Genomic DNA, 55,570 nt, shown 5'->3' with positions numbered 1-55,570 from the left:
CCGCCATGCCGGCGCGGCCGGCGGCCCCGCCCGCCCACTCGCCCGCGATGCCGGCTGCAAAGGGCCTCGACCCGCAGGCGAGCATGAGCGCCGTGCTGGAGGACCGCTTCGGCGCCAGGCTGGAGCAGGCTCCGCCCACCGCGCCGGCGGCGCTCGACCTGCCGCTCGAACCCGGCTCCGGGCGTCCGCGCGCGGATGCAGCCACAGCCACGGCCGGCCAGGATGCGCAATCGGTCCGCCAGAACCTGATCGCCGCCGCGCGCCGCTCGGCCAAGGCGGCGACGGAAGCGGCCGCGGCTGCGCCCGCAGCCCCGACTGAGACGACGAAGGGCGGCGCCTCCGGCGGCCGCCTCAAGGAGATCATGGAGAAGCGGCGCCGGCCGATCCTGCTCGGCCTGGCCGCGATCGTGCTCGCCATGGGCACGGCCCATGTCGTCACCGGCGCGCTGCAAGGCGACAAGGCGAAGCCTGCCAATGGCGAGGCGGTCCAAAGCCCCATCGCGTCCTCTGCCCCAACCCAAGCTGCCCCGGCCCAATCCGCTCCTGCCCAAGCCGCTCCGGACGCCCCCGTTCCGGGGAGCCCGGCCAAGCCGGCGAAGGAGCAGAGCTCGATGCTGTCCCCGGCGGAGACCGGGCCTGCCTCCGTGCTCGCCCCCCCCGCCGTCGCGGCCGAGGCCAAGCCCGACATCACCACGGGCTCGACCGGTACGACGCCCGCGACAATCGCCGCGCTGCCGCCCGTCTCGGCGCCGGAGCCGATCCAGAGCGTCACCGGGCTCGGCGACCTGCCGAACACGATCGGCACCGCCGGCCTGCGCAAGGCGGCGCTCGCCGGCGACGCGCGCGCCGTCTACGAGCTCGCGACCAAGGCCGCCGACGGCTCCAGCGCCACGCGCGACCCGAAGCTGGCGCTGCGCCTGTTCGAGCGCGCCGCGGTGGCCGGCCTGACGCCGGCGCAGTTCCGCCTCGCCAACATGTTCGAGAAGGGCATCGGCACGACGCGCGATCTCGCGCTCGCCCGGGTCTGGTACGGACGTGCGGCCGAGCGCGGCAACGCCAAGGCGATGCACAACCTCGCGGTGCTCTACGCCGAGGGCGTCAACGGCAAGCCGGACTATGCGATGGCGACCGAATGGTTCCGCCGCGCCGCCGAGCTCGGCGTGCGCGACAGCCAGTACAACCTCGCGATCCTGCTCGGGCGCGGGCTTGGCGCCCCGGCCGACCTCGGCCAATCCTATCTCTGGTTCGCGGTCTCCGCCGCCCAGGGCGACGAGGATGCCGGCCGCAAGCGCGACGAAGTCGCGGGCCGGCTCGGCGCTGCCGAGCTTGCCGTCGTCAAGGCCGCGGCCGATGCCTGGAAGGCCAAGCCGCTCGACCCCGCCGCCAACGAGGTCGCCGCGCCCGCCAAGGGCTGGGACGATTCGCCGACCGCAGCCCTGAAGAAGCCGGCAAAGCCCGCGCGCAGCTGACGACGGGCGGCCGGATTTTCCGGCCTCCCCGTCATGGTTTCGACGCGTTGCGGCGGCATCAGGGGAGATGGCTTCCGCAGCCATGCCGGCAGCAATCCGTTTTTTCCCCGCGATAGGATTTGCCTAACCGGATCAGTGCATTCTGGCTGAGCCAGCGCCGGGTATCCGAAACCGCGCCGGCGCATGAGGGCGAAGTGCAGATTTATCTTCCGATCGCGGAATTGCCGATCAGCATCCTGATGGTGCTCGGCCTGAGCGGAGCGGTCGGCTTCATTTCCGGTCTCTTCGGCGTCGGCGGCGGCTTCCTGCTGACGCCGCTGCTGATCTTCCTCGACATCCCTCCGGCCGTCGCCGTCGCCACCGTGGCGGCGCAGGTCGCCGGCTCGTCGATGACGGGCGTGCTGACCTATTGGCGCCGCCGCGCGCTCGACTTCAAGCTCGGCAGCGTGCTGGTCAGCGGCGGCATCATTGGCACCATCCTCGGCGTGCTGTTCTTCAACTCGATGCGCCGCCTCGGCCAGCTCGAACTGGTGATCACGCTGTCCTACGTGACGCTGTTCACCTTCATCGGCGGGCTGATGCTCTACGACGCGCTGCGCGCCGCGCTCAGGGTGCGGGCCGGCAAGCCGGTGCGCCGCCGCCGCCGGGCCGGTACCCACCCATGGTGGATGGGTCTGCCGCTGCGGGTGCGCTTCTACCATTCGCAGCTTTATGCCAGCGTGATCCCGATCGCGATCCTGGCCGTGGTGATCGGCTTCATCGGCGCGGTGCTCGGCGTCGGCGGCGGCTTCATCCTGGTGCCGGCGCTGATCTACTTCTTCCGGATCCCGCCCGCCGTCGTGGTCGGCACCTCGCTGTTCCAGATCCTGGTGACGATGACGGGCGCGACGCTGCTGCATGCGGTGACGAACCAGTCGGTCGACATGATCCTCGCGGTGCTGCTGCTGTTGGGCGGCGTCATCGGGGCGCAGTTCGGCGGCCGCGCGGCGCGCAACCTGAACGTCGATTCCTTCCGGCTGCTGCTGGCGCTGCTCATCCTCTCGGTCGGCCTGCGCTTCGCCATCGAGCTCCTGATCCCGCCGAGCGAGCCGTTCTCGGTCGTGCTGCCGGAGAGCGCGCGATGAAGTGGGCACTAGCAAGCTTCGTCATCGGATTGGGCGCGCTGGGTCTTCCGGGCGCGGCGCGGGCCGAGTCCCTGATCGCCTCGGTGTCGAGCCACCAGATCCAGATCTCGTCGAACTATACCGGCGATCAGGTCACGGTCTTCGGGCTGATCGAACGCGATGGCAAGACGACCGGGCGCGGCGACCCCTATGACCTCGTGGTGACGGTGCGCGGGCCGCAGCGCATGCTGCTGGTGCGCCAGAAGGAGCGGCTCGGGCCGATCTGGATCAACCGCACGCAGCGGCGCTTCCCCGACAGCTCGGTCTTCCTGACGGTGGCGAGCAACCGGCCGCTGCGCGAGATCATCAGTCCCGACAGCGCGCGCCGCGACCGCATCGGGCTGATGAACGCGCAGCGCGTCTCGGACGTCATGCCCGAGTCTTATCCAGACATGGACCGCTTCCGCGAGGCGATGGTCCGGCTGCTCGACGACAAGGGCCTCTATTCCGAGGAGGAGCGTGGCGTCACCTTCCTCTCGCCGACATTGTTCAGCGCGCCGATCAACGTGCCGGCCACGGCGCCGACCGGACCCTACGAGGTCGAGGTCTTGCTCTATGCCGGCGGAGTCCAGCTCGCGCGGCAGACCACGAATTTCGAGGTGATCAAGACCGGGATCGAGCAGGGGCTGGCCAGCGGCGCGCATGACCGGCCATTGCTCTACGGGCTCGCCACCGCGACGCTGGCGCTGCTGTTCGGCTGGATGGCGAGCGTGGTGTTCCGGCGCGACTAGAGCCGGGTGACTTCAGATGGGATCGCAAAGCGATCCCATCTGAAGTCTAAATCCGTCTCTCATCTAGAGAATTGGAGCATGATGTCGTCCGAAAGCCGGTTCCCGCTCTTCGCTAACGCGGACCTTCGGTTCGGCATCATGCTCAGAGGCTGTCAGCCGATCAGAAGGTCATAGGCGAGGAAGGGCGCGAGGAAGCCCGCTTCGATCGTCGTCAAATCCTCGGCGAGCTCGACCAGCCCGTCCGTGCGCGTCAGCGAGGTCATGACGCCCGCACCGTCCTGCGGATGCTTGCTCGCGACGAAGACGCCGTCGCCGCCCGGCGTCAGCGAGACGCGGACATATTCGCGACGGCCCTCTTTCTTGCGATAGGGGAAGGCGAGCCTGACCGGCAGCGGCACCGGCGGCTTGTACTCCGTGCCGGACAGCCGCGCGATCACGGCGCGCACCAAGAAGGCGAAGGTGACGAAGACCGCGACCGGATTGCCCGGCAGCCCGATGAAGGGCACGCCCGCGATCACGCCCATCGCGACCGGCCGGCCGGGCTTGATGCCGATGCGCCAGAAGACCAGCGAGCCGGCGCGCTCGACCGCGGCCTTGACGTGGTCCTCCTCGCCGGTCGAGACGCCGCCCGAGGTCAGGACGAGGTCGCAGCTCCTGGCGGCCTCCGCGAGCCTTGCCGCGAGGCTCTCCGGCTCGTCGCGCAGGATGCCGAGATCGACCACCTCGGCGCCGGCCCGCTGGACCATGGCGCGCAAGGCGGCGCGATTGGCGTCGTAGATTCCGGCCGGCGGCAGGGGCTGGCCCGGCTCGGCCAACTCGTCGCCGGTCGAGAAGATCGCAACGCGCGGCCGGCGGTGGACCAGGACGGAGGTTCGGCCGAGCCCGGCGAGCAGCGCCAGGTCCTGCGGACGCAGGCGCCGTCCGGGAGCGAAGGCCATGTCGCCGCGCGCGATGTCCTCCCCGGCGGGGCGGGCATTGGCGCCGCGCCTCAGGCCGGCAGGCAGGCGGACGAAGCCATCCTCGGCAACGACATCTTCCTGCATGAAGACGGTGTCGGCGCCGTCCGGCATCGGCGCGCCGGTGAAGACCCTGACCGCGACGCCCTCAGTCGCCACCCCAGCGGCATCCGAACCCGCAGCGATGCGGCCGGCAAGCCTGAGCCGGCTTTCGCCCGCGGCTGCAAGATCGGCGAAGCGAACCGCGTAGCCGTCGACGGCCGAATTGGCGAAGGGCGGCAGGTCGAGCCCGGCGATGACCTGCTCCGCCAGAACGCGGCCATCGGCCTCGGCGAGTGCGACGGTCTCGCTCTCCGCGACAGGCCGGACCCGCTCGCCGACGAGCGCATTCGCCTGCTCGATGTTCATGAGCGGGCCGCCGAAGGCGAAGGAATCGTCGCTGAGCTGCGCCATGATCGCCTCAAGCCTGCCGTTGCGGGCGCGCCAGGACGGTCGCGAGCGGCTCCGCCCCGGCGAGCACAATCTCTGCGATCGCGGCGATATCGTCGAGTGGAACGAACGGCCTGCCGGCCTCGGGGAAAGCGACATCACTCGCGATCGCGACGATGCTCGGATCGTCCGGGTGCAGCGGCGGCTTGCCGTTGGCGGCGCGGTGGATTTCGATCTTGGCGTGCGGCTCGCGCTTAAAGCCCTCGACGAGGACGAGGTCGACCGGCGAGAGCCGTCGCAGGAGGTCCGTCAGTGAGGCCTCGGGCTCGCCGCGCAGCTCGTGCATCAGGGCCCAGCGCCGCTCGGAGGAGATCAGCACCTCGCGGGCGCCGGCCATGCGATGTTCGTAGGAATCCTTGCCGGGCGTGTCGAGGTCGAAAGCGTGGTGGGCGTGCTTCAGCGTCGAGACCGAGACGCCGCGCCGGTTGAGCTCCGGGATCAGCCGCGTCAGCAGCGTGGTCTTGCCAGCGCCGCTCCATCCCGCAAGGCCGATCACGCGCATTGAAATCGCATTCCCCAAAACAAAACCGAGCGAGATGCCCCGCCGGCTGTCATCCTGCACAACCGCGCGCCGGGTCAAGCTGGCGGATTATGCCCGGTGCGGCGAAACAGATTTTCCGTATGGCCGGATTTGGTGCCGGATGCCGCGTTCACGAGGCGCGAACCCTTCTCCCCTCGGGGGAGAAGGTGGCTCGGCGAAGCCGAGACGGATGAGGGAAGTGTCATGAGCTTCGCGCCTCAACCGCCCACCCCGTCGTTCCTGCCCTCATCCGTCTGCTCCGCAGACACCTTCTCCCCCGAGGGGAGAAGGATTCGCTCGCCCTGTTGCCCCTGCGCAAAAAGCCATCATATGAAGCGCAGCACTCGCGACAGGCGCCGTTCATGACCTCGATTCCGCTCAATCTGCGCGGCCTGAAATGCCCCCTCCCCGCGTTGCGCGTGCGCAAGGCGCTGAGGGGCGCGCAGGCCGGGGCGCTGTTCGTGGTCGAGTGCACCGACCCGATGGCGGCGATCGACATCCCGAACCTGACACGCGAGACCGGCGACGCCATCGAGCACAGCAGCAGCGAGGGCGAGTTGCTGGTCTTCCATATTCGCAAGGCGGCCTGAGGGCCGCGACTGGAGCATCCCGCCGTGGCCGTGACCCAAGCCGACATCCTGCGCGCGCTCGAACTGGTGAAGCTGCCGGCTAGCGGGCAATCGCTCTCGGCCTCGGGCCGCGTCGCCAATGTCCTGATCGACGGCGGCAAGGTGATCTTCGCCATCGGCATCGACCCGACCGAGGCCAACGCGATGGAGCCGGTGCGCAAGGCGGCGGAGAGCGCGGTCGGCGGCCTTCCCGGCGTGACGCAGGTTCTGGTCGGCCTCACCGCCGACAAGGCGCCGTCGCGGGGCGCGCCCTCCCCGGCCGCGCAGGCGCGCCAGCAGGCCCATGCCGGCCATTCGCACGGCCCCGGCGGCGCTCCGCCGAAGCCGGCCGGCATTCCCGGCGTGAAGCAGATCATCGCGGTGGCCAGCGGCAAGGGCGGCGTCGGCAAGTCGACCACCACGGCCAATCTCGCCGTGGCGCTGGCGACGCTTGGCCTCAAGGTCGGCGTGCTCGATGCCGATATCTACGGCCCGTCGGTGCCAAAAATCTTCGGCATCACCGGCAAGCCGAAGCTGATCCAGGGCCGCACGCTGGCGCCGATGGAGGCCTATGGCCTCAAGATCATGTCGATCGGCTTCCTGATCGACGAGGAGACTCCGATGATCTGGCGCGGGCCGATGGTGATCTCCGCCATCACCCAGATGCTGCGCGAGGTTGCCTGGGGCGAACTCGACGTGCTCGTCGTCGACATGCCGCCCGGCACCGGCGACGCCCAGCTCACCATGGCGCAGCAGACGCCGCTCGCCGGCGCCGTCATCGTCTCGACGCCGCAGGACCTGGCGCTGCTCGATGCGCGGCGCGGCGTCGCCATGTTCAAGAAGGTCGAGGTTCCCATCCTCGGCATCGTCGAGAACATGAGCTATTTCATCTGCCCGGAATGCGGCCACCGCTCCGACATCTTCGCCCATGGCGGCGCCAGGCACGAGGCCGACAGGCTCGGCGTGCCTTTCCTCGGCGAGGTGCCGCTGGCGATGCCGATCCGCGAGACCTCGGATAGCGGCAGGCCGATCGTGGCGAGCGACCCCGAGAGCAGCCACGCCAAGGCCTATCTGATGATCGCGCGGCAGGTGCAGGCAAGCCTGAGCGGCAGCAAGCTCCGCGCCGCGCCGCGCATCGTCATCGAATGAAGTTCTCTCCGTAAACACGCCGTCATCCCGGACGGAGCGCAGCGGAGCTCCGGGATCCATCGTAGGGCTGCGGAGCTTTACGATGGATCCCGGAGCTGCGCCGCAAACGCGGCTTGTCCGGGATGACGGCGCATTTCCGTGCGACCCTGGTCCCGATCAATCGGCGCGGGTGATCAGGATCTCGACGCGCCGGTTCTTGGCGCGGCCTTCGGCCGTCGCATTGTCGCCGATCGGCTCGTTCGAGCCACGGCCCTCGGTGGTGACGCGGCTGCCATCGGTCATGGCGCCCTGCAGCAGGCCGGCGACGGCTTTGGCGCGGGCGACCGAGAGCGCGTCATTGTCCTTGAAGGCGCCGCCGCCGGCCAGCGCCTGATTGTCGGTATGGCCGACGATGCGGACCGGCCCCTTTTCCTTCTCGACGATCTCGGCGATGCGCCGGCCGACCGGGACGAAGCCCGAGAGGACATTGGCCTGGCCGGAATCGAAGGTGATGAGGTTGCCGACGCGAATGGCGATCCAGCCGCCGAACGGATCGACCGTGATGCTGCCGGCGGAGATCTCGGGCGCGAGCGCCGACCTGATTCGCTCGAGCTGGCCGATCTTCGGCGGCGGGGCCGGTGTCTCGATGCGCACGGCCGGCGCCGGCAAGGGCTTTGGCGGCGCCTCGAACAGCGAGAAGATCCAGGGCAGCAGGAAGGCGAGCGCGACCAGCCCGGCGACCAGTACCGCGCTGTAGAGCACGATCTGCAGGACCTTCGATCTGACCTGGGTATCGTCGAACATCCCGCCCCGCTTCCCTACCGACAGCTCGTCCTACTCACCGGCGCTTAGACGACAACCGAATGACAGAGAGGTGCGCGCCTTCCCTTCTCCTCCTGCGGGAGAAGGGAAGGCGCGAAGCGCTGACGGATGAGGGGTCGCGCAACGATAACAATGTCAGCGGATGGCAGACTCAGTCATCGGAGAGGACAGCGCGACCCCTCATCCGCCCCTGCGGGGCACCTTCTCCCGCAGGGGGAGAAGGAAAGAGCGCGCTCCGATGGGCCAGCCTCACTTCCCGCCACTTGCTTATGTTCACTTTATGTTCTAACTCTGCCATCGTAGCCGGAGACTTGTGCCATGACCGTCCAGACAGCGCGCCATCTCGGCATCGCGATCGAGCGGCCGATCGAGGAGGTCTATGGCTTCCTGGCCGAGCCGCGCAATTTCCCGAAATGGGCTGAAGGCCTCGGCCACAGCTTCAAGCATGTCGAGGGCATGACCTGGCTGGCGGAGACGCCGATGGGGCCGATGCGCATCCTGTTCAGCGAGCCCAACCCCTATGGCGTGCTCGACCATGCCGTCATCCCCGAAACGGGGGCGGCGATGCACAACCCGATGCGCGCCGTCGCCAATGGCAGCGGCAGCGAGGTGGTGTTCACGCTCTACAAGCGGCCGGAGATGAGCGATGACGCGTTCGCCGGCGATGCCGACTGGGTGATGAGCGACCTCAGGCGGCTCAAGGCCCTGCTGGAGGGCTGAGACGCCGGCCCCAGGAGCGGATTCAATCCCGCAGAAGACCGTGGAGCCGTTCGGCCTCGGCGAGGTCGTCAGGCCGATTGGCGTTGAAGAAGGGATCGACCGGCTCTATCGGCCACTCGACCTCGGCCGCGCCGTGGCGGGCGGTCCAGCGGTCGATCTTGCGCTCGCCTTCGACAGTCAATGCGAGGCGCAGGTCCTCTCGCAGCGCGACCGGCCAGAGGCCAATGACCGGATGCGTCCAGCCGCCCGAGGCGGCGCAGGCGAGCGGCACGCCAGCGGCCTGCCGCGCCCCATGCAGCCGCGCGACGAGATCGCGCGGGATGAAGGGCGTGTCGGCGGCGATGCTGGCCATCCAGGCGAGATCGGAGCGGTTCGCCGCCAGCCAGTCGAGCCCCGCCAGGATGCCGGCAAGCGGCCCGGCGAAATCCGGCACGCTATCGGCGACCACAGGCAGGCCGTATTCGGCGAAGCGGGCGGGATCGCCATTGGCGTTGAGCAGGAGCCCGTGGCATTGCGGCCGAAGCCGCTCGACGACATGGGCAAGGATGCTGCGCCCGGCGATGAGCCGCAACGGCTTGTCGCCACCGCCCATCCGCCGCGCGAGGCCGCCGGCAAGGAGCAGGCCGAGGGTGGGCGGGGTCATGCCGGGGGCGATCAGGCCGCGACGCCAAGCCGAGCCGCGGCCCAGCCCTCGATGGCCGCCTCGTCCGGCGACAGGAGCACCCAATCGTCGCCCGCGAACTCGCGCCAGGCCGGGACGAAGTCCTCGCGCACGGCCGTCAGCACCGGCAGGCCGGCCATAGCGGCGGCGGCGATCTCCTGGCGCAGGCCCTGCCCGAGCATTTCCTGGCGGCCGAACTTGTTGACGATGACGAGGTCGAGCTCTCCCGCCAGGGCTTCCGCAATCGCGCCGCCCGCCGCAGCCAGACCGCTGGCATCGAGCCGGCAACCTTCCGAACTGGCACCGCGATCCTCGCTGATCGGGAAATGGCGGCCGCTGGCGAGCTCCTCCAGCGACATCGAGAGGCAGCCCTCGCCGCAATCCTCGCTGTTGCGCTGGATCACGCCGGCGAGCCGCAGGCCGCGCCGCTTCATGGCGCTGGCCAGCCCAGCCATGAAATCATCGATCGGAAAGCCGGATGGATAGACGATGGCTGCAAGCATCGCCATTCCTCCCACGAAAGCGCAGTTTCGGCCAGCGCGCTTTCGTGACGCACGCAGTTTTGATCGCAGGCTGCCGGACGAGTTGCCGGCATAGTGTTGCGCCGCACCTACAGTCCGGACGGCCCGCGCAAGCTATTGTGATCCGGGGCTGATCTCCGGCGTGTCGACCGGCGGCGGCCCGTGCCCGGTTGCCATTGATGATCCGCCGTAACGTCAACGCCCCGCTCGACCCCGCCACGGACGCAGCTTTGCTGCTGCGCCGCATCGGCTTCGCCACGCTCACGCTGGCGCTGCCGATGGCCTCGCTCGTGTCGCGCCGCGCCGCGGTGGTGCTGACGCCGATCGGCGTCGCGTTGCTGGTGATCTCCTCGCTGATCGAGGAGCGCAGCTGGTTCAGCCAGAAGCTGAAGGAATCCCTGCTGACCCGGCCGGGCATGATCCTGCTCGGCGTCGTCGCCTGGTCGGCGCTGTCGCTGACCTGGAGCCCCGACGCTTCGGCCGCAGCTGAGAAGGCCGGCAACCTGATGCTGGCGATCGCGCTCGGCTTCTGCGGCGCCGCCGCGCTGCCCGACCGGATGCGCGCCTCGAACCTCAACCTGATCGCGATCGGCACCGCGCTTGCCGGCCTCTTCGCGCTGGTGCTGTTCATGACGGGCTGGCTGCGCGAGAGCGATGCGGCTGTTGCGACCGGCAGCGTGGAGCGCGGCGTCAGCGTCGTGCTGATCACCTCATGGCCGGCGCTGGCCTGGCTGGTCTCGCGCAACCGCGGCCTGAGCGCGCTGGCGCTGGCGCTGGTGGTCGGTCTGCTCGCGCTCACCCGCTTCGAGACCGGCGAGGCGGTCGCAATGATCTGCGGCGCGGTCGCCTTCGGAGCGGTCTACGCCAATCGCGACGCCGCGGCGCCGGTCATCGCCGCGATCGTGGCCGGGCTCATGCTGTTCGCGCCGCTCCTGCCCTTCCTGCTGCTGCCGCTGGTCTCGATGCTGCCGAGCGACACCAGCGCCCTGCATCAGGCGCTGGGGATCTGGGCCGACCTCGTCGGCACCGAGCCGATCCGCTTCATCACCGGCCATGGCCTCGACACCGTGCTGAGCAGCCGGCTGAACGGCCTGCTGCCGCAGGCGACCCCGACGACCCTGCTGTTCGAAGCGTGGTACGAGCTCGGCATCGTCGGCGCGGCCGCCGCCTCGATCTGCCTCTACTTTGCGATCAAGGCGACGGTCTACATGCCCGGCGCGCTCGCGGCCGGCGTCGCAGCGGCCTATACGACCGGCTTCGCGCTGACCGCGCTCGGCTTCGCGACCTTGCAGCCCTGGTGGCTGATGACGCTGGTCGCAGTGGCGATGCTGTTCACCGCCGTCGCGCGCGGCCAGCACAAGACCGACCGGCCGCTGGCGCCGCTCTCGCCGAAATCGGCCACGACGCCGAGCCATACCCGGCCCAAGGCCGGCGGGCCGACGCCCGCCGGGAAGTAAGCGTCAGGCTGCGGCGCGGCCGACGTTCACCGCGTGGCAGGCGACGCCGTCGATCACCGGCGGGTTCTCGATGCGGCAGCGGTCGAAGACCAGCGGGCAGCGCGGGTGGAAGGTGCAGCCCGAAGGCGGGCTGATCGGGTTCGGAATCTCGCCCTTCACGCCCTCGCGCGCCTTGCCGACCATGGCGAGGTCGGGCACCGCATCGAGCAGCATCCTGGTGTAGGGGTGGCGCGGCGCCGAGAAGAGCTGCTTGCCCTCGGAGACCTCGACGAGGCGGCCGAGATACATCACGCCGATGCGCGTCGCCATGTGCCGGACGACGGCGAGATTGTGCGAGATGAACAGGTAGGTCAGCCCGAATTTCTGCTGCAGGTCGCGCATCAGGTTGAGAATCTGGGCCTGGACGGAGACGTCGAGCGCCGAGGTCGGCTCGTCGCAGACGATGAACTCGGCATTCGACGCAAGTGCGCGGGCGATCGCGATGCGCTGGCGCTGGCCGCCCGAGAACTCGTGCGGGAACTTCTTGCTGTCATCGGGATGCAGGCCGACGAGCGTCAGCAGCTCGCCGACGCGGCCGGTGATATCGGCCTCGCCCTGGACGATGTCGAAAGCGCGGATCGGCTCGGCGATGATGCGCCCGACGCGCCAGCGCGGGTTGAGGCTGGCATAGGGGTCCTGGAAGATCATCTGGATGCGCCGGCGCAGGCGCTGGCGCTCCTGGTGGACGTTGGCGTCGTTCATCGAGATGCCGGCGATCGAAACCGTGCCGCCCGAGGGCGGCAGCAGGCCAACGACCATGCGCGCCACGGTCGACTTGCCAGAGCCGGATTCGCCGACGAGCGCGAAGGTCTCGCCCTTGCGGATGTCGAAGGAGACGCCGTCGACCGCCTTGAGATATTGCCGCGGCGCGCTTTCGAGCACGCGGTTGAGCCAGGGCTTGGAAACGTCGAAGACGCGCTTCAGGTCGCGGACCTGGACGAATGGGGGCTCGATCACGCCGCGATCTCCGCGTTGGTCGGTAAGGCTTGGGGCTGGTCGTAGAGATGGCAGGCGACCTTGCGGTCGCCGACCTGGATCAGTTCGGGGCGCTCGACATGGCAGCGCGCGAAGACCTTCTCGCAGCGCGGATTGAAGGCGCAGCCCTTGGGAATGCTGGAGAGGCGCGGCATCGAGCCGGGAATCTGCACGAGACGGTCGATATCGCCTTCCAGCGAGGGGATCGCGCCCATCAGGCCCTTGGCATAGGGGTGAAGCGGCTCCTTGACCACCTCGCGCACCGGACCGATCTCCGCGATGCGGCCGGCATACATCACCGCGACGCGGTCGGCCGTCTCGGCGATCACGCCCATGTCGTGGGTGACGAGCATGACCGAGGTGCCGCGCTCCGAGCAGAGCCGCTTGATCAGCGCGATGATCTGCGCCTGCACGGAGACGTCGAGGGCGGTGGTCGGCTCGTCGGCGATGATGAATTCCGGCTCGGCGCAGAGCGCGAGCGCGATGACGACGCGCTGGCGCATGCCGCCGGAGAACTCGTGCGGATAGCCGTCGATGCGCCGCTCCGGGGCGGGAATGCCGACCTCGTCGAGCAGCGCGATGGCGCGCTTGCGGGCATCGGCCGCATTCAGGTCGGTATGGGTCTGGATCGTCTCGATCAGCTGCTCGCCAACGCGGTAGAGCGGGTTCAGGCTGGTCAGAGGGTCCTGGAAGATCATGCCGATGCGCTTGCCGCGGACCTTGCGCATCTGCTCGGGCGGCAGGTTGTCGACGCGCTCGCCGGAGAGCACGACCTCGCCGCCGGCGATGCGGCCGGGTGGATCGATCAGGCCGATGATGGCCGAACCGGTGACCGACTTGCCGGCGCCGGATTCGCCGACCACGCCGAGCACCTCGCCGCGGGCAATGTCGAAGGAGATCTTGTCGAGCGCGCGCAAGGTGCCGCGCCGCGTCACGAATTCGACCGTCAGGTCGCGGACGGAAAGAACGGGGACGGTCATCTTGTCTCCATGGACGCGGAACTTTGGGACGCGGAACAGTGCAAAATCACGTAACTCACCTCAGCTTCGGATTGAGCGCGTCGCGCAGCCAATCGCCGAACAGGTTGATCGAGAGGGCAAGCAGGATCAGGACCAAGCTCGGGAAGAGCAGGATCCACCATTCGCCCGAGAACAGGTATTGCTGGCCGAAGCGGATCAGCGTGCCCAGCGACGGCTGGGTCGGCGGCATGCCGACGCCGAGGAAGGAGAGCGTCGCCTCCTCGATCACGGCGAGCGCCAGGTTGATCGTGGCGATGACCAGCACGGGGCCGGCGACGTTGGGCAGGACGTGCTTGAGCATGACCGGCCAGGCCTTGAGCCCGATCAGCCGGGCGGCGTCGACATAGACCTTGTTCTTCTCGATGAGCGTCGAGCCGCGCACGGTGCGGGCATATTGCGCCCAGTTCGACAGGCCGATGGCGATGACGAGCACGAGCAGGGTCATCCGCTCCTGCAGGGCCGGCGGGATCAGCCCGCGCGCCACGCCGAAGACCAGCAGCGCCACCAGGATCGCCGGGAAGGAGAGCTGGACGTCGGCGACGCGCATGATCAGCGCCTCGGTGCGGCCGCCGACATAGCCGGCAACGAGGCCAAGGCCGACGCCGAGCACGAGCGAGAACAGCACCGAGGCCGCGCCGACGATCAGCGAGACGCGCGAGCCGTACAGGATGGCCGAGAAGATGTCGCGGCCCTGCGCGTCCGAGCCGAGCCAGAAGACCTTGCCGGTGATCTCGTTGGGCTCCATCGGCTTGGAGAAGCCGTCGGAGAGATCGAGCGAGGCGGGATCGAACGGATCGTAGGGCGCGATCAGCGGGGCGGCGACGGCGGCCAGCACGAGCAGCAGCGCCATCACGGTCGCGACGACGGTGACCGGCGAGGAGCGGAAGGAATAGGCGAGGTCGGAATCCCAGAGCTGCGCGAGGCGGCCGGGTTTTCGCGGGGCGTTGAGCGGTTCGCTGGTCATCGCCGCCTCACTTCGCCATGGCCTGGACCCGCAGGCGCGGATCGAGTGCGACATAGACGAGATCGACGATCAGCGAGGTCAGCACGAAGACGAAGGCGACGAAGAGCAGATAGGCCGACATCACCGGCACGTCGACGAACTGCACCGCGTTGACGAAGAGCGCGCCCAGGCCCGGCCATTGGAACACCGTCTCGGTGACGATGGCGAAGGCGATGACGCCGCCGAGCTGGAGGCCGGCAATGGTGATGACCGGGATCATGGTGTTGCGCAGCGCGTGGCGGAACTCGATCCGGCGCTCGGGGATGCCGCGGGCGCGGGCGAAGCGGATGAAATCGGCCCGCATCACCTCGAGCATCTCGGAGCGGACGAGGCGCATGATCAAGGTGAGCTGGAGGAAGCCGAGCGTCAGCACCGGCATGACCAGCGACTTCAACCCGCTCACGGTGAAGAGCCCAGTCGACCACCAGCCGATATGGGTGACGTCGCCGCGCCCGAACGAGGGCAGCCAGCGCAGCTCGACGGCGAAGATGTAGATCAGCCCGATGCCGATCAGGAAGGTCGGCAGGCTGACGCCGATCAGCGAGAGCGACATGACGAGGTTGGCGATCCAGCCGTCGCGCCGGATCGCGGCGTAGACGCCAAGCGCGATGCCCACGACGAAGGCGAAGATGGCCGAGAGCAGCGCGAGCTCGACCGTCGCCGGCAGGCGCTCCATGATCAGCGCGGAGACCTTGCGGCCCTGGCGGTAGGAGATGCCGAAATCGCCGGTCGCGGCATCGGCGACGAAGCGGGCGAATTGCAGCGGCACCGGGTCGTTGAGGCCGAGGCGCTGCGTCAGCTCGGCGCGATCCTGCAAGGTCGCCTCCTGGCCGAGCATGTTGACGACCGGATCGCCGACGAACCGGAACATCGAGAAGGCGATGAAGGCGACGGCGAGCATCACCACCAGCCCCTGCATCAATGAGCGCAGGATATAGGCGAGCATCGCTTGTCCTTGCCCCTTTCAAACGCACCGGGCCGCGCCGGAGACGCGGCCCGATCGAACTCCGCGACGGGCTACGAGCCCTTGAACGACACCATCTTCAGCTTCGGGTTGTTCGCCACGTCGACGGGAATATCGAGCGTGGAGTTCATGCCGTAGCTGAGCGACTGGTGGTGGATCGGCAGGTAGATCGTCTCGTCCTTCAGCTTGGTCCACAGGCTGGCGATGGTCGCATTGCGCTTGGTCAGGTCGACCTCGCGCGAGAGCGACTGGATCATGCCGTCGACGTCCTTGTCGGAGTAGCCGGTGGCGTTCCAGCTGCCCTGCGAGCCGGTCCGCGTGTGGTACATGTAGGAGAAGATGTAGTCGCTGTCGTAGGTCGGCACACCCCAGCCGACGAGGTAGAACTCGGTCTCGGCCGGGTTCTTCTGGATCAGGTTGAAGTGGATCGACTTCGACTGCGAGACTAGGTTCACCTTGACGCCGATCTGGCCGAACATGCCGACCGCGGCCTGGCAGATGCCCTCGTCATTGACGTAGCGGTCGTTCGAGCAGTGCAGCGTGGTCGAGAAGCCGTTCGGATAGCCGGCCTCCGCGAGCAGCGACTTCGCCTTGGCGACGTCGGTCGCGGGCGCGGCGTCGAGCTCCTTGGTCCAGCCGTTGACGAAGGGCGGCATGATGATGCCGGTCGGCACCGATTCACCGCGCATGACGACGCGCTGGATGGCCGGGCGGTTGATCGCCATGTTCAGCGCCTGGCGGACCCGCTTGTCGGCGAAGGGGTTCTTGCCCTGGACGTCGTCGCCCTTGAGGTCGGCGGAGGCGACGTCCATGCCGAAGAAGATGGTGCGGTTCTCGGGGCCGGAGGTGACGCGCACCTTGGGCTGGTTCTTCAGCCGGGCGATGTCCTGCACCGGCACGTCCTGGACGAAGTCGACCTCACCGGAGAGCAGAGCCGCGATGCGGGTCGCGTCCTGCTTGATCGGCACGAGCGTGAGCTCGGTGATCTCGAGCGGCACCTTGGCCTTGTTCCAGTAGGCGTCGTTGCGCTTCATCACCGTCTTCACGTCGGCCTCGCGCGAGACCAGGACGAAGGGCCCGGTGCCGTTGGCGTTGCGGACGGCGAAGTTCTCTTCCTTGTTCTTGAAGTCCTGCGCCTTCACGGCGTTGTTCTTCTCCGCCCAGGCCTTGCTCATGATGCGGATCGAGGAGGTGTTGTTGACCAGCAGCGGGTTCGGCCCCTTGGTCTTGATCCTCACCGTCAGGTCGTCGACCTTGCTGACCTTCTCGATCGAGGTCAGGTAGCCCTTGAAGTCCGAGGTCGGCTGCATGGCGCGCTCATAGGAGAACACCACGTCGTCGGCGGTGAAGGGCGCGCCGTCATGGAACTTGACGCCGTCCTGCAGCTTGAACTCCCAGGTGGTCGGATCGTCCGGCAGCACGCGCCAGGAGGTGGCGAGCAGCGGGCCGAGCTTGCCGGCATGGTCGCGCTCGGTCAGGCTCTCGTACATGTGCTGGTTGAGCGAGGTGGTCGGGCCCTCGTTCTGGCCGTGCGGGTCGATCGTCAGGGCATCGCCTGCGGCAGCCCATTTCAGCGGGCGGGCTTCGGCTACGCCCAGAGCCAGCGCCGATACTCCGATCAGCGCCGCGGCGAGCGCGAGAAAACGCGGTTTCATAGAAACATGCCTCCCCAAAAGCGGCCCGCGATCGGGCCGGCGAAGCTGCGAATGTTAGGCGCAGCCTGCGCTTGAGTCACGGGTCCAATGCGCGCGGAGCGCATGGCAAAAGGGCGAATTGCGTAATCCGCAGGCACTATCTCAGCCGCGGATTCAAGGCGTCGCGCAGCCAGTCGCCGAGCAGGTTCACCGCCAGGACGAGGATGGCCAAGGTCACGCCCGGGAAGGTGACGATCCACCAGTCGCCCGAGAAGAGATAGCGGTTGCCGATCGAGATCAGCGTTCCCAGCGAGGGCTGGGTCGGCGGCAGGCCGACGCCGAGGAAGGAGAGCGTCGCCTCGGTGATCACCGCCAGCGCCAGGTTGATCGTCAGGATGACCAGCACCGGGCCGATGACATTGGGCAGGACGTGGCGCAGCATGATCAGCGGCGCCGGCAGGCCGACGAGCCGGGCGGCGTGGACATAGTCCTTGTTGCGCTCGATCAGGGTCGAGCCGCGGATGGTGCGGGCATACTGCACCCAGAAGCTCAGGCCGATCGAGATCACCAGCACGTAGAGCGCGGTGTCCTCGCGCGAGGCGTGCTGGAAGATGCCGCGCACGACGCCGTCGATCAAAAGCGCGATCAGGATGGCCGGGAAGGTGAGTTGGACGTCGGCGATGCGCATGATCAGCGCGTCGACCCGGCCGCCGAGATAGCCGGCGAGCAGGCCGAGCGTGATGCCGATCGTCGCCGCCAGCAGCACGCCGAGGCCGCCGATGACGAGCGAGACGCGCAGGCCGTAGAGGATCGCCGAATAGAGGTCGCGGCCCTGGTCGTCGGTGCCGAAGATGAAGCGGGGATCGCCGCCATCCTGCCAGGCCGGCGGAATGTTGGCATCGGCCAGGAAGACCGAAGCCGGATCGAACGGGTTGGTCGGCGCGATCCAGGGCGAGAAGGCGGCGCCGATGAAGAGCAGCAGCACGATCAGCGCGGCGACCATCGTCACCTTCGAGCGCAGGAAGCTCGCGAGGATGTCGCTGTCGAGGATACGGGCCCAGAGCGAGGGCACTTTTTTCGGCGGAATGGGCATGGTCATGGCGTTCCACCACAAGAAACCAGGAAGCGCGGCGCATGGTCCGGGCGCCGGGCGGAAGCCCTCCCCCCGCTTGCGGTGGGGAGGGTTTGGGTGGGGGGCAGCGCCGCCGGGTGCGACGAGAGAGGATAGAGTTCCTGCTTTCCGTCCCCCCATCCCAACCTTCCCCACCGCAAGCGGGGGGAAGGAGCAGGGAACCGCCGTCCAGGGGAGATATCGAGAGTGCTCATGGCTCGCCTTCTCAATGGGCGCCGATGGTCGCGCGCAGGCGCGGATCGACGGCGGCGTAGAGCAGGTCGACGATCAGGTTGATGCTGACGAACAGGAACGAGATCAGCATCAGGTAGGCGGCCATGATCGGGATATCGATCTGCTGCACCGCCTTCAGGAAGAGCAGGCCCATGCCCGGCCACTGGAACACCGTCTCGGTGATGATGGCGAAGGCGATGATCGAGCCGAGCTGCAGGCCGGCGATGGTGATGACCGGCACGAGCGTGTTCTTCAGCGCGTGGCCGAAATGGACGGCGCGGGTCTTGAGGCCGCGGGCGCGGGCGAACTTGATGTAGTCGGTGCGCAGCACCTCGAGCATCTCGGCCCGGACGAGGCGCATGATCAGCGTCATCTGGAACAGGCCGAGCGTGATCGAGGGCAGGATCAGCGCCTTCCAGCCCGAGCCGGTGAGCAGCCCGGTCGTCCACCACGAGCCGATCTTGACGACGTCGCCGCGCCCGAACGAGGGCAGCCAACCGAGCGTGACCGAGAACAGGTAGATCAGCAGGATGCCGATCAGGAAGGTCGGCAGGCTGATGCCGACCAGCGACACGGCCTGGAATATCTTGGCGAGCCAGCTATCGCGGCGCAAAGCCGTGTAGACGCCCATCGGGATGCCGACCGCAAGCGAGAACAGGGCCGACATGAAGGCGAGCTCGAGCGTCGCGGGAGCCCGCTCGCCGAGCAGCGAGATCACCGGCAGGCGGAACTGGTAGGAGACGCCGAATTCGAGCCGGGCGGCGTTGTAGATGTAGCGGAGGAACTGGACCACGACCGGATCGTCGAGGCCGAGCGAGCGCCTGATCTCGGCGACTTGCGCTGCCGGCGTGTCGAGGCTGACGAGCTGGTTCACCGGATCGCCGACGAAGCGGAACATCGTGAAGGCGATGAGCGCCACCGCCAGCATGACGAGGAGCGACTGGAAGAGCCGACGCAGGATGAAAGCGAGCATGGCCGCCTTGTGTTCGATAAAAGCCGGGCGGTCGCCGGCAGCAACTTCGGAACAATGACTTCAGCCCTCATGCCGAAACGTCAGCCCGTCAGGAGCGACGTCGCGGAGGATGAAGGCCGGGCAGTCGTGGACGAAGGGAGGCGCGGGCTTGCCCCGCGCCTCCCTCACATCACTCCTTGGTGGCGTAGTAGAACAGCACCGAGTTGTCGGCGCGCTGGGCCAGCTTGACCTTCTTCGACACACCCCAGGCCAAAGCCTGCTGGTGCAGCGGGATGTAGCCGATCTCGTCGGTCGAGATCTTGTACGCTTCCTTGATCATCTCGTTGCGCTTGGCGGTGTCGGACTCGACCAGGATCTTGTCGGTCAGCGCGTCCACCGCCTTGCTGCAGTAGCCGCCGAGGTTGGTCTCGCCGCGCGAGGAGTTCGGGTTGTCGCGGCAGCCGATGATGTCGTTGAGGACGTTATGGCTGTCGAAGGTGCCGGGCGTCCAGCCGAGCAGGAAGAACGAGGTCTTGTAGCCGCCGGACTTCAGCACCTTGGCGAAGTACTGGCCCTTGGGCTGGGCGTTCAGGTTGATCTTGACGCCGACGCGCGCGAGCATGCCGACGATGGCCTGGCAGATCTGGCCGTCATTGACGTAGCGGTCGTTCGGGCAGTCCATGCCGACCTCGAAGCCGCTCGGATAGCCGGCCTCGGCGAGGAGCTTCTTGGAGGCCTCGACGTCGAACTTCGGCCGGGTGAAGCCGGCATGCGAGAAGAGCTCCGGCGCGATCATCAGCGCCGACGGCGTCGAGAGGCCGCGCATGACGCGGGACTTGATCGTCTCGATGTCGATCGCCTGGTAGAAGGCTTGGCGGACGCGGATGTCCTTGAAGGGGTTCTTGCCCTTGACGTTCGATTCGAGCAGCTCGTCGCGGATCTGGTCCATGCCGAGGTAGATGGTGCGCAGTTCGGGACCGGTCAGGACCTGGGCGTTGCCCGAGGCGTTGACGCGCTGGATGTCCTGCACCGGAACCGGCTCGATGACGTCGACCTCGCCGGAGAGCAGGGCTGCAACACGCGTCGCGTCGGAGGAGATCGGCGTGAAGATGATCTCCTTGAGGTTGCTCTCGATCGGCTTCCAGTAGTTCTCGTTGCGCTTGAAGACGGTCTTCACGCCTGGCTGGTGGCTCTCGATCTTGAACGGGCCGGTGCCGTTGGCGTTGAGCGAGGCGAAGCTCGGCGTCGTCGCGGCGGCAGGCGTCGGGGCGACGGCGTTGTTCGCCTCCGCCCACTTCTTCGACATGATATACCAGGTGTCCCACTGGGCGTTCAGGATCGGGTTCGGCGAGGTCAGGATGACGTCGACCGTGTAGTCGTCGACCTTGACGAACTTGGAGTCGGTCGGAACGCGCGTGGTGAAGTTCGAGCCGGGAGCGCGGACGCGCTCGGACGAGAAGATCACGTCGTCGGCGGTGAAGTCCTCGCCGCCCTGGAACTTGACGCCCTTGCGCAGGTACAGGCGCCATTTCAGGCCGTCCGGCGAGATCTCCCACTTCTCGGCGAGGGCGGGCTCGATCTTGAGATCCTTGCCGCGCGCCGTCAGGCCCTCGTAGGGGTGGCCGAGATGGGCGTTGGTGGTGGTTTCATTGACGGTATAGGGGTCGAGCGACTTGAGCTCGCCCTGGTTGGCATAGCGCAGGGTCTGCGCCTGTGCAGCCCCGCACATGAGAGCCAAAACCGCCGCGGCGGCAAGGCAGGTCGACCTGAATGACATGATGGAATGCTCCCAATCGGTTCTACACCCACTCCTCCCGGGAGCGGTCGACCAGGGCGTGCGTTGGCCCCGGGTCAAGGCGGCAGATTAATGACGCTTTTCTGGTATACGTCCAGCCTGCGCGCCTTATTTTGTTCCAGATTGAACTTTCTTGCGGGCGCAAGTTGTAGTGCACACGATCATGCGAACAGCTTCACGCAAGTGTCGCATGCCGTTGCCAGACGGCCCCGTTCGGCCGGCCATAGAGCTGGAGCATGACGTGGTCCGAAAACCGGTTCCCGCTATTCGCTAGTGCGGACCTTCGGTTCGGCATCATGCCCTGGCGACCGGCCGATACAGGATCAGCGTGACAGTTCGGCAATCACGCCACGAACAAATTTCGTGCCAGCGTCGAGCTGCTCGATGGTGATGAACTCGTCGGGCTGGTGCGCCTGGGCGATGTCGCCGGGGCCGCAGACCACGGTCGACCAGCCGGCCGCCTGGAACAGGCCGCCCTCGGTGCCGTAGGCCACGACATGGCTGCCATTGTCGCCGGTCAGGCGGCGCGAGAGCGCCTCGGCCTCGCCCTGCGCCTCCGGGCCGAGCGGCGGCGTGAAGGAGGTGATCTCCATGGTAATGCCTGTTTCCGGGGCAATCGCCTTCATCTTGGCGTCGAGCTCGGCGATGCGGGCGCGGTAGCGCTCGACATAGGCCGCGTCCTTGTCGCCGGGAATCACGCGGACCTCATGGCTGAACGAGCAATGCTCGGCGGTGATGTTGACCGCCGTGCCACCCTGGACGACGCCGACATGCAAGGTCGTGTAGGGCGGCTCGAAGCCGTTATCGTTCGGCGTGCGGGCCTTGTTCTCCTCCATCACCTCGCTGTGCCAGGCGATGAGCTGGCCGGCGATCATGACGGCGGGCACGCCGATATCGACGCGGCTGGAATGCACGGCATGGCCGCGCACGGTGGTCTTCATGCGGGTGCCGCCCTTATGGCCGGTGACGACCTGCATCATCGAGGGCTCGCCGACGATCACGGCGGAGGGCTGCAGGCCCGCCTTGACCATGGCGTCGATCATGACGCGCGCGCCGAAGCAGCCGACCTCCTCGTCATAGGAGAGCGCGATATGGACCGGGCGCTTCAGCGGCGCCTTCAGCATCTCCGGCACGAGGGCGAGCGCGATGGCGTCGAAACCCTTCATGTCGCAGGCGCCGCGGCCATAGAGCTTGCCGTCGCGCTCGGTCAGGGTCCAGGGGTCCGACGTCCAGTCCTGGCCCGCCACAGGCACCACGTCGGTATGGCCGGAGAGCACGACGCCGCCGGGGAGTTTGGGGCCGATCGTGGCGTAGAGATTGGCCTTGATGCCGTCCGGGCTCGGCACGATCGTGCTCTCGACGCCGTGGCTGGCGAGGTAGTCGCGGCACCAGTGGATCAGGTCGAGATTGCTGCGCTGCGACTCGGTGTTGAACGAAACCAGCTTCGCCAGCATGTCCTTGGGGGTGAGATTCACGAGGTCGGTTCTCCAGAAAAGCCGGGTTGCAGGCAGGTTTCGTGCCGGCACGCTACGCAACTCGTGGACAGCGTCAATCACCTCAAGCCGCTTGACCGGGCTGCGCTGGGCGCGTTGATGTGCCGCTGCGCGATCATGCAGCCGGCCTCGGCCCGGTCCAAGAAAACCGGTCAGAAGCAAGAGAGAAGCCCAGCCCGATGAATTTCGACGTCACCCTCGCCGATATCCAGGCCGCCGCCGCCCGCATCTCCGGCAAGGTCAGGCGCACGCCGACCTTCCACAGCGCCGGCCTCTCGGCCCGGCTCGGCGTCGAGACGGTGGTGAAGGTCGAGAGCCTGCAGCTTGCCGGCTCGTTCAAGGTGCGCGGCTGCTTCAACAAGCTGATGTCGCTGAGCGAGGACGAGTTGAAGCGCGGCATCGTTACCGTCTCCGGCGGCAACCACGCCATCGCCGTCTCGATGGTCGCGACCGCGATGGGCGCCAAGGCGCTGGTGCTGATGCCGAAGAACGTCGCCCCGTTCAACATCGAGCTGACCAAGCAGATGGGCGGCGAGGTCGAGCTCTGCGAAGACGCCATCGCCGCCTTCGCCAAGGCCGACGACTACGCCGCCACGGGCATGACCAACGTCCATTCCTACGACGACCCGGCGATCATCGCCGGCCATGGCTCGCTCGGGCTCGAACTCGCCAGTGACGCGAGCGGCCGGCTCGACCATGTCTTCATCTCGATCGGCGGCGGCGGCTTCGCGGCCGGCGTCGGCGCGGCGCTCAAGGGGCTCGACCCGGCCGTGCGCATCCACGGCGTCGAGACCGAGGGCGCGACCACGATGACCCAGGCGCTCGAAGCCGGGAAGCCGGTGCCGATCCGCCCGACCTCGATCGCGCGCGCACTCGGCGCCCCGTTCGCGACCGAGCGGACGATGGCGGCGGCGCGCCAATTCCTCGAGGACATCATCGTGGTGCCGGATGCCGACGCCGTGCGCGAGATCGTCTGGGTGCTGCAGAACGGCCGCGTACTGCTCGAACCGGCCGCGGCCTGCGTCGTCGCGGCGGCGATTTCGCGCAAGGACATGTTCAAGCCGGGCGAGCGCGTCGGCCTGGTGCTCTGCGGCTCCAACGTCTCGCTCGATGATCTGGCGACGTGGCGGACGCAGTACGGCGTCTGAGCCCACCAAACCCGTTCGCTACGGCCCGACCACCGTCCCGCGCGCCCGGCCTTGTGTCACGCGGCAGGAGCAGCCCGTGCCGATCTGCGCCGGGTCGATCAGGGCGCAGGTGCGCACCGGCGTCGCGCAATAGCCGCCAGCCTCCGCAGATGCCGGAGCCGCGTAGAGCGGCGGGCGGTAGTAATAGGGGTAATAGGGCGCGTCGTAGTAGCCGTAATAGGGAGCGCCCGCGGCCAGCGCCGTGCCGGCGAACAGGCCGGCCGCGCCCCAGTCCCAATTATTATAGTAGCCACGGCGCCCGTAATAGGCGGGTCGTCCGAAATAGGCGCCGCGATAGCCGTAGCCGCCGCGATAGAAGCCGGGGCGATAGCCGAAGCCTCCGGGCCTGAAACCACCGCGGTAGCCGCCGAATCCCGGACGGACGAAGCCCCGGTTGCCGAAGCCGAAGCCTCCGGCGCGGATGCCGCCGCCATAGAACCCTCCGGCGTGGAAACCACCGCCACCGCCAAAGCGCCGTTGTGCGGACGCGTCGGTCGCGGCGAAGGTCAACAGGGGCAGAAGAGAAGCGGCGAGAACGATCAGGCGGCGCATGGCGGCCTCCCACTCAAGACAACTAGCGGGAGAGTAACACGCCGACCGGCCGAGCGTTCCCTCACAAGAGGTTGAACGGCCCTGCAAAGTGACGCAGCAACCTCAGAAGTACCGCGCCAGGTTCTTCCTGATCCGCTCCTGCGGATCTTCACCGGCCGGCGGCGGCTCGAACGTGCCGCCGGTGACGGCCTCGAAGGCCTTGATGTAGACGTCCGAGGTCTGCCGGATCAGCTCCGCCGGTATCTCCGGGATGTCTTCCTTGTAGGGGTCGCAGCGCGCCGCGACCCAGTTGCGGACGAAGTCCTTGTCGAAGCTCTCGGGCTTCTCGCCCCTGGCGAAGCGCTCGGGATAGCTTTCGGCGAACCAGTAGCGGCTGCTGTCGGGCGTGTGGATCTCGTCCGCGAGGATGATCTTGCCGTCCGCATCCGTGCCGAACTCGTATTTGGTGTCGGCGAGGATGAGGCCCCGCTCGCGCGCCAGCTCTTGGCCGCGGGCGAAGAGCTTGAGCGCATAGCCCGACACCGCCTCCCATTGCGCGCTGGTCAGCAGCCCCTGCGCCAGGATGCCGGACGCCGTCAGCGGCTCGTCATGGCCGCCGTCGAAGGCCTTGCTGGTCGGGGTGATGATCGCCTCGGGAAGCGCCTCGTTGTCGCGGAGACCATCGGGGAAGCGGGCGCCGTACATCTCGCGCGCGCCCTTCTTGTACATGGTCAGGATTGAGGTGCTGGTCGTGCCGGCGAGATAGCCGCGCACCACGATCTCGACCGGCAGGATGGTGAGCAGCCGCCCGACCACGACATTCGGATCAGGGTATTCGAGCACGTGGTTCGGGCAGATGTCGGCCGTGTGCTCGAACCAGAACCGGGCGGTCTGCGTCAGCACCTGGCCCTTCAGCGGGATGCAGGCAATGGCGCGGTCGAAGGCGCTGAGCCGGTCGGTCGAGATCAGGATGCGGCGCCCGCCCGGCAGGTCGTAGTTCTCCCGGACCTTGCCGCGGTAGTAGTTCGGTAGTTCGGGGATGACGACTTCGGAGATAGCCTGGAATTCGGGCATGGAGCGTCACTTCGTTGCAGCGAGAATCGGGCGCGCAGCGTCTGCCTCCGCGCGTCGCTCCTCTTAGCCGAGAGAAGGGACGCGCACCATTACGCGGCCCAACCTAGCTTTTGACAACGACGGCGGCTAGAAAATGTGACGTTGCTGGAGGCTCCCAGCGAGCGGGCCGGAGCCGTGAATGACCGATCTCCCAGCCGATATTGCGGCCATTGCCCGGATCGACGCCGTTCCAACCATACTCGAGGTCGTCTGCCGCACGACGGGCATGGGCTTTGCGGCGGTGGCGCGGGTCACCGAGGACCGCTGGGTCGCCTGCGGCGTGCGCGACGAGATTGCGTTCGGGCTCGAGCCCGGCGGCGAGCTGCAGATCGAGACCACGATCTGCAACGAGATCCGCGACAGCCGCCAGGCGGTGATCATCGACAACGTCGCCGCCGATCCGACCTTCTGCCAACACCACACCCCCGCGCGATACGGCTTCCAAAGCTATATCTCGATGCCGATCGTGCTGGCGGATGGCAGCTTTTTCGGGACGCTCTGCGCCATCGATCCGACGCCGCACAAGCTGAACACCCCGGCGACGATCGGCATGTTCAAGCTGTTCGCGGAACTCATCGCGTTTCATCTCGATGCCCATCGGAGGATATCGGCCAGCGAGGTCAGCCTTGCGAGCGAGCGCCACACGGCCGAGTTGCGGGAGCAGTTCATCGCCGTGCTCGGGCACGATCTGCGCAACCCGCTGGCCTCGATCGAGGCCGGAGCGCGCCTCGCCATCCGCACCGGGGTCAACGACAAGGCAAGGTCCATCCTCGAGCTGATGCAGAAATCGGCCTGGCGCATGTCGGCCCTGATCAACGACGTGCTCGACCTCGCGCGCGGCCGGATGGGCGGCGGGCTGATCGTCGAGCGAACGGCAACCGAAGAGCTGACGCCGGCGCTACGGCAGGTCGTCGAGGAGCTGCGCTCGGCACATCCGGAACGGTCGATCGAAGCCGACCTGCAAGTCTCCGGGCGGGTGCGATGCGATATCGGGCGGATTGGCCAGCTCCTGTCCAATCTCCTCGGCAATGCCTTGATGCATGGCGATGCGGCGACACCGGTGCGGGTGCGTGCGGAGACATTGCCCGGCACTTTCGTGCTCGAAGTCTCGAACGCGGGACCGCCCATCCCGCCGGAAGTCGCCTCCGAGCTGTTCAAGCCGTTCGTGCGCGCCTCGGCCAAGCCGGACCATGCCGGGCTGGGCCTCGGGCTCTACATCTCTTCCGAGATCGCCAAAGCTCACGCGGGCACGCTCGATGTCTCCTCAGTGGACGGAGTGACGAGCTTCGTCTTCAAGATGCCGATCTAGATTGCCGTGCGTCCTATCGGACGCAGAGTGGCGATCTAGACCTTTGTTATTGCATCGGATCTTTCCGAAAACCGGATTCCACTTTTCGGTCCGATGCTCTAGGACCCGCGGCTTGCGGCCGGGCGGCTGCCGCGCATGCGCTTCGCGCGCGAAGGATTTCATTCGCCATTCGCCTCGTTCCCACCCCTCATGCCGCAACAGGCTTGGACAGAGGCAGGCGCCCCGCGCTAGCTTGGCTGTCTGACAACCCGCTTTCTGCGAAGTCACCCCAGACCTGTCCGAGGACATGATGCCTAAATCCGAACTCATTGCCGCGCTGGCACCGGAGATCTCCGCGATCCGTCGCGACTTCCACCGCAACCCCGAGCTGCTCTTCGACGTGCAGCGGACGGCCGGCATCGTCGCCGACAAGCTGAAGGCGTGGGGCGTCGACGAGGTCGTGACCGGGATCGGCCGCACCGGCGTGGTCGGCGTGATCAAGGGCAAGAACCAGAATTCGGGCAAGGTCATCGGCCTGCGCGCCGACATGGACGCGCTGCCGATCCATGAGGAGACCAATCTCGAGCATCGCTCGACCGTACCCGGCAAGATGCATGCCTGCGGCCATGACGGGCACACCGCCATGCTGCTCGGCGCCGCGAAGTACCTGGCCGAGACTCGCGATTTCGACGGCACCGCGATCGTGATCTTCCAGCCTGCCGAAGAGGGCGGCGCCGGCGGCAAGGAGATGTGCAAGGACGGGCTGATGGAGCGCTTCGGCGTGCAGGAGATCTACGGCCTGCACAACATGCCCGGCCTGCCGGTCGGCAAGTTCGCCATCCGCAAGGGGCCGATGATGGCGGCCGCCGACCGCTTCCTGATCAAGATCGAGGGCCGCGGCGGCCATGCCGCCAAGCCGAACGAGACGAACGACCCGCTGATCGCCTCCTGCCACCTCGTCACGGCGCTGCAGACGATCGTCTCGCGCAATGCCGACCCGCTCGAATCCCTCGTCGTCTCGGTGACGCAGATCAAGGCGGGCGACACGTTCAACGTCATCCCGCAGCATGTCGAGATCAAGGGCACGGTGCGGACGCTCTCGCCGGAGATGCGCGACCTCGCCGAGAAGCGCTTCCGCGAGATCGTCGCCGGCTTCGCGCTGTCGTTCAACCTGCTCTGCGACCTCGCCTATGACCGCGGCTACCCGGTGACCTTCAACCATGCCGGCCAGACCGACTTCGTCACCAGCGCGGCGAAGAACGTCTTCGGCAAGGACGCGATCGACACCGAGATCCCGCCGACCATGGGCTCGGAGGACTTCTCCTACATGCTGGAGGAGCGCCCCGGCGCCTATATCTTCATGGGCAACGGCGATTCCGCCGGCCTGCACCACCCGGCCTACGAGTTCGACGACAAGGCGATCCCGGTCGGCGTGACCTATTGGGCGAGCCTGGTCGAGATCGCCATGCCGCAGCGGGCTGGTTAAAGGATGCAGGGGCGCGCGCTTCCTTCTCCCCTCGGGGGAGAAGGTGGCTCGGCGAAGCCGAGACGGATGAGGGAAGTGTCGCTGAATCCTATGGTTGCTATGGCCGTCCTGTCCATCCTTCCCTCATCCGTCGCCTGCGGCGACACCTTCTCCCCCGAGGGGAGAAGGACGAGAGCATGAGCGATATCGATTGCCTTGTGATCGGGGCCGGCGTCGTCGGCCTCGCGGTGGCGCGGGCTCTGGCGCTTGCCGGCCGCGAGGTCGTGATCGCCGAGGCGGCGGAGGGCATCGGCACGCAGACCTCGGCGCGCAACAGCGAGGTCATCCATGCCGGAATCTATTATCCGCCGGGCTCGCTGAAGGCGCGGGTCTGCGTCGAAGGGCGCCAGCGGCTCTATCGCTACCTCAACGAGCGCGGCCTGCCGCACAAGGCCTGCGGCAAGCTGATCGTCGCGACCTCAGCGAGCCAGCGGCCGGTGCTGGAAGGCATCGCGGCGCGGGCCGCGGCCTCGGGCGTCGATTCGCTGCGCTTCGTCGAGACCGCCGAGGCGCGGGCGCTGGAGCCGGAAGTCGCCTGCGAGCTCGCCTTGCTCTCGCCCGAGACCGGCGTGGTCGACAGCCACGCCCTGATGCTCTCGCTGCTCGGCGAATGCGAGGCGGCGGGCGGCTCGCTCGCGCTCAACACGCCGATTGCCGGCTGGCGGCGCGAGGCCGAGGGGTTCAGCGTCGATTTCGGCGGCGAGGACCCGGCAACCTATACGGTCAACAGCATCGTCAACTCGGCCGGCCATGGCGCGCCGCGCCTGCTGGGCCAACTCGAAGGTTTTCCGGCGGAGCACGTGCCGAAGCAGTCCTTCGCCAAGGGCAACTACTTCTCGCTGCTCGGCAAGCAGCCCTTCAGCCACCTGATCTACCCGGTGCCGGAGGCGGCGGGCCTGGGCATCCACGCGACGATCGACATGGCCGGGCGGGTCAAGTTCGGGCCGGATGTCGAATGGGTCGAGGACGATCAGGACCTGGTGGTCGATCCCGCCCGGGCCGAGCGCTTCTACGCGGCGATCAGGACCTATTGGCCGGGATTGAAGGACGGCGCGCTGGTCGCTGATTACGCAGGCATCCGCCCGAAGCTGCATGGACCGACCGAGCCGATGCCGGATTTCCGCATCGACGGGCCGGAGGCGCATGGCGTGGCCGGGCTGGTCAACCTGCTGGGGATCGAGAGCCCGGGGCTGACCTCGTCGCTGGCAATCGCGGAGCTGGCTGTGGAGCGGCTGGGCTGACCGTCATGCTCGGGCTTGTCCCGAGCACCCACGTCTTGACCACCGCCTGCGACAAGCGAAGACGTGGATGGTCGCCACAAGGGCGACCATGACGGGAAGGGGTTTGCTCGGTCCGGCCGTTGGGTCAGCCCCGAAGCGCCGCAACCGTCTCGCGCGCTTCCTTCGCCAGCTGCGTCACCTTCGCCCAGTTGCGCTCTGCGACCGCATCACCCGGCACCAGCCAGGAGCCGCCGACGCAAATGACCTGCTTCAACGCGAGGTAGTCGCCGAGATTGGTCAGGCTGACGCCGCCGGTGGGGCAGAACTTCATTTGCGGGAACGGACCCGACAGCGCCTTCAGCGTCGCCGTGCCGCCGGCCTGCTCGGCCGGGAAGAACTTGCAGGTCAGGCGCCCCGCCGCGACCGCGCGCATGCAGTCCGAGGCCGTGGCGACGCCGGGCAGCCAGGGCAGGTTGGCCGCGCGCATGGCGTTGTCGACCAGCTCGCTGAAGCCGGGGCTGACCACGGCCTGGGCGCCGGCCTGCTTGACGTCGGAGACCTGGCCGGGTGTCACCACCGTGCCGGCGACAGTGAGGATTTCGGGGACCTTGTGGGCGATCGTCTCCAGCGCCGCCATGGCGGCCGGACGGCGCAAGGTGATCTCGATCACGTCGATGCCACCCGCAAGCAGCGCCTGCGCCAGCGGTACGGCGACCTCGACATCGTCGATGACGACGACGGGGACGACGCCGCAAGCATTGAGGCGCGCGATTTCGGGTTCGGCTGACATGTGATTTCTCCTGATGGGCTGCGCTTACGCCTTGGCCCAGTAAACGTCGAGCCCCTGCGCGCGGCGCAGCAGGATGCCGACGGGATAGGCGGCCGGAAGCTCCTGCGCCGCTTTCAAGGTCTCTTCCTTGTCGTCACCCGCGATCAGCAGCGCCGCCCAGCCAGCCGACCTCAATCTGGCAGGCGAGAGCGAGATGCGCGGCGGCAAGCCGGCAGGCCTCGCCGCGACAGCATGGACCGCATCGCCCGCGCCCGCCGCCACCTCGTCGCCGGGGAAGAGCGAGGCGATGTGGCCATCCGCGCCCATGCCGCTGACCAGGACGTCGACCGGCGGCAGGCGCGCGAGCACCTTGTCGAGGCTGGCTGCAGCCGCAGCGAGGTCGTCGCCGGCATTGTGGAAGGAGACGAAGCCGGCGCCGCCCTCGCGAAGGGGGGCGAAGGTCTCGCGGATCATGCGCTCGTTCGAGGCCGGATCGTTCGGCGCGACGAAGCGCTCGTCGGTCGGCAGCACCGTGACCTTGTCCCAGGCGACGGCGTGCTCGCCCAACGCCTTGAGGAAGCGCGCCGGCGTCGTGCCGCCGGGCACCGCGAGCAGCGCCGCGCCGCGGGCGGCGATGGCGGCGGAGAGCCCGACGGCGACCGCCTCGGCCAGGGCCTCCGAGACGTCGGGCAGGTTCTCGAAACGGTACCAGGCGACGGGTCCGGCGCTCATTCCATCAGTTCCGGATCGGCCCAGGAGCGGCCCTCGCGCTCGATCAGGCCGATCGCCTGCGACGGCCCCCAGGAGCCGGCGGCATAGCGATGCGGCTGCGGGTAGTATTCCTGCCAGCCGGCGAGGATCGGGTCGATCCAGCTCCAGGCCTGCTCGACCTCGTCGCGGCGCATGAACAGGGTCTGGTCGCCGCGGATGACGTCGGTGAGCAGGCGCTCATAGGCGTCGGGCGAGCGCACGCCGAAGGCGGTGTCGTAGCGCAGGTCGAGCTGGCGCGGCACGATCTTGAGCTTCCCCGAGCCCGGCACCTTCATCATGAGCTGGAGCTGCACGCCGTCATCGGGCTGGAGACGGATGACGAGGCGGTTGGCATTGAGCTGGTCGCAGCCGGGGGCTGCTCCGAAGATCGAATGCGGCACCGGCTTGAAGGTGACCGCGATCTCGGAATAGCGCTGCGCCAGGCGCTTGCCGGTGCGCAGGAAGATCGGCACGCCGGCCCAGCGCCAGGTGTCGATCTCGCAGCGGATCGCGACGAAGGTCTCGGTGTTGCTGAGCTGGCCGAGTTCATCGACGTAGCCCTTGGCCCGCGCGCCTTCGGCCACGCCCGGCCCATACTGGCCGCGCACGGTGTAGCGCTGGACGTCGGGCCCGACGATCGGCCGCAGCGCCTTGAGCACCCTCACCTTCTCGTCGCGGACGGCATCGGCCTCGAGCAGGTTCGGCGGCTCGATGGCGAAGAGGCAGAGGAGCTGGAGGACGTGGTTCTGCACCATGTCGCGGAGATGGCCGGCCTTGTCGTAATAGCCGGCGCGCTGTTCCAGGCCGACGGTCTCGGCGACCGTGATCTGGACGTTGTCGATGTCGCGGCTCGACCATGAGCGCTCGAACAGCGTGTTGGCGAAGCGCAGGACGAGCAGGTTCTGCACCGTCTCCTTGCCGAGATAATGGTCGATCCGGTAGGTGCGGCTTTCCGGCAGGATCTTGGCCACGGCGTCGTTGATGGCGCGGGCCGAGGCGAGATCGCGCCCGAGCGGCTTCTCCAGGATGACGCGCGAGGTCGGCGTCAGGATCTCGGCCTTTGAGAGGTTCTCGCAGATCGGGATGAAGAGGTCGGGCGGCGTCGAGAGGTAGAAGGAGCGGACGCGGTCGGAATCACCAAGGGCCGTCTTCAGCGCCGCATAGGTCTCGGGCTTCAGCGCATCCATCTGCACCATGGTGAGCCGGTGCAGGAAAGCCGCGATCCGGTCGGCCGGAAGGCCGGAATCCTTGAGCTTCTTGGCGACTTCATTGGGCAGGCCCTCGACATCCTCAGCCTTGCGGACGATGCCGAGGATACGGCTCTCCTCGGGGAGCACGCCCTCCTCGTTGCGCTGAGCCAGCGCCGGGAAGAGCTTGCGCAGGGCGAGATCGCCGCCGGCGCCGAAGATCACCAGATCGAAGGGCGGAACGGGCGTGCGCTCGGGCACGGTCTCCAGCTTCAAAACGCGGTCGGCGATGGCGTCCATGGCTTGGTACTCCGTGACGGCAAATTCGGCTCACGCTAGCCGGCTGCTGCGACGAGACTTAGACGGTTTCGCAAAGGCACCCAAGCGACGATAGCGCGCAGCCGTCCTGTCGTCCGATCAGCCAGCCATGCGCCGGAAGCCCTCGCTCGCCGTCAGCAATTGCTGGGCGTAGGCCGTCTGCGGCGCGCGGGCAGCGAGCGTTCCGGCCGTCATCTCCTCGACGCCACGGCCGAACTGCATGACGAGCAGACGCTCGCACATATGCGCGACGACGGCGAGATCGTGGCTGACGAGAATGTAAGTCAGCTTGCGCTCGTGGCGCAGCGCCTGGAGCAGGTTCAGCACCTCGGCCTGAATGGAGACGTCGAGCGCCGAGGTCGGCTCGTCCAGGAGCAGGATGGTCGGCTCCAGCACGAGCGCGCGGGCGATGGCGACGCGCTGGCGCTGGCCGCCGGAGAGCTGGTGAGGATAGCGGAAGCGGAACGAGCCCGGCAGGCCGACATCGCTCATGGCCCGGCCGATCCGGGCCTCGGCGTCGCGGATGCCGTGGATCGCCAGCGGCTCGGCCAGCGCGTCGTCGACCGTCTTCTTCGGATGCAGCGAGCCGTACGGGTCCTGGAAGACCATCTGCACCGCGCGGTAGAAGGCCTTGTTGCGGATTTTCGGCTGGCTCTTGCCGAGGATGTTGGCCTCGCCGCTCCAGTCGCGGTTCAGCCCGGCGAGCACGCGCAGAACCGTGGACTTGCCCGAGCCGGATTCGCCGACGATGCCGTAGCTCTCACCCGGCGCGACCGCGAAGGAGAGGTCCTTCACGACGTGGGAATCGCCGAAGGAAACGTTCAGCTTCTCGACGGAGATGGCGGGTTGCGTGCTCATGCCGACACCCCGCTGCGCGAAGAAGCCCAACGGCGTCCCCTTCCCCCCGCTTGCGGTGGGGAAGGGTTAGGGATGGGGGGGCGTGCAGGAAGAGACGCGACCGTGCGGCCAAGACACTCTCCCCCCCACCCCGGCCCTCCCCACCGCAAGCGGGGGGAGGGGGAAGAGGTCGAGCCGACAACGATCATCTTGCTCGGCGTGCTCATGCCAGCCATGCCGGGTCGCGGTTCAGGGTGGCGAGCGTCGCCTTGGGGTGGTCGAGATCGGGCAGGCAGCCGAGCAGGCCGCGGGTATAGGGGTGCTGCGCCTGTTCCAGCTCGCCGGCGGCCAACGTCTCCATCGCCTTGCCGCCATACATGACGATGACGCGGTCGCAGAAGGACTTCACCAGGTGCAGGTCGTGGCTGATGAAGATCAGGCCCATGCCGCGGCTGGTGACGAGATCGTCCAAAATCTTCAGCACCTGCAGCTGCACGGTGACGTCGAGCGCTGAGGTCGGCTCGTCGGCGATCAGGATGTCGGGCTCGGCGATCAGCATCATCGCGATCATCACGCGCTGGCCCATGCCGCCGGAGACCTCGTGCGGGTAGAGCTCGTAGACGCGGGCGGGCTCGCGGATCTGCACGGCCTCCAGCATGGTGAGGCTGCGCTCCCTGGCCTCGCGCGAACTCGCCTTGTGGTGGACGCGGTAGGCCTCGGCGATCTGCTCGCCGACGGTGTGGACCGGGTTGAGCGAGTATTTCGGGTCCTGCATCACCATGGAGATATGCCGGCCGCGCAGCTTGCGGCGCGAGCGCTTGTCCATCGTGAGCAGGTCCTGGCCGCGATAGACCATGCGGTCGGCCAGCACTTCGCCGGGATAGGGGATGAGGTCGAGGATGGCGCGGCCGGTCATCGACTTGCCCGAGCCGGATTCGCCGACGATGCCGAGCCGCTCGCGGCCGAGCGAGAAGGAGAGCCCGCGCACGGCGCGCACGATGCCGGTCGGGGTGTGGAAATTGACGCGCAGGTTGTCGAGTTCGAGGAGCGGCTGTTCGAGGGGCGTGTCGGGAGCGCGCATCATCTCACCTCGCATCCATGACGTCGCGCAGCCCGTCGCCGAGCAGGTTGAAGCCGAGCGCGACGATGCAGATGGCGAGGCCCGGGAAGGTCGCGACCCACCATTGGTCGAAGATCTGCTCGCGCCCCGCCGAGATCATCGCGCCCCATTCCGGGATCGGCGGCTGCGCGCCCAGCCCGAGGAAGCCGAGGCCGGCGGCGGTGAGGATGATGCCGGCCATGTCGAGCGTGGTGCGCACGATCAGCGAGGGCAGGCACATCGGCACGACATGCCTGAGCACGATGCGCCATTGCGAGCCGCCCTGCAGGCGCACGGCCGAGATGTAGTCCTGATTGCGGATGATCAGCGTCTCCGCCCGGGCGACGCGGGCATAGGGCGGCCAGGCGGTGAAGGCGATGGCGATGACCGCGTTCTCCAGCCCCGGCCCGAGCGCCGCGACGAAGGCCAGCGCCAGCACAAGGCGGGGAAAGGCGAGGAAGACGTCGGTGATGCGCATCAGCAGCCGGTCGACCCAGCCACCGAGATAGCCCGAGGCCGCGCCGATCAAGAGGCCGAGCGGCCCGACCGTGATGACGACGAGCATGACGATGACCAGGGTGACGCGGGCGCCGTAGACGATGCGGCTATAGATGTCGCGGCCAAGCGAATCCGTGCCGAACCAATGGGCGGCGGAGGGCGGCAGCAGGCGGCCGTCGAGATTTTGCAGCAGCGGGTCCTGGGTCGCGATCAGCGGCGCGAAGGCGGCGATCAGCAGCAGCGCGACGACGATGCAAAGCCCGATGACCGCAAGCGCGTTGCGCCGGAAGGCGAGCCATTGCCGGTAGAGCTGGCCGAGCTTGGCCTGCCGGCGCGAGGCGGGGGAATCGGTGACGAGGTATTCGGTCCAGGTGCTCATCGGGCTCACCGCGTCCTGGGATCGACCAGACGGCCGAGAATGTCGGAGAACAGGTTCACGCCGATGAAGACCGCGCCGATCACCAGGGTGCCGCCGAGCACGGCGTTCATGTCGGCGTTGAGCAGGGCGTTGGTGATGTAGCGGCCCAGGCCCGGCCAGGCGAAGATCGTCTCGGTCAGCACCGAGCCTTCGAGCAGGTGCGCGTAGGAGAGCGCGATCACGGTGACCAGCGGCACGAAGGCGTTGCGCAGCGCATGACGCCAGATCACGCGGGCCTCCGACATGCCCTTCACGCGGGCGGCGATGACGTATTGCTGCTGCAGCTCGGTGATCATGAAGCTGCGGGTCATGCGGCTGACATAGGCGAGGCTGTAGAGGCCGAGCACGGCCGAGGGCAGGATGAGGTGCGAGAAGCCGTCCCAGAACGCCTCCCACTCGCCCTGCATGGCAGCGTCGATCAGCAGCACGCCGGTGACCGGCGTGACGAAATCCTGCCAGGCGACGCCGATGCGACCGGGTCCGCCGACCCAGCCGAGCTTGGCGTAGAACAGCAGGAGCCCCATCAGGCCGAGCCAGAAGACCGGGATGGAGTAGCCGAACAGGCCGATGACGCGGGCGACCTGATCGGGCCAGCGGCCCTGGTAGACCGCGGCGAGCACGCCGAGCGGAATGCCGAGCGAAACGCCGATCATGGTGCCGAGCGTCGCCAGCTCCAGCGTCGCCGGGAAGACGCGCTTGATGTCCTCGGTCACGGCCTGCGCCGTCAGCACCGAGGTGCCGAGATTGCCGGTGAAGACCTTGCCGATATAGATGACGAATTGCTGCCAGAGCGGCTTGTCGAGCCCAAGGTCGAGCCGCGCCTTCTCGTAGACGTCGGGCCTGGCATTGTCGCCGACGACCGCGAGCACCGGGTCGATCGGGATGACGCGGGCGATCAGGAAGGTCACCAGCAACAGGCCGAACATGGTGATCGCGACCGTGGTGAGCTCTCGCCCGGCGATCCTGCCCCAGCGGGTCGACCAACCCGCCCATGTCTCACGCGATGACGCCATTCAACCGACCGAATTCACGCTGCCGCCCGGGACCGGGCGCTTTTCGGAAATAGCAAGAAGCCCGCCGCGACCTGGTGAGGTCGCGGCGGGGATATCGGAGCCGTGGGCTCAGTTCTTGACGATGGGGGCGTAGAAGTTGGTGTCGGAGCTCGGGCCGATGGCCCAGCCGCTGATGCCCTTGCGGTCGGCCGAGACCTCGACCTGCTGGAACATGATGACGAAGGGCGAGACCTTCTGGTGCTCGCGCTGCAGGCCCTCGTACTCGGCTTTGCGCTTCTCGGCGCTGCTCTCCAGCACCGCGGCCTGGGTGACCTTGGTCATGGCCGGGATGTCCCAGGCGTTGCGCCAGGCCAGGGTCTTCGACTTCGCCTCCTCGCCGTTATCCTCGTTGATGGCGAAGGTCTCGGCATTGGTGTGCGGATCGAGATAGTCCGGGCCCCACTGGCCGATATAGATGTCGTGGGTGCGGGCGCGGTACTTGGTCAGGGTCTGCTTGCCGTCGCCCGGGATGAGCTCGAGCTTGATGCCGGCCTGGGCCCAGGTCGACTGCACCGCCTGCGCGATGTCGGTGATCGGGTTGACCGAGCGGGTGTCCATAGTGACGGTGAAGCCGTTCGGCAGGCCGGCCTTGGCGAGCAGCTCCTTCGCCTTGGCGGGGTCGAACTTGTAGGGCTTGTCGGTGATGGCGCCGAGGAAGCCCTTGGGCAGGAACGACTCGTGGCCCTTATAGGTGCCCTCGACGATGTTGCGCTCGATCGAGTCGTAATCGACCAGGTACTTCAGCGCCTCGCGCACCTCGGGCTTGGCGAGGTTCGGGTTCTTCTGGTTCAGGCCGAGATAGAGGATGTAGCCCTTGTCGCCCTGGACGATCTCGACATTGGCGTTGCTCTTCACCGCGGCGAGCTGGTCCTTCGAGAGGTTGCGGGCGATGTCGACATCGCCCTTCTCCAGCAGCAGGCGCTGCGAGGCCGGCTCGGCGACGTGGCGGACGATGACGCGCTTGTTCTTCGGCGCGCCCTTGTACCAGGCCTCGTTGGCGTCGAGCGCATATTGCTCGTTCGGGCGGTAGGCGCGGACCTTGTAGGCGCCAGAGCCGGCCGAGTTCAGCTTGAGCCAGGCATTGCCGAAATCGCCGTCCTTCTCATTGGCCTTGACCAGCTTCGAGTCGACGATCGAGGCGACGCCGGAGGTCAGGCAGTTGAGGAAGAAGGTCGGCGCGAAGGGCTTGGAGACGGTGACGACCAGCGTGGCGTCGTCGGTCGCCTTCACCTTCTCAAGGACGTTGTCCTTGCTGAAGCCGAACTGGGCCAGGATGAAGCCGGGCGACTTGTTGAGCGTGACCGCCCGCTGGAAGGAGTAGACCACGTCGGCGGCGGTCAGCGCGTTGCCGGAGTGGAACTTGACGCCGGGGCGCAGCTTGAAGGTGTAGGTCAGGTTGTCGGGGCTGACGGTCCAGCTCTGGGCGAGCTCGCCGACCAGCGCGTTGTTGTTCTTCAGGTCGACGCCCATCAGCTTGTCGTAGACGTTGGCGCCGACTTCGACGCCCGAGAACTCGAAGGCCTCGGCCGGATCGAGCGAGATGATGTCGTCGATCTGCTTGGCCATGACGATCGCGTCCTTCGGCGTCTGGGCCAGGACGGGCGCCGTCATCAACGCGGCAAAGGCGGAAGCCGCTACCAGTTTCGCTACATGACGCATGGAAAATCCCCGTGGTTTCGTTGCGTGGGCGTCTCGCGCCCATTGGGCTCAATCTGGAACCAGATCGCCGATGATGTCCAGCGTATCGCCAACCCCGGCGCGCTTTGGAAGGGCCATATCGCTCAGTTCGTGTGCACGGATGCCCAATCCCCGTGCAATCTTGCGCCGAGCCCGGCTTTGCTGCCCTACTCTGCATCGCTATCGTATTGAGGCCGGGCCTCCGGTTATCGCGAACAAAAGCAGGTGCCCGCCCTTGGCCATCATCGCCGCGCTGAACCACCTCACCCATTACCGCTATGACCGCCCGGTCACGCTGGGCCCGCAGATCATCAGGCTGAGGCCGGCGCCCCATTGCCGGGCGGCGATCAAGAGCTATTCGCTCAAGGTGACGCCGGCCGAGCATTTCGTGAACTGGCAGCAGGACCCGAGCGGCAACTGGCTGGCGCGCTTCGTCTTTCCCGAGCCGGTGACGGAGTTCCGCATCGAGGTCGACCTCGTCACCGAGCTCTCGATCATCAACCCGTTCGACTTCTTCGTCGAGACCGACGCCGAGACCTTCCCCTTCGCCTATCCGGAGGAGCTGCGGGCCGAGCTCGCGCCCTATCTGGTGACGGAGACGCCTGGGCCGCTGCTGGCGAAGTACCTCGCCGAGATGCCGCGCGAGCACAGCAACACGGTCAACTTCATCGTCGACCTCAACGCCAGGCTGCAGCGCGCGATCGCCTACGGCATCCGCATGGAGCCGGGCGTGCAGGATCCCGAGCTGACGCTTCAGCTCACGTCCGGCTCCTGCCGCGACACGAGCTGGCTGCTGGTCCAGATCCTGCGGCATCTCGGCTTCGCGGCGCGCTTCGTCTCGGGCTACCTGATCCAGATGAAGGCCGATATCGACCCGCTCGAAGGGCCGCGCGGCACCGACAAGGACTTCACCGACCTGCACGCCTGGGCCGAGGTCTACATTCCTGGCGCGGGCTGGATCGGCCTCGACCCGACCTCGGGCCTGCTGACCGGCGAAGGCCACCTGCCGCTGGCGGCGACGCCGCATTTCCGCTCGGCCGCGCCGGTCAGCGGCTTGGCGAGCTATGCCGAGACGACCTTCGAGTTCGCGATGAGCGTCGAGCGCGTGCACGAGGTGCCGCGCATCACCCTGCCCTTCTCGGAGGAATCTTGGCTCGATCTCGACAAGCTCGGCGAGAGGGTCGATGCCGACCTGAGGGCGCAGGACGTGCGCCTGACCATGGGCGGCGAGCCGACCTTCGTCTCGGTCGACGACCAGTCCGGCGACGAGTGGAACACGGCCGCCGTCGGCCCGACCAAGCGCCGGCTCGCCGACGAGTTGATCCGCAAGCTGCGCGAGCGTTTCGCGCCGGGCGGCATGCTGCACTACGGCCAGGGCAAGTGGTATCCGGGCGAGAGCCTGCCGCGCTGGGCCTTCGCGCTGTACTGGCGGGAAGATGGCGAGCCGATCTGGCGCAATGCCGAGCTGATCGCCCGCGAGCCCGGCGCCATGACCGGCGGCGACCGCGAGCTGGAGACCGCGGCCTCGATCCGCGACGCCGAGGCGCTGGCGGCGGAATTGTCCGAGACGCTCGGGCTCGGCGCCGAATACGTGCTGCCGGCCTATGAGGATACCGGCCACTGGCTGCTGAAGGAGGCCCAGCTTCCCGAGAACGTCGACCCGCTCGACCCCCGCCTGGCCGACCCGGAGGAGCGGGCGCGGATGGCGCATGTCTTCCAGCTCGGGCTCGGCAATCCGCGCGGCTACGTCATCCCCGTGCAGCGCTGGCAGAGCCAGGCCGGCGACCGGCGCTGGCGCTCGGAGAAGTGGACGCTGCGGCGCGGCAAGCTCTTCCTCGTGCCGGGCGATTCACCGGTCGGGTACCGCCTGCCACTCGGCTCGCTGCCGGTCGTGCCCGAGGCCGAGTACCCGCATATCCACGAGCAGGACCCGATGGAGTCGCGCGGCCCGCTGCCCGCGCCGGGCCCGGCCGCCATCGACTTCAGCGCCGAGCCGGCGCCGCCGAGCGGTCCGGCGCAGATGTCGCGCCCGGGCGAGCAAGCCGCCGCCAACGGCCAGGACCGCGTCGAGCAGGAGATCGGCCGCGAGCATGTCCGCACCGCGCTCAGCATCGAGGTCCGCGACAACATCCTGTGCATCTTCCTGCCGCCGGTCGAGCGGCTGGAGGATTATCTCGACCTGATCGGCAGCATCGAGGCGGTGGCCGAGCGCGAGGGCCAGGCCGTGCATATCGAGGGTTACCCGCCGCCGCACGACCCGCGGCTGAACGTCATCAAGGTCACGCCCGACCCCGGCGTGATCGAGGTCAACATCCATCCGGCGAAGAGCTGGCAGGACGCGGTCGCGATCACGCGCGGCGTCTACGAGGAAGCGCGTCAGGCGAAGCTCTGCGCCGAGAAGTTCATGGTCGACGGGCGCCACACCGGCACCGGCGGCGGCAACCACGTCGTGCTCGGCGGCGTGACGCCGCCCGACAGCCCGTTCCTGCGCCGGCCCGACCTGCTGAAGAGCATCATCCTGTACTGGCAGCGCCACCCCTCGCTGTCCTACCTGTTCTCCGGGCTGTTCATCGGCCCGACCAGCCAGGCGCCGCGCGTCGACGAGGCCCGGCACGACCAGCTCTACGAGCTCGAGATCGCGCTTGCGATGGTGCCGAAGCCGGGCGAGCCCTCGATCCCGCTCTGGCTGGTCGACCGCCTCTTCCGCAACCTGCTGGTCGACGTCTCCGGCAACACGCACCGCAGCGAGATCTGCATCGACAAGCTCTATTCGCCTGATGGCCCGACCGGCCGGCTCGGGCTGGTCGAGTTCCGCTCCTTCGAGATGCCGCCGGACGCGCGCATGTCGCTGGCGCAGCAACTGCTCGTGCGGGCGCTGATCGCCTGGTTCTGGCGCGAGCCGCAGGAGGGCAAGCTGGTGCGCTGGGGCACCAGCCTGCACGATCGCTTCATGCTGCCCGAGATGGCCTGGCAGGATTTCCGCGAGGTCCTCGCCGACCTCGGGCGGGCCGGCTATGCCTTCGACCCGGTCTGGTTCGAGGCGCAGCAGGAGTTCCGCTTCCCGTTCTACGGCAAGGTCGAGCATGGCGGCGTCGAGCTGGAGCTGCGTCAGGCGCTCGAACCCTGGCACGTGATGGGCGAGCAGGGCGCGATCGGCGGCACCGTGCGCTATGTCGATAGCTCGGTGGAGCGGCTGCAGGTCAAGGCGACCGGCCTCGTGCCCGGCCGCCACGTCATCACCTGCAATGGCCGGCGCCTGCCGATGACGGCGACGAGCGGCGCGGGCGAGGCGATCGCCGGCGTGCGCTTCAAGGCCTGGCAGCCGGCCTCGGGCCTGCACCCGACGATCCCGGTGCATGCGCCGCTGACCTTCGACATCGTCGACACCTGGGTCGGACGCTCGCTCGGTGGCTGCGTCTACCATGTCGCCCATCCCGGCGGGCGCAATTATGAGACACCGCCTGTGAATTCCTACGAAGCCGAGGCGCGCCGTCTCGCCCGTTTCGAATCCATCGGCCATACTCCCGGCCCCATGGCGATTCCGGCCGACGAGCGCAGCCCGGAATTTCCGCTGACATTGGACCTGCGCCGACCACCCGGAGTCTAGACCGCCAACATGGCTGCCCAGGGCCGATCCCCGTCGACGCGCGTGAAAGCGGAGCGGCGCAACGCTCTGCTGGCGGATTATCGTCCGCTCGCCGGCGCGTTCGACGAGTTCATGGCGACGGATGGCAGCATCAGGCCGCATTGGGAGCCGTTCCTGACGGAATGGAGCGCGCTCTCGCATGACGAGCTCGGCCAGCGCTTCGGCCTGGCCGACCGGCACGTGCGCGATACCGGCGTGTCCTACCGGGTCCATGGCGACCTCGACGAGCGCGACCCGCTCGCCGGCGAGCGGGCCTGGCCGCTGAACCATGTCCCGCTCATCCTCACCGGCGCCGAGTGGCAGACCATCGCCGCCGGCGTGGCGCAGCGCGCGCAGTTGCTCGCCTCGGTGCTGGATGACGTCTACGGGCCGGGCGAGAGCATCGCCAAGGGCCTGCTGCCGGCCGCCGTCGTCGCCGGCAGCCCCGACTATTTGCGGCCCCTGCACGGCACGGCCAATGGCGGCAGCCTGCAGCTCTACGCCGCCGATCTCGGCCGCGGCCCCGACGGGCGCTGGTGGGTGCTCGGCGACCGGACGCAGGCGCCCTCGGGCGCCGGCTACGCGCTGGAGAACCGGCTGGCGCTGACCCGCGCCTTCCCCGACCTGTTCCGGACGATGAACATCGAGCGGCTGGCCGCCTTCTTCCAGGGCTTCCGCGCCGGGCTGGTCGCGAGTTCGCGCCGGATCGAGCCGCGCATCTGCCTGCTGACGCCGGGCCCGCTGAACGAAAGCTATTTCGAGCAGGCCTATCTCGCCCGCTATCTCGGCTTCCTGCTGGTGGAGGGCGGCGACCTCTTGATGCGCGACGGGCGCGTGCATGTCCGCACCATCGCCGGCCTGAAGCGCGCCGACGTGATCTGGCGGCGCATCGACGGCGATTTCGCCGATCCGCTCGAACTCAACGCCGCCTCGGCGCTCGGCGTCGCCGGGCTCGTCCATGCGGTCAGGCGCGGCAACGTCCACATCGCCAACGGCCTCGGCTCGGGCGCCGTCGAGGCGCGCGCGCTGATGAGCTTCCTGCCCGTGCTGGCGCGGCAGCTGCTCGGCGAGGAGCTGATCCTGCCGAATGTCGCGACCTGGTGGTGCGGCCAGCCGCGTGAGCGCGACATCGTGCTCGACCGGCTCGACGAAATGACCATCGCGCCCGCCTTCCGCGCCTCCGGCGAGGGGCTGGATTCAGGCACGGTCCTGGCGGGCGAGCTGCCGCCGGACCAGCGCGACGCCTTGCGCGCCCGCATCGAGGCGCGCGGGCAGGATTATGTCGGGCAGGAGGTCGTGCGGCTCTCGACCATGCCGGTCTTCCAGAACGGCCGGTTGCAGCCGCGGCCCGTGACCCTGCGCGTCTTCGCCGCGGCGACGCCCGAGGGCTGGCGCGTCATGCCCGGCGGCTTCTGCCGCATCTCCGACCACCCCGACGCGCGCGCCGTGACGATGAGGAGCGGCGTTCGGTCCAGCGACGTCTGGGTGACCTCCGACGCGCCGGTCGAGCCCGTGACCCTGCTGCCGAGCGCCGACCGCATCACCATCCGCCGCGTCATCGGCGTGCTGCCGAGCCGGGCGGCCGACAACCTGTTCTGGCTGGGGCGCTACCTCGAACGCACCGAGGCGACGCTCAGGGCCGTGCGGGCGCTGCTCGGCCGGCTGATCGACGCCGACGACGCCACGCCCGGCCGGGCCGACACCTTGCGCCGCCTCGCCAACCTGCTGGTCGCCTGGGGCTCGGCCCCCGGCGGCAAGGGGCAGAAGCCGAGCGCCCAGGCGCTCGCCGCCCTGCACGATGCCAACCAGTACGGCTCGGCGCTGGCCTCCGTCCGCGAAGCCAGGCGCACGGCCTCGGTGATCCGCGAGCGCCTCTCGGTCGATGCCTGGCGGCTCTTCGGCGATCTGCAGCGGCAGTTGACGCTGGACACCAGGCAGATGCGCAGCGAGGGCGAGGCCTATGAGATCGCCGACACAGCGCTGAAGACGCTCGCGGCCTTCTCGGGATTGAGCCAGGAGAACATGGTGCGCGGCGCCGGCTGGCGCTTCCTCGATATCGGCCGGCGGATCGAGCGCGGCATCGCGACCTGCCGCTTCGCCCGCCACTTCGCCGAGTCGGACGCGCCGAGCGACAGCCTCGACGTGCTGCTCGACCTGACCGACTCGCAGATCACCTATCGCTCGCGCTACCTGCTCGGGGCGGCGCTGCAGCCGGTTCTCGACCTCGTCATGCTCGACCCCTACAATCCGCGCTCGGTCGCCTTCCAGATCGAACGCCTCGATGCCGAGATCGCGACGCTGCCGGCTCTGAGCGAGGACGGAATGCTGGAAGCGCCGCGCCGGCTGGCTCTGAAGCTCGCCGCCGAATGCCGCACCGCCGAGGCTGGAAGGCTCGACAAGACCAGCATCCTGCTGTTCGAGCAGTTGCTGATGGGCGTATCGAGCGCGGTGGCCGACCGCTACTTCCTGCAGAATGACGAGCCCGAAGGCTCGCGGCTGACGGGCATCGCGTGATCTACAACGTCCGCCACGTCACGACCTATGCCTATAGCCGCGCAGTGCCGTTCGCGCGCTGCATCCTGCGCCTGCTGCCGCGCGACGGCATCGGCCAGATCGTGCACAAGCGCGACCTCGTGATCACGCCACGCCCGGCCGAGCGCATCGACGGCATCTGCTTCTTCGGCAACCACGTCACCACCGTGACCATCGCCAAGTCGCACCGGGAGCTCCGGCTCGACATGCGGGCGCGGGTCGAGGTCAACCGGCCGGCGGCGCCCTTCCCCGGCCTGACCCGGACCTGGGAGGAGGTCGGCGCGCTGGCGCTCTCCTCCAGCAGCCTCGCGCCGGATTCGCCGGCCCATCAGCTCTATCCGAGCCGGCTGGTGCCGCCGGTGGCGGAGGTGGTGGATTACGCGCGCCTGAGCTTCACGCCCCGGCGCCCGGTGCTGGAGGCGGCGAGCGAGCTGATGGCCCGCATCCGCAAGGAGTTCGAATACGATCCGGAGGCGACCGAGGTCTCGACGCCGCTGGCCGAGGCCTTCAAGGAGCGCCACGGCGTCTGCCAGGATTTCGCGCATATCATGATCGCCGGCCTGCGCGGCCTCGGCCTGCCGGCCGCCTATGTGAGCGGCTATATCCGCACCATCCCGCCGCCGGGGCAGCAGCGCCTCGAAGGCTCCGACGCCAGCCATGCCTGGGTCTCGCTCTGGTGCGGGCCGGAGACCGGCTGGATCGGCCTCGACCCGACCAACGACCTGATCGTCGCCGACGACCATATCGTCACCGCGGTCGGCCGCGACTATGCCGACGTCGCGCCGCTCGACGGGGTGGTGATCGGCCCCGGCTCGCAGAAGGTCGGGATCGCGGTCGACGTCATCCCGGTGACATGAGCTGCCCTGGCGCCATACGCGGGCTGCTGTTCGACAAGGACGGCACCCTGCTCGACTATGCCGCGAGCTGGCCGCCGATCAATCGCGAGGCCGGGCTTCTGGCAGCGCGCGGGGATACGGCCCTGGCGACCGAGCTGCTGCGCCTTGGTGGGGTCGATCCGGCAACCGGGCTCGCGCTACCCGACAGCGTGCTCGCCATCGGCAACACGCTCGAACTGGCCGAGGCCTGGCACGCTGGCGGCAGCCCGCTCGCCTTTGCCGAACTGGTTCTCGCGCTCGACGCGCTGTTCCAGGGCGCGGTCGGCCGCATGGTGCCGGTCTGCCATCTCGGCGAGCTGTTCGGGCGGCTGCACGGCAACGGCTTCGTGCTCGGCATCGCCTCCAATGACAGCATCGCGGCCGTCACGGCCACCGCCGCGCATTTCGGCATCGCGGACAAGCTCGCCTTCATGACCGGCTATGATTCCGGCGACGGGGCCAAGCCCGAGGCCGGGATGGCGCTGGCCTTCTGCGCCGCGACCGGGCTCGACCCCGCCGAGATCGCCATGATCGGCGACAGCCGCCACGACATGGAGATGGGCCGCGCCGCCGGCGCTGGCCTGCGCATCGGCGTGCTGACCGGGGCGGGAACGCGCGAGACGCTGGAGCCGATCAGCGACCTATGCCTCGACAGCATCAGCGAGTTGGAGATCGCACTTTCCCAAAGATAGTTGCTGTGGCAACTTGACGGCAAGAACGAGAATTTGCCCGGGGGAAGCGCGTGCGCACGCAGGTCGCCATCATCGGCTCAGGGCCGGCCGGGCTGCTGCTCGGGCAGCTGCTGCACAAGGCCGGCATCGACAGCGTCATCCTGGAACGGCGCAGCCGCGACTACGTGCTCTCACGCATCCGGGCCGGCGTGCTGGAGGATGGCACTGTCAGCCTGCTCGACGCCGTCGGCGCCAGCGCCCGCCTGCATGCCGAAGGCCTGCCTCATGACGGGTTCGAGCTGCTCTTCGGCGGCCGGCGCCACCGGATCGACCTGCAGCGGCTGACCGGGCGGCGCGTCACCATCTACGGCCAGACCGAGCTGACCCGCGATCTGATGGACCTGCGCGCGGCGAGCGGCGCGACGACGATATTCGAGGCCGAGGACGTGGCGCTGCACGATTTCGACGGCGGCAAGCCCCATGTCACTTTCAGCAAAGGCGGCACGGCGCAGCGGCTCGATTGCGACTTCATCGCCGGCTGCGACGGCTATCACGGCGTGTCCCGCGCCAGCGTGCCGGCTGATGCGATGCAGCTCTTCGAGCGCACCTACCCGTTCGGCTGGCTCGGCATCCTGGCCGATGTGCCGCCGGTCTCGCATGAGCTGGTCTATGCTGGAGATGACAGCGGCTTTGCGCTCTGCTCGATGCGCTCGCCAAGCCGCAGCCGCTACTATGTGCAATGCGGGCTCGACGAGGATGTCGCCAACTGGTCGGACGAGCGCTTCTGGGACGAGTTGCGCAGGCGGCTCGACCCGGCGACGGCCGAGGCGCTGGTCACCGGTCCCTCGATCGAGAAGTCGATCGCGCCGCTGCGCTCGTTCGTGGCCGAGCCGATGCGCTTCGGCCGGCTGTTCCTGGCCGGCGACGCCGCCCATATCGTGCCGCCGACCGGGGCGAAGGGGCTGAACCTCGCAGCCAGCGACGTGCACTACCTGTCACAGGCGCTGATCGAGTATTTCAACGAGCGCTCGCAAGCGGGAATCGACGCCTATTCGGCACGGGCGCTGGCGCGGGTCTGGAAAGCCGAACGCTTCTCCTGGTGGCTGACCTCGCTGATGCACCATTTCCCGCAGGACAACCCCTTCATCAGGCGCATCCAGCGGGCCGAGCTCGACTATCTCGTCAGCTCCGACCACGCCATGGCGGCGCTGGCGGAAAACTATGTCGGGCTGCCCTACTAGATCGCCGCGAAGCCCGTCCGGCGCGAGCTCGCACTCGACTTGGTTGGATCAGTATCTAGGCCGGATTGGCGAACTCGACGCCCTCCCATTCGGCCGGAACCTTGAAGCTGCCGGCCGCGATCTCGGCAGCCATGGTTTCGATCCGACCTTTGACATTGGCCGGGACGGTGCCGGCCATGGTCAGGCGCACTGCCTCCGGCGTCTCCAGGCCGATCTGCCTGACTTGGCCCACAGCGAAGCGTTCCTCGACGAAATCCTGCGCGGCGTTGAACAGCGCCTGGCCGGAATCGGCGAAGGCCGAGGCGACGAAGATTTCGGGCGCTACAATGGTCCAGTCGCGGACATTGCCGATCTGCTTGGCGCCGCCCTCGCGGCAGGCCTCGACCGCGCCCGTGCGGCCGGCATTGAGCATGGTGAAGATGATGTCGGCCTTCTCGGCTATCATCGCAGCGGCGACCTTCTTCGAGAGGGGGTTGTCGTCCTGGTTGCCGGAGAAGTTGGTCAGCACCTTCACAGTCGGGTTGGCGTGCATGACGCCATGGACATAGGCCGCACGGCCCTTCAGGCCGGGCGTGACGCGGATACCGGACATGTGGCCGACCACGCCGGTCTTGGTGGTCAGCGCCGCAAGCATCCCGGCGAGAAAGGCCGACTGCTCCTGCAGGACCTCGTAGCTCGCAAGGTTCGGCCCGGTGACGTTGCCCTGCGTGACGGCGAAGCGGATATCGGGGAATTCGGCCGCAACGGCCTTCGCCGCCGCATTGTTCTGGCCGCCATGGGCGATGACGAGATCCGGCTTGGCCTTGGCGAGCGCCCGCAACGCCTCGGTCAGATCTTCGGGCTTGGGCGCGATGCCCTGGGTAAAGGCGATCGTGGCGCCGAGGCGGGCCTCGGCGAGCTTGAGGCCGTCATAGCCCGCCTGCATGAAGCCGCCATCATCGACCTTGCCGGCGAAAAGCGCGGCAATCTGCTTGCCCGGCGCGGCAAAGGCTGGACGTGGCAGGGCAGCGGCAGCGCCCAGCACGAGAAAGGCGCGGCGGTTGAACGTCAGCGATGCAGTCATCATCCAAGCCTCGGAAATTCGTTGGGCAATAGCAGCAAATCGCGTACCAGCGCACCGCTCAGGCCGCGGCTTGATCCGACAGCTTCAGCACATGCTCGTCGCCCCAGGCCTTCAGCGCCATGATGACCGGCTCCAGCGTCCGGCCCCTCTGGGAGAGGCTGTATTCGACGCGCGGCGGCACCTCGGCGAAGACGGTGCGGATGATCAGCCCGTCGGCCTCCAGCTCACGCAATTGTGCGGTCAGCATGCGCTGGGTCAGGCCCGGCAGGCGCTTGCGGATGGCGTTGAAGCGCAAAGTGCCCTGGAACAGATGGTAGAGCAGGATACCCTTCCATTTGCCGCCGATCAGGCCGAGCGCCGCCTCGACCGGGCAGCCGGGAGAGCAATCGAGCCGGCTATGGCGCGGCGGCATGACGGTATCCTTTTCGATACTATCGGCTGAAATTGTGCGTACTTGCGCAGTTGCATCCTAGCGCGCATCTCGGCGCCACAGCAATGCAGGAAACCTCCCATGCGCGCCATCGGCTATCGCCACCCGCAACCCATCACCGCAGACGACGCCCTGATCGACCTCGACCTGCCCGAGCCGGTCGCCGGCGGGCGCGACCTGCTGGTCGAGGTCAAGGCTGTGTCGGTCAACCCGGTCGACACCAAGGTGCGGCGCAACGCCCAGCCGGAGGCGGGCGGCGTGAGGATTCTGGGCTGGGATGCGGCCGGCATCGTCAAGGCGGTCGGGCCGGAGGCGAAGGGCTTCAAGCCGGGCGACGAGGTGTTCTACGCCGGCGCGCTCGACCGCTCCGGCAGCAATGCCGAGCTCCATCTGATCGATTCCCGGATCGTCGGGCACAAGCCGAAGAGCCTGAGCTTCGGCGAGGCGGCGGCGCTGCCGCTCACCTCGGTGACCGCCTGGGAGGCCCTGTTCGACCGGCTCAAGGTCAAGGATGCGGTGCCTGGCGCGGCGAACGCGATCCTGATCGTCGGCGGCGCCGGCGGCGTCGGCTCGATCGCGGTCCAGCTGGCGCGGCACCTCACCGATCTCACCGTGATCGCGACCGCCTCGCGGCCGGAGACGCAGGCCTGGGTCAAGGAGCACGGCGCCCATCATGTCATCGACCACACCAGGCCACTGGCGGCGCAGGTCGCGGCGCTCGGCATCGGCGCGCCCGGTTTCGTGTTCTCGACCACCCATACCGACACGCATCTGCCTGGGATCATCGAGCTGATCGCACCGCAGGGTCGCTTCGGGCTGATCGACGATCCCAAGGTGCTCGACGCGATGCCGCTTAAGCGCAAGAGTATCTCGCTGCATTGGGAGCTGATGTTCACCCGCTCGCTCTACCAGACGGCCGACATGGAGGCGCAGGGCGAGCTGCTCAACGAAGTCTCGCGGCTGGTCGATGCCGGCAAGATCCGCACGACGCTGAGCGAGAGCTTCGGGGCGATCAACGCCGCCAACCTCAAGCGAGCCCATGCGCTGATCGAGAGCAACCGCGCCAAGGGCAAGATCGTGCTGGAAGGGTTTTGAGCGAGGCCGTGGCGGTGGCAGCCGATTCGACATATATTGAATCGATTGTTTGGAGAGCGTGATGCAGATCACCACAGAGCTTGATGCGAAGGATCGGGAGACGGTGGCCGAGCTAGTGAAGACCGGCCACTACGCTTCCGTTCTCGACGTCTTGAAGGAAGGCATTCGCCTGGTGAAGCGACGCGAAGAGCGGCTTGCCGAACTCGATCAAGCTATCGCGGAGGGGCTTGCGGATTCGCGAGCCGGCCGGGGCAAGCCGATGGACGAGGTCTTCGACCGGCTTGAAGCCAAGTATCAGGCGATGGCCGATACCGCGAAATCATGAAGGTCATCGTCCTCCAGACGGCGGACGATGACCTGGAGCACATTGGCGATTTCATTGCTCGCGATAATCCCGAGCGGGCATTTAGCTTTGTCCGGGAATTGCGTTTCGCGTGCCAGCGGCTTTCGGACGCGCCTTACGGCTACCAACTTGTGGAGCGCTATCGCGAGGCGGAAATCAGGCGGCGGCCGACCGGCCGCTACCTGATTTTCTACAAGGTCTTCGAAGATCGGATCGAAGTGCTCCGGATACTGCACGGCCGCCGGGACCACGAAACCGAACTATTCGGTTCGGACGAGACCTGAGATCAGGCCAGCGTGTAGGCCGTCTTCACCGTCGTGTAGAATTCCTTGGCGTAGGCGCCCTGCTCGCGCGGGCCGTAGCTCGAGCCCTTCCGGCCGCCGAACGGCACGTGATAGTCGACGCCCGCGGTCGGCAGGTTGACCATCACCATGCCGGCCTCGCTGTTGCGCTTGAAATGCGTCGCGTGCTTCAACGAGGTCGTGCAGATGCCGGCGGCGAGGCCGAACTCGGTGTCGTTGGCGATGGCCAGTGCCTCGTCGTAGTTCTTGGCGCGGATGACGTTGGCGACCGGGCCGAAGACCTCCTCGCGCGAGATGCGCATGGCGTTGGTGGTCTCGGTGAGGAGGGCCGGCTGCATGTAGAAGCCGGGGGTCTCGCGGTTGAGCAACTCGCCGCCCCAGACGAGCTTGGCGCCCTCGTCCTTGGCGATGGCGACGTATTTCAGGTTCTGGTCGAGCTGGCTCTGGTCGACGACCGGGCCGATATGGGTGCCGCTCTTCAGCGCGTCGTCGACGACGAGGCCCTTCATGCGCTCGATGGCCGCCTCGACGAAGCGGTCGTGGATGCCCTCGGTGACGATCAGGCGCGACGACGCCGTGCAGCGCTGGCCGGTCGAGAAGAAGGCGCCGTTGACGGCGGTCTCGACGGCGATCTTGAGATCGGCGTCGTCCAGCACGACAAGCGGGTTCTTGCCGCCCATCTCGAGCTGGATCTTCTTCATCGGGTTGGAGGCGATGCAGGCCTCCGCGACCTTGCGGCCGGTGCCGACCGAGCCGGTGAAGCTGATCGCATGCACGTCCTTGTGCTCGAGCAGCGCCTGGCCGACGACCGAGCCGCGGCCCATGACGAGGTTCAGCACGCCCTTGGGCAGGCCGGCGCGCTGGATGATGTCGACCAGCGCCCAGGCCGAGCCCGGCACGAGATCGGCCGGCTTGATGACGACGCAGTTGCCGTAGGCCAGCGCCGGCGCGATCTTCCAGCCCGGGATCGCGATCGGGAAGTTCCAGGGCGTGATCATGCCGATGATGCCGACCGGCTCACGGGTGATCTCGACGCCGACGCCGGGGCGCACGGACGGGATGGCTTCACCGGCCAAACGCAGGCATTCGCCGGCGAAGAAGGCGAAGATCTGGCCGGCGCGGGTCGCCTCGCCGATGCCTTCGGGAAGGGTCTTGCCCTCCTCGCGCGAGAGCAGGCGGCCGAGATCCTCCTTGCGGGCCAGGATTTCGTCCGAGGCCTTCTTCAGGATCTCGTAGCGCTCCTGCGGGGTGGTGCGGCTCCAGGCCGGGAAGGCGGCCTTGGCGGCGGCGACGGCGTTGTTGAGGTCCTCGACCGAGCCCTGCGTGTATTCGCCGACGACGTCGTTGGTGTTGGAGGGGTTGATGTTGCGCGAAGCCTTCGCGCCGCCGGCCCATTCGCCGCCAATAAGGTTCTTGAAAATCTCGGTCATCGCTGCCTCTCGAACTCACTCGGGATTGGCGCCGGTGTTAGCGCTTTTGGCCGACAAGCGCCATTCGCCTGGCTCATGGCCAGGCGGCGTGATGTCTCGCATACGGTATGCAGCGCCGACTTGTCGAGCAGATCAGAGCCGGCTTGAGACGCCTCAGAACTCGGCGTCGAGCTCTTCCAGCTCATCCGGCTCGGTCTTGGCGGCGGCGATCCAGTCCTGCAAGGCCGGCCACTGCGCCATGGTCTGGCAATAGGCCCTCGAGACCGGATCGAGCGCGACGTCATAGGTCAGGAAGCGCAGGCAGACCGGCGCGTACATCGCATCCGCCATCGAGAGCTCGCCGAAGAGATAGGGCCCGCCATAGTTCCCGATGCACTCGCGCCAGATCTCGGTGACGCGGTCTATGTCGGCCTGCGCGCCGGCCCAGACCTTGAAGCCGGGATAATGCGCCTTGAGGTTCATCGGCAGGGCCGAGCGCAGATTGGCGAAGCCGGAATGCATCTCGCCGCAAATGGCGCGGCAATGGGCGCGGGCCCTGGCATCCTGCGGCAGCAGCCCGGCCTTCGGCCTGATTTCGTCGAGATAGGCGGCAATGGCGAGCGTGTCCCAGACCTTGACGCCGTCATGGGTCAGGCAGGGCACCAGGAACGAAGGCGAGAGCAGCAGCAGCTCGGCCCGGGTCGAGGGGTCGTCGACCGGCATGACGTGCTCGTCGAAATCGAGACCCGCCATCATGCAGAGCAGCCAGCCGCGCAACGACCAGGAGGAATAGTTCTTGCTACTGATGGTCAGGGTCGTCGGAGCCATGGCGGATGATCCTCTGCGGCACGTACCACCTTCGTAGCAAGAGATGTTCCATAGAATGAGACAAAGCAGAACATCCTTGCATCCAACCCATATTGCAGCGCAACATGACGCCGTGGCGCAGCCATCCGGTGACGGCCCCTGCCCGTCGCCGAGGCAAGCCCGGTCGATCGAGGTCGCACGCTGATGCTCTACGCCGCCTACCAAGCCCAGTCCGACCTGATCAACCCGGCCCGCACGCTAGCCCAGGCCGCTCTGGCGGCACTCGGCGCCAGGGCCATGACGGGACAGCCGGTCGATATCCGCGCCGCCGCAGCCGCCTATGAGATGGTGACGCGCGCCGGGCTGACCCATGAGCGGCCACCCTACCACATCGACAGCGTCCGCATCGGCAACCGGGACGTGCCGGTGAGCGAGGAGGTGACCCTCGCCCTGCCCTTCGGCAGCCTGCTGCATTTCCGCAAGGACAGCGAGGTCGCGCAGTCGAAAGTGCTGGTCGTGGCGCCGATGTCGGGCCATTTCGCCACCCTGCTCCGCCACACCGCGGCGACGCTGCTGCAGGACCACGACGTCTACATCACCGACTGGCACAATGCCCGCGACGTGCCGCGCAGCGATGGCGCCTTCGGCTACGACGATTATGTCGACTACCTTATCCGCTTCATCGAGGAACTCGGCGACCAGACCCATGTCGTCGCCGTGTGCCAGCCTTGCGTCCAGGTGCTCACCGCTGCAGCCGTGATGGCGCAGTCGGGCAATGCGATCCAGCCGCGCAGCATGACCCTGATGGCCGGGCCGGTCGACACGCGCATCAACCCGACCACGGTCAACAAGCTCGCCATGGAGAAGCCGATCCGCTGGTTCGAGAAGAACCTGATCGCGACCGTGCCGGCCCGCTATCCCGGCGGCGGCCGCAGGGTCTATCCCGGCTTCGTCCAGCTCGGCGCCTTCCTGGCGATGAACCTGAGCCGCCACGTCAACGCGCATATCGACATGTTCACCCATCTCGCCACCGGCGAGACCGACAAGGCGCAGGTGATCAAGACCTTCTACGACGAGTATTTCGCGGTGCTCGACCTGCCGGCCGAGTTCTACCTCGAGACCGTGCAGTGGATCTTCCAGGAGGCGCGGCTGGCGGCGGGAACGCTGACCTATCGCGGCGAGAAGGTCGATTGCTCGGCCATCCGCAAGACCGCCCTGCTCACCGTCGAGGGCGAGCGCGACGACATCTGCTCGCTCGGCCAGACCTCGGCCGCGCATGACCTGTGCAGCGGGCTGAAACCCTTCCGCAAGCGCCACCACATGCAGGCCGGCGTCGGCCATTACGGCGTGTTCTCGGGCCGGAAATGGGAAGGGCAGATCTACCCGATCGTTCGAAACATGATCGTGGCCAACAGCTGAGAGCCGATCACTTCTCCTTGATCGAGAGCCCGCCCTTGCCGATCGAGATTTCGACGCCATCGGGCTGCTTCTTCTCCTGGTAGAGCGCGTAGCCGGTCGCGGCCAGGCCAACGACGAGAACGGCGATCAGAACGACGAGCAGATTGCGCGAAATGGCCAACAGGATTCTCCGGATCGTTCGGAAGCGAACACTCGTGAACTGCCGGTGCGGCGCAAAAGTTCCTTGCCTTCCGGCCATGCGGGGGTCGTAATCGGGAACGTTCCGCGCCCTCGCCGCGTTTCGCGAATGGGGCGCCGTGATGGCGGCACGGCAGCGAGGGCGACACGATGGACAACGAATTCCAGCAGCGCATCTGGGGCGTGCTCAACGACCACCCGGTCGTGATGATGACGACCATCGTCGGCGGCAAGGCCAGGACGCGGCCGATGTCCGGCCATATCGACCGCGAGAACCACCGCCTGCTCTTCGTGACGCATAGCCACGCCGGCCCGATCGAGGAGATCGATCCACCCGGATTGGTCTCGATCGCGATCAGCGACGAGGATCATAATTTCTACGCGGCGATCGAATGCGAGGCGACGCGGATCGACGATACCGACCTGTTGCGGCAGATCTGGAATCCGATCACGGGCGCCTGGTTTCCGGGCGGGCCCAACGACCCCGACGTGACCCTGCTCTCGCTGCACCCGGTCTCGGCCGAAATCTGGAACGGGCCGTCGAGCGGCGTGATGATCGCCTTCAAGCTGGCGACCGCGAAGATTTTGGGTCGCACACCTGATCTCGGCGTCAACACCACCATTGACATGCGTTGAGCCCCCGAGACTGGGCTCCCTCGTCATTGCGAGCGTAGCGAAGCAATCCAGGAGGACTGGGCGAGCGAGGCCCCCTGCATTGCTTCGCTACGCTCGCAATGACGGAGAGCGCGAGGCCTCCTGCGCCGGCTCCGCTGCGGCCATCTTCCGGCCGAGATAAGCCACCGCCAGGCTCGACCAGGCGACGCCCAGGCACCAGCCGGCGAGCACATCGGTCGGCCAGTGCACGCCGAGATAGACCCGGCTGATGCCGATCATCACGATCATGAACCAGGCCAGCCAGAGGCAGACGCGGGTGATGTCGCGGCGGCGCGAGGCCAGGCCGATGAAGCCGGCGATGCTGAGCAGGGTCACGGCCGAGAGAAAGGCGTGACCGCTGGGGAAGCTCGCGGTGAAGGTCAACGCGCTGTGCTCGACGATGTCGGGCCGCTCGCGGCCGATCGCGATCTTGAGCCCGGTGCTGACCAGCGTCGCGGCGATGACGCTGAGCGCCAGCCCGACCGCGAGATGCCGGAAGCCGCAGAGCCAGAGCGTCAGCGTGGCGCAGATCGTCATCATGCCCAGCCCGACGAAGCTGCCGAGGCCGGAGACGTCGCGCATCGCCTCGCGCAGCCAGGCCGGGCCGACCGGCGTCGACGGGTCGCCGGCGACGCGGAAGAGCAGCACCAGGCTGCGGTCGAAGGCGAAGCTCTGTCCGGACGCGATGTAGACGGCGAGGCCAAGGAAGCCGAAGGCGGCGGCGACGGGCACGAGGACGCGGGGTGTGAGCGAAAACATCGAATCCCTGGAGCGGCTAAGAGACTGTTTGCGAATTCTACTGGCGTGGCCGTCCGACGCGGCTGTCTGCGCTTCCGGTGCTCACGGACTTTAGTCCGCTCCGCTCCGGTTCTCGACAGCCACGCCAGACTGCTCACGCCAGCGAATTCTCGAACGGTCTCTGACAACAAGCCGTAATTGAGGCGGCTCAGTAACCTATCGTCAAATCGCCTGTGGACGCGCGCCTATGACCTGG

Annotated in this window: 52 protein-coding genes (2 of these 52 only partly in view); 21 read left to right on the top strand and 31 right to left on the bottom strand. The window is 67.7% G+C overall.

Annotated elements, in window-relative coordinates; translation table 11 throughout:
• The 3 genes from DWF00_RS24470 to DWF00_RS24460 all read left to right on the top strand — a co-directional run.
• Nucleotides 1-1,469: the 3' end of an SEL1-like repeat protein gene (locus DWF00_RS24470; protein ID WP_114830324.1), read on the top strand. Its footprint begins 2,131 nt before the window's first position; 1,469 of the gene's 3,600 nt are visible here — the last part of the coding sequence; its start codon lies off the left edge, out of view; its stop codon occupies nt 1,467-1,469.
• Nucleotides 1,470-1,663: 194 nt separating this feature from the next.
• Nucleotides 1,664-2,593: a sulfite exporter TauE/SafE family protein gene (locus DWF00_RS24465; RefSeq protein WP_114830325.1), complete on the top strand. Its 930-nt coding sequence runs from the start codon at nt 1,664-1,666 to the stop codon at nt 2,591-2,593.
• The gene (locus tag DWF00_RS24460; RefSeq protein ID WP_114830326.1) at nt 2,590-3,363 is read left to right on the top strand and encodes a TIGR02186 family protein; all 774 of its coding nucleotides are present in this window, start codon (nt 2,590-2,592) and stop codon (nt 3,361-3,363) included. The genes DWF00_RS24465 and DWF00_RS24460 overlap by 4 nt, the downstream gene beginning before the upstream one ends.
• 152 nt (nt 3,364-3,515) lie before the next feature.
• Here the strand turns inward: DWF00_RS24460 and DWF00_RS24455 are convergent, their stop codons facing one another.
• Together DWF00_RS24455 and mobB are read right to left on the bottom strand one after the other, a co-directional pair.
• Nucleotides 3,516-4,772, bottom strand: coding sequence for a molybdopterin molybdotransferase MoeA (locus DWF00_RS24455; RefSeq protein WP_114830327.1), 1,257 nt, complete (start codon nt 4,770-4,772; stop codon nt 3,516-3,518).
• A gap of 7 nt (nt 4,773-4,779) precedes the next feature.
• The gene (gene mobB, locus DWF00_RS24450; protein ID WP_114830328.1) at nt 4,780-5,310 is read right to left on the bottom strand and encodes a molybdopterin-guanine dinucleotide biosynthesis protein B; all 531 of its coding nucleotides are present in this window, start codon (nt 5,308-5,310) and stop codon (nt 4,780-4,782) included.
• Between the two features lie 380 nt (nt 5,311-5,690).
• Here mobB and DWF00_RS24445 point away from each other — a divergent pair, with 380 nt between their 5' ends.
• A complete protein-coding gene (locus tag DWF00_RS24445) occupies nt 5,691-5,918 on the top strand; it encodes a sulfurtransferase TusA family protein (protein WP_114830329.1) in 228 nt (75 codons plus the stop codon).
• 24 nt (nt 5,919-5,942) lie between these two features.
• A complete protein-coding gene (locus DWF00_RS24440) occupies nt 5,943-7,085 on the top strand; it encodes an Mrp/NBP35 family ATP-binding protein (RefSeq protein WP_114830330.1) in 1,143 nt (380 codons plus the stop codon).
• 156 nt (nt 7,086-7,241) lie between these two features.
• Here the strand turns inward: DWF00_RS24440 and DWF00_RS24435 are convergent, their stop codons facing one another.
• Nucleotides 7,242-7,868 (bottom strand): OmpA family protein, encoded by a 627-nt coding sequence (locus DWF00_RS24435; protein ID WP_114830331.1) that lies wholly within the window; start codon nt 7,866-7,868, stop codon nt 7,242-7,244.
• A gap of 336 nt (nt 7,869-8,204) precedes the next feature.
• On the opposite strand from DWF00_RS24435, the gene DWF00_RS24430 reads away from it, so the two are divergent.
• Entirely contained in the window at nt 8,205-8,606 is a 402-nt protein-coding gene (locus tag DWF00_RS24430) for an SRPBCC family protein (RefSeq protein WP_114830332.1), read from the top strand.
• A gap of 22 nt (nt 8,607-8,628) precedes the next feature.
• On the opposite strand, the gene mobA is transcribed toward DWF00_RS24430, so the two are convergent.
• A complete protein-coding gene (mobA, locus tag DWF00_RS24425; RefSeq protein ID WP_114830333.1) occupies nt 8,629-9,249 on the bottom strand; it encodes a molybdenum cofactor guanylyltransferase MobA in 621 nt (206 codons plus the stop codon).
• A gap of 11 nt (nt 9,250-9,260) precedes the next feature.
• The gene (locus tag DWF00_RS24420) at nt 9,261-9,770 is read right to left on the bottom strand and encodes a DUF2478 domain-containing protein (RefSeq protein WP_181832730.1); all 510 of its coding nucleotides are present in this window, start codon (nt 9,768-9,770) and stop codon (nt 9,261-9,263) included.
• Nucleotides 9,771-9,967: 197 nt separating this feature from the next.
• On the opposite strand from DWF00_RS24420, the gene DWF00_RS24415 reads away from it, so the two are divergent.
• Nucleotides 9,968-11,245 (top strand): peptide ABC transporter permease, encoded by a 1,278-nt coding sequence (locus DWF00_RS24415; protein WP_114830335.1) that lies wholly within the window; start codon nt 9,968-9,970, stop codon nt 11,243-11,245.
• A gap of 3 nt (nt 11,246-11,248) precedes the next feature.
• Here DWF00_RS24415 and DWF00_RS24410 read toward each other — a convergent pair whose 3' ends face one another.
• The 9 genes from DWF00_RS24410 to argE form a co-directional block, all read right to left on the bottom strand.
• Nucleotides 11,249-12,238 (bottom strand): ABC transporter ATP-binding protein, encoded by a 990-nt coding sequence (locus DWF00_RS24410; protein ID WP_114830430.1) that lies wholly within the window; start codon nt 12,236-12,238, stop codon nt 11,249-11,251.
• On the bottom strand, nt 12,238-13,239 hold the full coding sequence (locus tag DWF00_RS24405; protein WP_114830336.1) for an ABC transporter ATP-binding protein: 1,002 nt from the start codon (nt 13,237-13,239) through the stop codon (nt 12,238-12,240). The genes DWF00_RS24410 and DWF00_RS24405 overlap by 1 nt, the downstream gene beginning before the upstream one ends.
• A gap of 55 nt (nt 13,240-13,294) precedes the next feature.
• Nucleotides 13,295-14,242, bottom strand: coding sequence for an ABC transporter permease (locus DWF00_RS24400; protein WP_114830337.1), 948 nt, complete (start codon nt 14,240-14,242; stop codon nt 13,295-13,297).
• Between the two features lie 7 nt (nt 14,243-14,249).
• Nucleotides 14,250-15,227, bottom strand: a complete 978-nt coding sequence (locus DWF00_RS24395) for an ABC transporter permease (RefSeq protein WP_114830338.1) — start codon at nt 15,225-15,227, stop codon at nt 14,250-14,252.
• 71 nt (nt 15,228-15,298) lie between these two features.
• The gene (locus tag DWF00_RS24390) at nt 15,299-16,900 is read right to left on the bottom strand and encodes an ABC transporter substrate-binding protein (protein WP_114830339.1); all 1,602 of its coding nucleotides are present in this window, start codon (nt 16,898-16,900) and stop codon (nt 15,299-15,301) included.
• Between the two features lie 136 nt (nt 16,901-17,036).
• Nucleotides 17,037-17,978 (bottom strand): ABC transporter permease, encoded by a 942-nt coding sequence (locus tag DWF00_RS24385; protein ID WP_114830340.1) that lies wholly within the window; start codon nt 17,976-17,978, stop codon nt 17,037-17,039.
• A gap of 238 nt (nt 17,979-18,216) precedes the next feature.
• Nucleotides 18,217-19,197: an ABC transporter permease gene (locus DWF00_RS24380; RefSeq protein WP_114830341.1), complete on the bottom strand. Its 981-nt coding sequence runs from the start codon at nt 19,195-19,197 to the stop codon at nt 18,217-18,219.
• 169 nt (nt 19,198-19,366) lie between these two features.
• Nucleotides 19,367-20,953, bottom strand: coding sequence for an ABC transporter substrate-binding protein (locus DWF00_RS24375; protein WP_114830342.1), 1,587 nt, complete (start codon nt 20,951-20,953; stop codon nt 19,367-19,369).
• 341 nt (nt 20,954-21,294) lie between these two features.
• Nucleotides 21,295-22,446, bottom strand: a complete 1,152-nt coding sequence (argE, locus tag DWF00_RS24370) for an acetylornithine deacetylase (protein ID WP_114830343.1) — start codon at nt 22,444-22,446, stop codon at nt 21,295-21,297.
• Nucleotides 22,447-22,643: 197 nt separating this feature from the next.
• Between argE and DWF00_RS24365 the strand changes: the two genes are divergently transcribed.
• The gene (locus DWF00_RS24365; RefSeq protein ID WP_114830344.1) at nt 22,644-23,612 is read left to right on the top strand and encodes a threonine ammonia-lyase; all 969 of its coding nucleotides are present in this window, start codon (nt 22,644-22,646) and stop codon (nt 23,610-23,612) included.
• Between the two features lie 18 nt (nt 23,613-23,630).
• Here DWF00_RS24365 and DWF00_RS24360 read toward each other — a convergent pair whose 3' ends face one another.
• Entirely contained in the window at nt 23,631-24,203 is a 573-nt protein-coding gene (locus DWF00_RS24360; RefSeq protein ID WP_114830345.1) for a hypothetical protein, read from the bottom strand.
• 102 nt (nt 24,204-24,305) lie between these two features.
• Entirely contained in the window at nt 24,306-25,256 is a 951-nt protein-coding gene (locus DWF00_RS24355) for a phosphoribosylaminoimidazolesuccinocarboxamide synthase (protein WP_114830346.1), read from the bottom strand.
• A 178-nt stretch (nt 25,257-25,434) separates the two neighbouring features.
• Between DWF00_RS24355 and DWF00_RS24350 the strand changes: the two genes are divergently transcribed.
• The 3 genes from DWF00_RS24350 to DWF00_RS24340 all read left to right on the top strand — a co-directional run bounded on the left by DWF00_RS24350 (nt 25,435) and on the right by DWF00_RS24340 (nt 29,349).
• Complete coding sequence (locus DWF00_RS24350) at nt 25,435-26,604, top strand: GAF domain-containing sensor histidine kinase (protein ID WP_114830347.1); 1,170 nt, start codon at nt 25,435-25,437, stop codon at nt 26,602-26,604.
• Between the two features lie 289 nt (nt 26,605-26,893).
• Nucleotides 26,894-28,069 carry a M20 aminoacylase family protein gene (locus tag DWF00_RS24345; protein ID WP_114830431.1) on the top strand — a complete coding sequence of 392 codons (1,176 nt, stop codon included), beginning with the start codon at nt 26,894-26,896 and terminating at the stop codon, nt 28,067-28,069.
• A 176-nt stretch (nt 28,070-28,245) separates the two neighbouring features.
• On the top strand, nt 28,246-29,349 hold the full coding sequence (locus DWF00_RS24340; RefSeq protein ID WP_114830348.1) for an NAD(P)/FAD-dependent oxidoreductase: 1,104 nt from the start codon (nt 28,246-28,248) through the stop codon (nt 29,347-29,349).
• A gap of 124 nt (nt 29,350-29,473) precedes the next feature.
• On the opposite strand, the gene eda is transcribed toward DWF00_RS24340, so the two are convergent.
• From eda to DWF00_RS24300, 8 genes are all read right to left on the bottom strand, one after another.
• Nucleotides 29,474-30,118 (bottom strand): bifunctional 4-hydroxy-2-oxoglutarate aldolase/2-dehydro-3-deoxy-phosphogluconate aldolase, encoded by a 645-nt coding sequence (gene eda / locus DWF00_RS24335; RefSeq protein WP_114830349.1) that lies wholly within the window; start codon nt 30,116-30,118, stop codon nt 29,474-29,476.
• Between the two features lie 24 nt (nt 30,119-30,142).
• On the bottom strand, nt 30,143-30,829 hold the full coding sequence (locus tag DWF00_RS24330) for a 6-phosphogluconolactonase (RefSeq protein ID WP_114830350.1): 687 nt from the start codon (nt 30,827-30,829) through the stop codon (nt 30,143-30,145).
• Nucleotides 30,826-32,334, bottom strand: a complete 1,509-nt coding sequence (gene zwf / locus DWF00_RS24325; RefSeq protein WP_114830351.1) for a glucose-6-phosphate dehydrogenase — start codon at nt 32,332-32,334, stop codon at nt 30,826-30,828. Before zwf ends, DWF00_RS24330 begins: the two co-directional genes overlap by 4 nt.
• Nucleotides 32,335-32,451: 117 nt before the next feature.
• Entirely contained in the window at nt 32,452-33,210 is a 759-nt protein-coding gene (locus tag DWF00_RS24320) for an ABC transporter ATP-binding protein (protein WP_114830432.1), read from the bottom strand.
• Between the two features lie 202 nt (nt 33,211-33,412).
• Nucleotides 33,413-34,273 (bottom strand): ABC transporter ATP-binding protein, encoded by an 861-nt coding sequence (locus DWF00_RS24315; RefSeq protein ID WP_245974271.1) that lies wholly within the window; start codon nt 34,271-34,273, stop codon nt 33,413-33,415.
• Nucleotide 34,274: 1 nt separating this feature from the next.
• A complete protein-coding gene (nikC, locus tag DWF00_RS24310) occupies nt 34,275-35,165 on the bottom strand; it encodes a nickel transporter permease (RefSeq protein ID WP_114830352.1) in 891 nt (296 codons plus the stop codon).
• A 5-nt stretch (nt 35,166-35,170) separates the two neighbouring features.
• Nucleotides 35,171-36,217, bottom strand: a complete 1,047-nt coding sequence (locus DWF00_RS24305) for an ABC transporter permease (protein ID WP_114830353.1) — start codon at nt 36,215-36,217, stop codon at nt 35,171-35,173.
• 108 nt (nt 36,218-36,325) lie between these two features.
• Nucleotides 36,326-37,915 (bottom strand): ABC transporter substrate-binding protein, encoded by a 1,590-nt coding sequence (locus DWF00_RS24300; RefSeq protein ID WP_114830354.1) that lies wholly within the window; start codon nt 37,913-37,915, stop codon nt 36,326-36,328.
• A gap of 253 nt (nt 37,916-38,168) precedes the next feature.
• Between DWF00_RS24300 and DWF00_RS24295 the strand changes: the two genes are divergently transcribed.
• From DWF00_RS24295 to pobA, 5 genes are read left to right on the top strand one after another with little or no spacing between them, the layout of a single operon-like run.
• Nucleotides 38,169-41,540: a transglutaminase family protein gene (locus DWF00_RS24295; protein ID WP_114830355.1), complete on the top strand. Its 3,372-nt coding sequence runs from the start codon at nt 38,169-38,171 to the stop codon at nt 41,538-41,540.
• Nucleotides 41,541-41,549: 9 nt separating this feature from the next.
• On the top strand, nt 41,550-44,072 hold the full coding sequence (locus tag DWF00_RS24290; RefSeq protein ID WP_114830356.1) for a circularly permuted type 2 ATP-grasp protein: 2,523 nt from the start codon (nt 41,550-41,552) through the stop codon (nt 44,070-44,072).
• Nucleotides 44,069-44,947, top strand: a complete 879-nt coding sequence (locus tag DWF00_RS24285; RefSeq protein ID WP_114830357.1) for a transglutaminase family protein — start codon at nt 44,069-44,071, stop codon at nt 44,945-44,947. Before DWF00_RS24290 ends, DWF00_RS24285 begins: the two co-directional genes overlap by 4 nt.
• A complete protein-coding gene (locus DWF00_RS24280; RefSeq protein ID WP_114830358.1) occupies nt 44,944-45,657 on the top strand; it encodes an HAD family hydrolase in 714 nt (237 codons plus the stop codon). Before DWF00_RS24285 ends, DWF00_RS24280 begins: the two co-directional genes overlap by 4 nt.
• Nucleotides 45,658-45,707: 50 nt before the next feature.
• Nucleotides 45,708-46,877: a 4-hydroxybenzoate 3-monooxygenase gene (pobA, locus tag DWF00_RS24275; RefSeq protein ID WP_114830359.1), complete on the top strand. Its 1,170-nt coding sequence runs from the start codon at nt 45,708-45,710 to the stop codon at nt 46,875-46,877.
• A 55-nt stretch (nt 46,878-46,932) separates the two neighbouring features.
• On the opposite strand, the gene DWF00_RS24270 is transcribed toward pobA, so the two are convergent.
• Together DWF00_RS24270 and DWF00_RS24265 are read right to left on the bottom strand one after the other, a co-directional pair.
• A complete protein-coding gene (locus DWF00_RS24270; protein ID WP_114830360.1) occupies nt 46,933-47,943 on the bottom strand; it encodes a BMP family protein in 1,011 nt (336 codons plus the stop codon).
• A 55-nt stretch (nt 47,944-47,998) separates the two neighbouring features.
• The gene (locus tag DWF00_RS24265; protein ID WP_114830361.1) at nt 47,999-48,352 is read right to left on the bottom strand and encodes a winged helix-turn-helix transcriptional regulator; all 354 of its coding nucleotides are present in this window, start codon (nt 48,350-48,352) and stop codon (nt 47,999-48,001) included.
• Nucleotides 48,353-48,451: 99 nt separating this feature from the next.
• Between DWF00_RS24265 and DWF00_RS24260 the strand changes: the two genes are divergently transcribed.
• From DWF00_RS24260 to DWF00_RS24250, 3 genes are all read left to right on the top strand, one after another.
• Nucleotides 48,452-49,465 carry a zinc-binding alcohol dehydrogenase family protein gene (locus DWF00_RS24260; protein ID WP_114830362.1) on the top strand — a complete coding sequence of 338 codons (1,014 nt, stop codon included), beginning with the start codon at nt 48,452-48,454 and terminating at the stop codon, nt 49,463-49,465.
• Between the two features lie 61 nt (nt 49,466-49,526).
• On the top strand, nt 49,527-49,790 hold the full coding sequence (locus DWF00_RS24255) for a type II toxin-antitoxin system ParD family antitoxin (protein ID WP_114830363.1): 264 nt from the start codon (nt 49,527-49,529) through the stop codon (nt 49,788-49,790).
• Nucleotides 49,787-50,092 carry a type II toxin-antitoxin system RelE/ParE family toxin gene (locus DWF00_RS24250; RefSeq protein WP_181832731.1) on the top strand — a complete coding sequence of 102 codons (306 nt, stop codon included), beginning with the start codon at nt 49,787-49,789 and terminating at the stop codon, nt 50,090-50,092. Before DWF00_RS24255 ends, DWF00_RS24250 begins: the two co-directional genes overlap by 4 nt.
• Nucleotides 50,093-50,094: 2 nt before the next feature.
• Here the strand turns inward: DWF00_RS24250 and DWF00_RS24245 are convergent, their stop codons facing one another.
• Together DWF00_RS24245 and DWF00_RS24240 are read right to left on the bottom strand one after the other, a co-directional pair.
• Complete coding sequence (locus DWF00_RS24245) at nt 50,095-51,540, bottom strand: aldehyde dehydrogenase family protein (RefSeq protein WP_114830364.1); 1,446 nt, start codon at nt 51,538-51,540, stop codon at nt 50,095-50,097.
• A 153-nt stretch (nt 51,541-51,693) separates the two neighbouring features.
• Nucleotides 51,694-52,347, bottom strand: coding sequence for a glutathione S-transferase family protein (locus DWF00_RS24240; protein WP_114830365.1), 654 nt, complete (start codon nt 52,345-52,347; stop codon nt 51,694-51,696).
• A gap of 183 nt (nt 52,348-52,530) precedes the next feature.
• Between DWF00_RS24240 and DWF00_RS24235 the strand changes: the two genes are divergently transcribed.
• Nucleotides 52,531-53,745: a polyhydroxyalkanoate depolymerase gene (locus tag DWF00_RS24235; RefSeq protein WP_114830366.1), complete on the top strand. Its 1,215-nt coding sequence runs from the start codon at nt 52,531-52,533 to the stop codon at nt 53,743-53,745.
• 7 nt (nt 53,746-53,752) lie between these two features.
• Here DWF00_RS24235 and DWF00_RS29580 read toward each other — a convergent pair whose 3' ends face one another.
• Nucleotides 53,753-53,905, bottom strand: coding sequence for a hypothetical protein (locus tag DWF00_RS29580; protein ID WP_181832732.1), 153 nt, complete (start codon nt 53,903-53,905; stop codon nt 53,753-53,755).
• A gap of 167 nt (nt 53,906-54,072) precedes the next feature.
• Here DWF00_RS29580 and DWF00_RS24230 point away from each other — a divergent pair, with 167 nt between their 5' ends.
• A complete protein-coding gene (locus DWF00_RS24230) occupies nt 54,073-54,558 on the top strand; it encodes a pyridoxamine 5'-phosphate oxidase family protein (RefSeq protein WP_114830367.1) in 486 nt (161 codons plus the stop codon).
• 87 nt (nt 54,559-54,645) lie between these two features.
• Here DWF00_RS24230 and DWF00_RS24225 read toward each other — a convergent pair whose 3' ends face one another.
• Together DWF00_RS24225 and DWF00_RS24220 are read right to left on the bottom strand one after the other, a co-directional pair.
• Nucleotides 54,646-55,335, bottom strand: coding sequence for a phosphatase PAP2 family protein (locus tag DWF00_RS24225; protein ID WP_114830368.1), 690 nt, complete (start codon nt 55,333-55,335; stop codon nt 54,646-54,648).
• A 201-nt stretch (nt 55,336-55,536) separates the two neighbouring features.
• A protein-coding gene (locus DWF00_RS24220; RefSeq protein ID WP_181832733.1) for a diacylglycerol/lipid kinase family protein crosses the window boundary here: on the bottom strand, nt 55,537-55,570 show its 3' portion. 914 nt of this gene lie beyond the right edge of the window; only the last 34 of its 948 coding nucleotides appear in the window; its start codon lies off the right edge, out of view — the gene reads right to left on this strand; it ends in the stop codon at nt 55,537-55,539.

The organism is Allobosea caraganae, from assembly GCF_003351345.1.
GTDB lineage: Bacteria > Pseudomonadota > Alphaproteobacteria > Rhizobiales > Beijerinckiaceae > Allobosea > Allobosea caraganae.
The sequence above is the reverse complement of the archived record's forward strand: the minus strand, read 5'-3'. Positions and strand labels throughout refer to the sequence as shown.

What these genes read in the sequence shown, in the direction of transcription:
- DWF00_RS24460 (WP_114830326.1), top strand. Translation starts at nt 2,590, where the DNA reads ATGAAGTGGGCACTAGCAAGCTTCGTCATCGGATTGGGCGCGCTGGGT.
- DWF00_RS24455 (WP_114830327.1), bottom strand. Translation starts at nt 4,772, where the DNA reads ATGGCGCAGCTCAGCGACGATTCCTTCGCCTTCGGCGGCCCGCTCATG.
- mobB (WP_114830328.1), bottom strand. Translation starts at nt 5,310, where the DNA reads ATGCGCGTGATCGGCCTTGCGGGATGGAGCGGCGCTGGCAAGACCACG.
- DWF00_RS24445 (WP_114830329.1), top strand. Translation starts at nt 5,691, where the DNA reads ATGACCTCGATTCCGCTCAATCTGCGCGGCCTGAAATGCCCCCTCCCC.
- DWF00_RS24435 (WP_114830331.1), bottom strand. Translation starts at nt 7,868, where the DNA reads ATGTTCGACGATACCCAGGTCAGATCGAAGGTCCTGCAGATCGTGCTC.
- DWF00_RS24430 (WP_114830332.1), top strand. Translation starts at nt 8,205, where the DNA reads ATGACCGTCCAGACAGCGCGCCATCTCGGCATCGCGATCGAGCGGCCG.
- mobA (WP_114830333.1), bottom strand. Translation starts at nt 9,249, where the DNA reads ATGACCCCGCCCACCCTCGGCCTGCTCCTTGCCGGCGGCCTCGCGCGG.
- DWF00_RS24420 (WP_181832730.1), bottom strand. Translation starts at nt 9,770, where the DNA reads ATGCTTGCAGCCATCGTCTATCCATCCGGCTTTCCGATCGATGATTTC.
- DWF00_RS24415 (WP_114830335.1), top strand. Translation starts at nt 9,968, where the DNA reads ATGATCCGCCGTAACGTCAACGCCCCGCTCGACCCCGCCACGGACGCA.
- DWF00_RS24405 (WP_114830336.1), bottom strand. Translation starts at nt 13,239, where the DNA reads ATGACCGTCCCCGTTCTTTCCGTCCGCGACCTGACGGTCGAATTCGTG.
- DWF00_RS24400 (WP_114830337.1), bottom strand. Translation starts at nt 14,242, where the DNA reads ATGACCAGCGAACCGCTCAACGCCCCGCGAAAACCCGGCCGCCTCGCG.
- DWF00_RS24395 (WP_114830338.1), bottom strand. Translation starts at nt 15,227, where the DNA reads ATGCTCGCCTATATCCTGCGCTCATTGATGCAGGGGCTGGTGGTGATG.
- DWF00_RS24390 (WP_114830339.1), bottom strand. Translation starts at nt 16,900, where the DNA reads ATGAAACCGCGTTTTCTCGCGCTCGCCGCGGCGCTGATCGGAGTATCG.
- DWF00_RS24385 (WP_114830340.1), bottom strand. Translation starts at nt 17,978, where the DNA reads ATGACCATGCCCATTCCGCCGAAAAAAGTGCCCTCGCTCTGGGCCCGT.
- DWF00_RS24380 (WP_114830341.1), bottom strand. Translation starts at nt 19,197, where the DNA reads ATGCTCGCTTTCATCCTGCGTCGGCTCTTCCAGTCGCTCCTCGTCATG.
- DWF00_RS24375 (WP_114830342.1), bottom strand. Translation starts at nt 20,953, where the DNA reads ATGTCATTCAGGTCGACCTGCCTTGCCGCCGCGGCGGTTTTGGCTCTC.
- DWF00_RS24365 (WP_114830344.1), top strand. Translation starts at nt 22,644, where the DNA reads ATGAATTTCGACGTCACCCTCGCCGATATCCAGGCCGCCGCCGCCCGC.
- DWF00_RS24360 (WP_114830345.1), bottom strand. Translation starts at nt 24,203, where the DNA reads ATGCGCCGCCTGATCGTTCTCGCCGCTTCTCTTCTGCCCCTGTTGACC.
- DWF00_RS24355 (WP_114830346.1), bottom strand. Translation starts at nt 25,256, where the DNA reads ATGCCCGAATTCCAGGCTATCTCCGAAGTCGTCATCCCCGAACTACCG.
- DWF00_RS24350 (WP_114830347.1), top strand. Translation starts at nt 25,435, where the DNA reads ATGACCGATCTCCCAGCCGATATTGCGGCCATTGCCCGGATCGACGCC.
- DWF00_RS24345 (WP_114830431.1), top strand. Translation starts at nt 26,894, where the DNA reads ATGCCTAAATCCGAACTCATTGCCGCGCTGGCACCGGAGATCTCCGCG.
- DWF00_RS24340 (WP_114830348.1), top strand. Translation starts at nt 28,246, where the DNA reads ATGAGCGATATCGATTGCCTTGTGATCGGGGCCGGCGTCGTCGGCCTC.
- eda (WP_114830349.1), bottom strand. Translation starts at nt 30,118, where the DNA reads ATGTCAGCCGAACCCGAAATCGCGCGCCTCAATGCTTGCGGCGTCGTC.
- DWF00_RS24330 (WP_114830350.1), bottom strand. Translation starts at nt 30,829, where the DNA reads ATGAGCGCCGGACCCGTCGCCTGGTACCGTTTCGAGAACCTGCCCGAC.
- zwf (WP_114830351.1), bottom strand. Translation starts at nt 32,334, where the DNA reads ATGGACGCCATCGCCGACCGCGTTTTGAAGCTGGAGACCGTGCCCGAG.
- DWF00_RS24320 (WP_114830432.1), bottom strand. Translation starts at nt 33,210, where the DNA reads ATGAGCACGCAACCCGCCATCTCCGTCGAGAAGCTGAACGTTTCCTTC.
- DWF00_RS24315 (WP_245974271.1), bottom strand. Translation starts at nt 34,273, where the DNA reads ATGATGCGCGCTCCCGACACGCCCCTCGAACAGCCGCTCCTCGAACTC.
- nikC (WP_114830352.1), bottom strand. Translation starts at nt 35,165, where the DNA reads ATGAGCACCTGGACCGAATACCTCGTCACCGATTCCCCCGCCTCGCGC.
- DWF00_RS24305 (WP_114830353.1), bottom strand. Translation starts at nt 36,217, where the DNA reads ATGGCGTCATCGCGTGAGACATGGGCGGGTTGGTCGACCCGCTGGGGC.
- DWF00_RS24300 (WP_114830354.1), bottom strand. Translation starts at nt 37,915, where the DNA reads ATGCGTCATGTAGCGAAACTGGTAGCGGCTTCCGCCTTTGCCGCGTTG.
- DWF00_RS24290 (WP_114830356.1), top strand. Translation starts at nt 41,550, where the DNA reads ATGGCTGCCCAGGGCCGATCCCCGTCGACGCGCGTGAAAGCGGAGCGG.
- DWF00_RS24280 (WP_114830358.1), top strand. Translation starts at nt 44,944, where the DNA reads ATGAGCTGCCCTGGCGCCATACGCGGGCTGCTGTTCGACAAGGACGGC.
- DWF00_RS24270 (WP_114830360.1), bottom strand. Translation starts at nt 47,943, where the DNA reads ATGATGACTGCATCGCTGACGTTCAACCGCCGCGCCTTTCTCGTGCTG.
- DWF00_RS24265 (WP_114830361.1), bottom strand. Translation starts at nt 48,352, where the DNA reads ATGCCGCCGCGCCATAGCCGGCTCGATTGCTCTCCCGGCTGCCCGGTC.
- DWF00_RS24260 (WP_114830362.1), top strand. Translation starts at nt 48,452, where the DNA reads ATGCGCGCCATCGGCTATCGCCACCCGCAACCCATCACCGCAGACGAC.
- DWF00_RS24255 (WP_114830363.1), top strand. Translation starts at nt 49,527, where the DNA reads ATGCAGATCACCACAGAGCTTGATGCGAAGGATCGGGAGACGGTGGCC.
- DWF00_RS24250 (WP_181832731.1), top strand. Translation starts at nt 49,787, where the DNA reads ATGAAGGTCATCGTCCTCCAGACGGCGGACGATGACCTGGAGCACATT.
- DWF00_RS24245 (WP_114830364.1), bottom strand. Translation starts at nt 51,540, where the DNA reads ATGACCGAGATTTTCAAGAACCTTATTGGCGGCGAATGGGCCGGCGGC.
- DWF00_RS24240 (WP_114830365.1), bottom strand. Translation starts at nt 52,347, where the DNA reads ATGGCTCCGACGACCCTGACCATCAGTAGCAAGAACTATTCCTCCTGG.
- DWF00_RS24235 (WP_114830366.1), top strand. Translation starts at nt 52,531, where the DNA reads ATGCTCTACGCCGCCTACCAAGCCCAGTCCGACCTGATCAACCCGGCC.
- DWF00_RS24230 (WP_114830367.1), top strand. Translation starts at nt 54,073, where the DNA reads ATGGACAACGAATTCCAGCAGCGCATCTGGGGCGTGCTCAACGACCAC.
- DWF00_RS24225 (WP_114830368.1), bottom strand. Translation starts at nt 55,335, where the DNA reads ATGTTTTCGCTCACACCCCGCGTCCTCGTGCCCGTCGCCGCCGCCTTC.